A 55,093-nucleotide genomic window follows, 5' to 3' on the forward strand; every position below is an offset into this window, starting at 1 on the left:
AGCTCAGCCCATCTCCGTCAAGGCAGGAGGTTGGTTATGCCACAAAGTGGCTGATGTCTAGTGAATCAAGGACTAGAGGAGAGCCCTGTTTTTGCCAGCCCAGCCGAAGCAAAAGCCCGGCAAGGCCAGCCAAATCTGAAGCAACTCTGTAAGTTCCCGGCACCTGCGCCGAGAATCGGCCAGCTTACCTAGTAGAAGGGATCCCAGCCTCCATCGGGTCAGCGGGACAGAGTCCTTGCTAGAGGCGAGGGATTCCGTGTTTCGGCGTTTCTTTGGGGAAGCCTCGTATGGTTCTTAGCTCTCCTCCCTCGGTCATGCCCAGCAGCGCCGAACGCGAGATAGCGCGGGATGTGCTCACCCTCTCCCGGCATGTCTTGCAGCAGTTTGGCAGCTTCACCGCCGAGGCCCAGGACTTCAGTGCTCTAATGAACCGCATTGCCCTGGCCGGCAAGATGATTGCCCGCCGCCTCAGCCAGGCAGGACTCATCGAGGGAGCGCTGGGCGTAACCGGCAACGTCAATGTCCAAGGGGAAGAACAGCAGCGGATGGACGAGTACGCCAACCGGGCCTTCATCCGCGCTTTGGAGCAGACAGGGCTAGTCTGTCGGCTGGTCTCAGAAGAGATGAAAACCCCGGCCCGCCTGCCGGAAAACTGCTCCCTCAGCCGCCTGGCGCTGCTTGTCGATCCCCTAGATGGCTCCTCCAATATCGAGGCCAACCTCAGCGTTGGCTCCATTTTCTCTGTCCTTCAGCCCCTCGAGGATCGCCCTGAGGCTGACCACCAAGATCTCCTCCAGCCGGGCCGCCGGCAACTGGCTGCTGGCTATATCCTCTACGGCCCCAGCACCCAACTGGTCTATTCCGTCGGCAAGGGGGTACATAGCTTTACGCTGGATCCCAGCTTGGGCGAGTTCATCCTCTCCCAAAGCGACATCCGCATTCCCGAACGTGGCTCCGTCTACAGCCTCAACGAGGGCTACTTCTGCCAGTGGAGCGAGGGGATCCAAAACTTCATCCGCTACGCCCATCGCCAAGGCAGCTATACCTCCCGCTACAGCGGCGCTCTGGTGGCTGACTTTCACCGCATCCTGTTGCAGGGAGGGGTATACCTCTACCCCGGCACCCGGCAAAAACCCGAGGGCAAGCTGCGGCTGATGTATGAGGCCAACCCGCTGGCGTTTTTGGCCGAGCAGGCAGGAGGCGTGGCTACCACGGGCACCGAGGCCATCCTGGACATCGTGCCCCACTCTCTCCACCAACGGGTGCCCCTCATCATTGGCAGCCGCGAGAACGTGGAAGAGGTGCTGCGCTGTCTGGAAGGTTCTCTGCGGCCCTAGCTCCTCTCTCCCTATCCACCCAAGCTGAGCCGACTCTATGGTGGCCCTGGCGGAAAACCCCTTGCGCGTTGGCCTCAACCAAGAGCGCATTCCGGATCCTTGCATTCTGGTGCAGTTTGGCGCTTCCGGGGATCTGGCGGCCCGCAAGCTGATCCCGGCCTACTACCGGCTCTTTGTCCAGCGACGGCTGCCGCCGGAGTTTACCTTGGTGGGGGTGGCTCGCCGCGACTGGAGCCACGAGATCTATCGGGACAAGATGCGGGCAGCCCTGAAGGAGTTTGCCCCCCAGGATCTGGGGCCAGAAGCCCTCTGGCAAGACTTTGCCAGCCGCCTGTTTTACTGTCGCTTGGATATTGGCGATGCCGAGGGCTACCTGCGCCTCAAGCAATTTCTCAGCCAACTGGACGAAGAGCGGGGCACCCGTGGCAACCGCGTGTTTTACCTGGCGGTGGCACCGGACTTCTATGCCCAGGCCCTCCAGCAGTTGGGGGCAGCGGGGATGCTGGCGGATCCAACCAGGACGCGGGTGGTGATTGAAAAGCCCTTCGGCCACGACCTCACCTCGGCCCAGGAGCTGAACCGCCTTGTGCAGCGCATCTGTCAGGAAGAGCAGGTCTACCGCATCGACCACTACCTGGGCAAAGAGACGGTGCAAAACCTGCTGGTCTTCCGCTTTGCCAACGCCATCTTTGAGCCTCTCTGGAACCGCAACTACATCGACCATGTGCAGATTACGGTAGCGGAAACGGTAGGGGTGGAGGATCGGGCCGGCTACTACGACGCTGCTGGTGCCCTGCGGGACATGGTGCAGAACCACCTAATGCAGATCTATTGCCTGACGGCCATGGAGCCGCCCGTCTCGTTGCGCGGCGATGGGGTGCGCAATGAAAAGACCAAAGTGCTGCAGGCCACCCGTCTGGCCGACACTCGCAACGTGGCAGCCGCAGCGGTGCGGGCCCAGTATGGTCCCGGCTGGATTGGCGGCAGGCCAGTGCCCGGCTATCGCCAAGAGCCCAATGTCAACCCCAACTCGCAGACCCCCACCTATGCCGCCCTGAAGCTGGAATGCGACACCTGGCGGTGGAAAGGGGTGCCCTTTTACCTGCGCACGGGCAAGCGCCTAGCCAAGAAGGTTTCCGAGGTGGCCATCTACTTTAAGCAGGTGCCCCTATCCCTTTTTCCTTCGGCAACGCGGGAGGTGAGCCCCAACATCCTGGTGCTGCGCATCCAGCCCAACGAGGGCATCTCCTTGCGTTTTGAGGCCAAGATGCCCGGGCCGGAGATCCGCACCCGCTCGGTGGAAATGGATTTTCGCTACGGGACAGCCTTTGGGTCGAGCGCGCCAGATGCCTACGAGCGCCTGCTGTTGGACTGCCTGCTGGGGGATCCCACCCTGTTTACCCGCGCCGACGAGGTGGAAGCTGCCTGGCGGGTGGTAACGCCCGTTTTGTCGGCCTGGGAGACGCCACCTGGCTATGATACCGCGCCGCCGCTGTACACCTATGAGGCCGGCACCTGGGGGCCCAAGGCTGCCGAAGACCTGCTGGCCCAGTCTGGGCGGCGGTGGCGACGTCTCTAGTTTCCTGCAGCAAAACCTGGCTCAGGTAGCGACTGGGGCTGATAAAGCGCCAAGGGGGCGAGAGCAGACATTTCAAACAGCGATTGCGGCTAACATGGGCATGGCCTGGTTTTGCCTAAGTATCATGCCGTCGCTGTCGTTCCGGTTTTGCCTAGCCTTGCCGGTGGGCCTTGCCCTTGTCTTGGGGATAGAGGGAGGGGATCCCGCGCGGGCTCAGGTCTTGCTCCATGTGCCCCTGCCCAATGGGGACTTGATGCAGGCCCAGGGGCTGCAACTAGCCACCAACGCGCTGCGGCTAGCCCAGTTTGGCCAGACCGAAGAGGCGTTGCGCCGCCTGCAACTGGCCGTGGCCATGGTGCCCACCTCTTCCGAGCTGCTCTACGCTTTGGGCAACGTCTATCTGGAGCTGGGGAACTCTGCCCAGGCCGTGCAGGTGCTGCAAAGGGCCCGCGCTCTGGCTCCCCAGGATGGGGATGTCCTCTACTCCCTGGGAGTGGCTTACTTGCGGCAGGGCAGCTACTTTGCCGCCGCCGAGGCCCTGGAACGGGCTGTTGCCTTGCAGCCGGATAACCCCAACGCCCGCTTTCAACTGGGCAATGCCTACCTCATGCTCGACCAATGGGATCCCGCCCGGCGGGAATATGAGAAAACCTTGGAGTTGGATCCCGCCTACTGGCCTGCTATGAACAACCTTGGCCTGGTGGACTACGAGCAAGGGGATCTGGAGGCGGCCATCGAGCGCTGGGAGCGCACCATCGAGATGAACGAGGCGGTGGCCGAGCCCTACCTGGCCCTGGCTACAGCCCTGTACGTTCGCGGCCAAACCCAGCGGGCGGAAGAACTGGGGGCCAAAGCCGTGCGCTTGGATCCCAGCTATGCCCGGCTAGAGGTGCTGCGGGAGAACCTGTGGCGGAATAACCTGCTGCGAGATGTGCAAGTTCTCCTGCGAACACGGGCAGTGGTAGAGGCCCTACAGCAGGCTGCTGTTGACCGGTTCAACCGCCAGATGGGTCTTGCAGGAGAGTAGCCCGGGATCCCTCGGCCACTGGCTTTTGCAGCTTCTCAAGCTTGGCTCGGATCCGCTCGGCAATACCGACACTGTTGAGGCCAAGGTCTGCAAGAGACTCTTCACGGGTAGCATGTTCTACCCAAATGTCTGGCACCCCCAGGCGCAAAAGAGGCACCCGGATATCGGCATCCAGGAGGGCTTCCCCCACTGCCGAGCCAAACCCGCCCATGAGGCAGCCTTCTTCCACCGTCACCACCAGGCGGCTTTGTTCGGCTAGGGGCAGGATTAGCTCTGTATCCAGGGGCTTGGCAAAGCGGGCATTGACTACCGTCGTGGAGATGCCGTGCTCTTTGAGGATCTCCGCGGCCTGCAAGCTGGGATAGACCATCGACCCATAGGCCAGGACTAACACATCGCCGCCGCTGCGCAGCACCTCCGCCTTGCCAATGGGAATGGGCTCCCAGCCATCTTCCGCCAAGGGCACCCCAACGCCAGAGTCGCGCGGGTAGCGCATGGCAATGGGTCCTTGGGTGTACTGGATCCCGGTTACCACCATGCGCTGCAGTTCCGCTTCGTCTTTGGGGGCCATCAGCACCATCTCGGGGATGCAGCGCAGATAGGCGATGTCGTACATGCCCTGGTGGGTGGCGCCGTCAGGTCCAACCACGCCTGCCCGATCCAAGCAGAAAAAGACTGGCAGCTTTTGGAGGCAGACATCGTGGATAATCTGGTCGTAGGCCCGCTGCAGGAAGGTGGAGTAAATGGCCACCACCGGGCGCATCCCCTCACAGGCCATGCCAGCAGCCAAGGTGACCGCGTGCTGCTCCGCGATCCCCACATCCACAAACTGATCCGGCAGTTTTTCCTTGAGCTTGTCTAGGCCAGTGCCGGTGTCCATAGCTGCCGTGATGCCAATGATGCGGGGATCCCGCTCCGCCAGTTTGCAAAGGGTATGGCCGAAGACCTTGCTGTAGCTGGGGGGAGTGGGTTTGGTGGGGGGATAGGGTTTGCCGGTGGCCAGGTCGAAGCGGGATTGGGCGTGATAGCTTACCTGCTCAGCCTCTGCCGGTGGGTAGCCTTTGCCCTTGACGGTGGCCACATGCACCAGCACGGGCCCAGAGAGGCCATGGGCCAACTCAAAAGCATCCAACAACTCTGCCAGGTTGTGCCCGTCCACCGGCCCCACGTAGGTAAAGCCCAGCTCCTCGAAGATGATGCCGGCCTTGTTGTTCTGCACAGCAGTAACCAGCTTCACCGTCTCCTTCATGCGCTCAATTTCGGGGCTGAGACTGGAGCCAACTAGAGGCAGGTTCTTCAGTTGCTCCTCCAGGCTGTTGGACAAAAATTGCACTGGCGGGCTGAGGCGCAGGCGGTTTAAATAGCGCGGGATCGCCCCCACATTGGGGGAAATCGACATGCCGTTGTCGTTGAGAACCACCATCAGGTTGGTCTTGGGCAAATGGCCGGCGTGGTTGATGGCCTCATAGGCCATGCCCCCGGTCAGGGCGCCGTCCCCGATGATGGCCACCACCTTGAAGTTTTCCCCCCGCCGGTCGCGGGCAATGGCCATACCCAAGGCTGCCGAGATGCTGGTGGAGGCGTGGCCGGCCCCAAAGTGGTCGAAGCGGCTTTCGCTGCGCTTCAGGTAGCCGGAGATCCCCCCCTTTTGGCGAATGGTGTGGAAGTTGTGATACCTGCCGGTGAGCATTTTGTGGGCATAGGCTTGGTGCCCCACATCCCAAATAACCTTGTCGCGATCCAGGTCAAGGGTTTTGTAGAGCGCCAAGGTCAGCTCCACCACCCCCAACCCTGGCCCTAGGTGACAGCCGACGGGAGAGTTGGCAGCCGTTTGCAAGTGTTTTTCGCGGATCTGGCGGGCTAAGCTGCGCAACTGGCTGAGGGTTAGGTTGCGGAGCTGGTTGGGATGAGTGATTTCACTCAGGTGCATAGGGGATCTGTCCTTCCGGTGTGATCTCACTCTAGATCATGGCTTTCCCAGAGGGCTTGGCTGGAGTCTTTTCAAAACTTCGCTGGATGTCTCCCGCTGCAGGGTTAGCATCGGACAAAGGCCCCGCTTTTCGAGGTTGCCTGCCCATGAGGATTGCCGACAACATCACCCAACTCATCGGTCGCACGCCGCTGGTGCGGCTCAACCGGATCCCGCAGGCGGAGGGATGCCTGGCGGAGATTGTGGTTAAACTGGAGAGCTTCAACCCGGCGGCCTCGGTAAAAGACCGCATTGCCGTCAGCATGATCGAGGCAGCTGAGCAAGCCGGTTTAATTTCCCCCGGCAAGACCATTTTGGTGGAACCCACCTCCGGCAACACGGGCATTGGCTTAGCCATGGCGGCAGCGGCCAAGGGCTACCGGCTCATCATTGTCATGCCTGAGAGCATGAGCCTAGAGCGGCGGCTGCTGTTGAAGGCCTACGGGGCAGAGGTGCACCTAGCCAGCAGCGCCGGTGGCATGGGAGAGGCCATTTGGAAGGCGGAGGAGATCGTGCGCCGCACCCCCAATGCCTACATGCTGGGCCAATTCACCAATCCGGCCAACCCCCAAATCCACGCCCGCACCACCGGCCCCGAGATCTGGGAGGACACCGATGGCCAGGTGGATATCCTAGTGGCGGGGGTGGGCACTGGCGGCACCATTACCGGGGCGGGCGAGTTTCTCAAGAGTAAGAAACCTTCCATTCGGCTAGTGGCCGTCGAGCCCAAGGCAAGCGCGGTTCTAAGCGGGGGACGGCCCGGCTTTCACCGCATCGAGGGCATCGGGGCAGGGTTTGTGCCGGAGGTGTTGCGGCGGGATCTCCTGGATGAGGTGATTGCCGTAGACGACGAAGAAAGCATGGTCTACAGCCGTCGCCTGGCCAGAGAAGAAGGGATCCTCTCCGGCATTTCCACTGGGGCAGCCCTGGCTGCCGCTATCCAGGTGGGGCGGCGACCGGAAAACGCCGGCAAGCTGATTGTGATGATCCAGCCCAGCTTTGGCGAGCGCTACCTCAGTACGCCTCTCTTCCGCGACCTGGAGCGAGAGTCGGACTCGCGGCTGCCGCAGCCTTTGGTTAGGTAGTCAAAACTCGCCAGCCAGGGCCGCTAGGCAGCGCTCACACAGCTCTGGATGTTCGGCAAATTCCCCCACCCGAGGAGAGTAGTTCCAGCAGCGCACGCACTTTTTGCCCTCTGCCCGCTGAACGACAACCTGCAGCTCCGCCGCCTCAGTCTCTGCCTTGATGAGCTCCACCTGGGAAGTGATAAACAGGTAGCGCAGCTCGGCGGCCCGCTCTTCCAGAAGAGCGTACAGGTGGGGATCCGCCACCTTGAGGATGAGCTTGGCTTCGGTGGAAGCGCCGATGAGCTTGTCGGTGCGCGCTTGTTCCAGCGCCTTGTTCACCTCCTGCCGCACTGCCCGCAGCTTTTCCCAAGTGGCAGCTAGCTGGGGATCCCGCCACTGCTCTGGCAGTCGCATCCAGCCCCCTTCAAACACCGAACGGGTGGGCTTGGGGTAGGGCAGGTAACTCCAGATCTCTTCTGCGAGGTGGGAAAGCACTGGGGCGATGGCCTTGGCCAAGTTCTCCAGCACCAGGGACAGCACCGTCTGACATTGCCGCCGCCGCAGGCTGCGGGCGTGACTGATGTAGAGGCGATCCTTGCCAATGTCCAAGTAGAAGTTGGAGAGATCCACCACGCAGAAGTTCTGAACCGCTTGGAAAAAGCGGTAGAACTGATAGCTGTCAAAAGCTTCGGTGATCTCCTCTCCCACCTCCTTTAGGCGGTGCAGGAGGTAGCGATCCAACTCGGTCAACGCTTCAAAGGGAACGGCATCCTGGGCCGGGTTAAAGTCATAGAGGTTGCCTAGCAGAAAGCGGGCTGTGTTGCGGATCTTGCGGTACACATCTGCCATCTGCCCCAGAATGGTCTTGCCCAGGGGCACGTCGCCGGAGTAGTCCACGCTGGAAACCCACAGTCGCAGCACATCGGCCCCGTAGGCGGGATCCGTCTGAGGGTCGCTGCCGCCATTGATGAGCACCAGGGGATCGATGACGTTGCCCAAGGACTTGCTCATCTTCTGGCCCTTTTCGTCCAGCACAAAGCCGTGGGTGAGCACCGCCTTGTAGGGGGCACAGCCATTGACCGCCACTGAGGTCAGCAAGCTGGACTGGAACCAACCTCGGTGCTGATCCGAACCCTCCAGGTAGAGATCCACGGGGTAGCCCAACCCGCGCGCCTGGGCCACCGCCGCCCAGGAAGAGCCGGAGTCAAACCAAACATCCATGGTGTCCGTGCCCTTGCGGTAGGTGCGGCCATTGTGGCGGTACTGCTCCGGCAGCAATTCTTCTACTGGGCGCTTCCACCAAGCGTCAGATCCCTCTTGGGCAAAGATGGCCTTGATGTGGTCAATGGTTTCGGCAGTCAGCAGAGCCTCGCCAGTCTCCTCGTCATAGAAGACAGGGATGGGCACCCCCCAGGCCCGCTGGCGGGAGATGCACCAGTCGGAGCGCTCCTTGACCATGGCGGTGATGCGGTTTTCCCCTTCCGGTGGGATCCACTTCACGGTTTTGATGGCCTGCAGGGCCAGCTCCCGGAAGCCGGCTACGGACGCAAACCACTGCTCGGTGGCCCGGAAGATGGTGGGTTCTTTGGTGCGCCAGTCGTAGGGGTATTTGTGGCTGTAGGGCTCCTCCTTGAGCAGGGCGCCGGCAGCCTGCAAAGCCTTAATCACAGCCAGGTTGCCGCTGGTCTCCGGTTCTTTGGAGAGGACATCTAGCCCGGCAAACTGGGGGCCGGCTTCTGCGGTAAACCTCCCCTGCTCGTCCACGGGGCTGAGGATGGGCAGGCCGTACTTTTGGCCAGTCTTGAAGTCTTCTTCCCCATGCCCCGGCGCCGTGTGGACAATGCCGGTGCCGGACTCGGTGGTCACATAGTCTCCCAAAACACAGAGGCTAGTGCGGTCAAAGAGGGGGTGGCGTCCCTGGCAGTATTCCAAAGCGGATCCCGGCAGGGTGGCCTTGACCTCTAAGGGAGTCTCCAGGACTTTTTCCAGCCGCTGCCGCAGAGCGGCGGCAATGAGCAGCAGGCCAAAGCGGGGAGACTCCACCACCGCATAGGTAAGCTTGGGGTTAAAGCAGAGAGCCAGGTTGGCCGGGATCGTCCAGGGGGTAGTCGTCCAAATGGCCGCCCGCAGGCCTGGCAGGAAGGGCTCTAAAACCGGCCGCGCCGCCGGGCTGAGGCTTTGCAGGGGAAAAGCCACGTAGATGCTGGGGGAGATGTGGTTGTCGGGATATTCCAGCTCCGCTTCTGCCAGGGCCGTCTGGGAGCTGGGGCTCCAGTGGACGGGCTTGAGGCCGCGGTAGATGTAGCCTTTGAGAACCATCTGGCCAAACACCTCGATCTGGGCCGCCTCGTACTCCGGCGATAGGGTCAGGTAGGGCCGATCCCAATCTCCCCATACCCCCAGCCGCTGAAAACTGGCCCGCTGCACGTCGACGTAGTGCAGGGCGTACTCTCTGGCCTTTTGCCGCAGTTGCAGGGGGGTGAGACTCTGCCGCTCCTGGGGGGAGAGGCTTTGCAGCACTTTCAGCTCGATGGGCAGGCCGTGGCAGTCCCAGCCAGGTACATAGCGCACCTTGCGCCCTCGCAGGAGGTGGTACTTGTTGACGATGTCCTTGAGGATCTTGTTGAGGGTGGTGCCCATGTGGATGTCGCCATTGGCATAGGGTGGCCCATCGTGCAGGACAAAGGGATCCCCCGGATTGGTTTCCGACAGACGCTGGTAGATCTGTTCTTCCTGCCAAAAAGCCTGGATGGCGGGCTCTCTCTTAGCGGCCTCCGCCCGCATGGGAAACTGAGTCTGCGGCAGGTTGAGGGTACTCTTGTAGTCCACGGCAACTTGAGCAGGCTAAAGGGCGTTTTTCTATCCTACGCCGTTGCCTGGTTCTCAGTCGTGTTCTAGGCTTCCTCTCCCTGGCCTGAGGGAAAGGGATCCAGACGGCCACCTCGGCTTTCTGCCAGGAGTCTGGCTTGCTTGGGGTTCCTTTCTCTTAGGGTTGAACGGTAAGGCGCCGGCTCTCGACAACCAGGCCACTTTGGTTAACCAGCATCACCGAGATCCACTTAGCACCCGCTTCTGGGGGGGCATCCGCCTGCAGGAAGATCCCGCCCGCCTGCAGAGGTTCGAGGGCAAACGAAGTGACATCCAGGTAGCTTGCCCCGGCAACGGGCCGCTCCGCCACAGCGCCCAACAGCAAAGATTGGGTGAGGGGCTCGGCCACAATGGCCTGCAGCGAGTAGGTGGATCCCGGCTTGACCACCTCCGGCAGCTTGACAGTAACGGTGGGGGGTGCTGAGCCGGAGGTGAGCGTGCTCGACTCCCGCAGCACTTCTTGCTCTACCAGCAGCAGTTGTCCTGGATTGGCGGCATCCGGGCGGTAGCGGTTGCGCACCAGGACGGAAGCCTTTACCTGAAACTCCCCCCGCCCCGAAGCCTGGGATCCCTGCACTTGGCTAGCAATCTCAGCTACAATCTCAGGGCCTATCTGCCGCCAGGAGACAATTTGGGCGGAGTAGGTCAGCTCAGGATGCGCGTCCCACAGCTTGCGAATGGCCTCTTCCACCCCCTGCCGATCCAACCCGTCGCGGTGGCGGAAGTCGGGGCTGTAGCCGGCCATCACCTTCGGCAAGTCCCGTCGGTTAGCCGCGGCTATTTGCTCGTTCAGCCACTCGACCAGAGCCGCTGGTGCGGGGGCAGAAACCTGCCTTTGCAGCCCGCTTTCTAGGCGCAGCGGGGGAGTCTGGGCCAGCACTTTGCCTGCAAGCGGGATCCCCCAGCTCAAACTCAAGGCAAGCGGCCAGAGCAGTTGGGAAAAGGCGGATCGAGAGCTCAAACTGTGGGCCTCCGGCGGGCAGGTCTGCGCTTAGTTTAGCCTGTCCGGGTAGGGATCCGGCCCAACTTGGCCGAGCGGCAGATCCACACCCCTGAAGCCCGGTTTATTCTGGAGATTGGGTTGCATGGCGAGGTTTCATGGCGTCCCCTCACTCCCCTGCTTTCTTGGCTTTGGTCAACGAGGCCAAAAGCCGCATCCAAGAGCTGACCGTCGAGCAAGTCAGGCAGAAACAACTGCAAGGAGATTCCTTCTACCTAGTCGACGTGCGGGAAGAGTCGGAGTGGCAGGCAGGTCGCATTGCTGGCGCCATTCACTTGAGCAAAGGCATTATTGAGCGGGACATCGAGAAGGTGATCCCAGACAAAGAGGCGGAGATTGTCCTCTATTGTGCTGGTGGGTTTCGTTCAGCCTTAGCAGCCGATAACTTGCAGAAGATGGGCTACCGCCGCGTGTTTTCGATGGACGGCGGCATCCGCGCCTGGCGAGAGGCTGGCTTTCCCGAAGAGTGCTAGAAATTCTTGCTCAGCTTTCCCAAGGAGAAAGGGAGCGTTTGTAACAATTCTGCAACTATATTGGTAGCTAGGGCCAATAGCTTTTTTCCGTTGCCTTTGCCATGCCTCAAACCTTGCCCCGCCTGGAGATTGCCGCCCGTTTGCAGCAGCTGCGCCAGCTTTTACAGGAACAGAATTTGGATGGGTTTTGGGTGCCCTCCGCCGATGAGCACCTCAACGAGTACCTGCTGGAGTATCGCAAGCGGCGACAGTGGATTACGGGCTTTACCGGCTCGGTGGGCGATGCTTTGATCAGCCGGGACAGGGCTTGGCTGTGGGTAGATCCCCGCTACCACGAGCAGGCCGAGCGGGAGGTGGATCCCAACCTGTTTACGGTGATCAAAGGTGGTCTGCCGGATCAGCCCAGCCTGATGGAGATTGTAGAGGAGTTGGGATCTGGCTTTCGCCTGGGGGTGGATCCCTTTACGGTGTCCGTAGCCACCTACCGCCAGTTACAAGCCCACGCCCAAGCCGGGGGAGTGCTGCTGGTGCCGGTTCGCGAAAACCCGCTAGATAAGCTGGCCAAGGAATCTAGCCAAGCCCTTTTGGAGCAACCCATCTATCCTGTCCCTGCCCAGCTCTGCGGGGCCACCCCCAGCGACAAGCTGGCTCAGGTGCGCCAGGAGATGCGCCGCAAGCGGGTAGGCCTGTTGCCCTTAACCAAGTTGGACCAGGTAGCCTGGCTATTGAACCTGCGTGGCTCTGACATCCCCTACAACCCGGTGTTCCGCGCCTACGCGCTGGTTGCCCTGGAGAGGGTTGCCCTCTTCACAGATCTGGAGCGCCTTACTCCCTCGGCTCGGCAAGTGCTGGCCGAAGCGGAGGTAGAGCTCTGGCCCTACGAGGCTTACCCGGAACAACTGCCCCAGTGGGCCGAGCGCTACGGGCCAGTGGGAGTGGATCCCAAGCAGACCACTCAGGGCACGCAAGAGCTGCTGCACGGGATCCCCTGTCGCGAGCTGGATCACCCCGTGGATGTCCTCAAGGCGGTCAAAAACCCCACCGAGCTGGAGCAGATGCGGCTAGCCAACTGCAAAGCCAGCCGGGCCAAGATCCGCACGCTCGCCTGGATCGACCGGCAGATCCAAGCAGGGATCCCCATCAGCGAAGCCGATGTGGCAGCCACCCTGGAGGCCCACTACCGCGAGGAAGGGGATTGGGTGGGCCTGAGCTTTAACACCATCGCTGGGGCCGGGGCCAATAGCTCTATCGTTCACTACGGCACCCCGGATCCTCAGAAGCTGCTGCAGCCAGGCGAGTTGTTTTTGTTGGACTCGGGATCCCACTACCTGGGGGGCACTACCGACGCTACCCGCACCCTCTGGATTGGCTCGCAACCCGCGGATCCCTTGTGCAAGCGGCGCTACACCGAGGTGCTCAAAGCCCACATCCAGTGCGCCCGCCAGATCTTCCCCCCCGATACCTACGGCCTCTCTTTGGATGGCATTGCCCGCTCCAGCCTCTGGCAGGCAGGGCTAGACTATGGCCACGGCACTGGCCACGGCGTCGGCGCCTTTTTGAACGTCCACGAGGGGCCCAATGGGATCCACCGCCGCGCCAGCACCCCCTTCAAGGTAGGCATGATCACCAGCATCGAGCCAGGTTACTACCAGCCGGGCTGGGGCGGGATTCGCCTGGAGAACCTCTACGAGGTGGTTGCCCTCCCCGAGCCAGAGGGCTGGATGGGCTTTCGCTCTCTGACGTGGATCCCTTTTGACAGGCGTTTGATCGATTGGGATCTCCTAGACGCGGCACAACGGGCTTGGCTGGATGAGTATCACCGCCAGGTTTACGCCCTGCACCAGGCCAGTCTCTCGAAAGAGGATGCCGCTTGGCTAGAGTGGGCCTGCGGTCTTGCCAGCTAGCCAATGCGCCACGGGTCTAGCTCTCGCGAATTGAAAATCCCCCACAGGTGGGCAGTGGCCTATAGCTTGCAAGGAGCAAGTTTCCTGGATGCAGCCCCAGCTAACTAGAGCAGGCGGGCTGCTTTTACGAGTTTGGGGTACTGGATTAGGAGCAGAGACTGTTGGTCTGGCAGGGGCTGAATGATCCCCTGCTGCTGCAAGCGGTTCAGCACTGCCGCCACTGTTTCCTGGTTAACCTGGCTGAGGTCGGCCAAATCCTGGAGGGGCGGGTAGATGATGCGCACTCCCTGCTCAGTCTTCTCGCCAAAGGCTTCCGCCAGTTGCACCAGCGCATGCACCACCCGCACAGGAGGGCTCTGTTGCTCCAGGTCGGCCTGCAAATTCGCTAGGCGCAGACGGCGGGAGAGGCTGCGAGCCAGTTGGTAGCACAGGCGCGGCTCCTGCAGCATCAGCGTCTTGAAAGTTGCCGCTGGGATCCCGGCAGCCCGCACCGAGGTTAAGGCCAGCATATCCCGCGAGCGGGGCGCTTCGTCCAACACCGCCATTTCCCCTACCCAGGCGCCGGGCCCGAGTAGAGCTAGGGTTTGGGCGCTGTCCCAGGTTCCTTCGGCGGTGTGGATCCGCAGAGCTCGCCGCACCTTGACCCAGCCAGATAGGATCAAATAAACAACGCTGCCCCAGGCATCCTGCATCAAGAGCGCCTGCCCTGCTGGGATGTCCCGCAGCTTTACCTGGGATCCCAGCCACTGCAAAGACGTGGCCGAAAGTTCCGCCAGCGTCGGCACTGCCTTGAGCTCAGAAAGAACAGCAGCGGCGTCGGAAGTCATGCCAGATCGGGCGTCTACTCTACCGCAAGCTCACTGTAGCCCAGTTGCCAGCCCAAGAGCTATCCTGCAAGGGTACTCTCGCCAAAGATAGGAAGGGAACCCGGTTGTCCTGAATTCGTCTCTCAAGTAGAGGTTCCGGTTGGGAGGGGATCTCTTTCTGGGGATGCTTATGGATGCTGCCCTCAGCAACATCAGCGGCCAGTGCTGGTCAGCCTCACTGAGGAAGGAGCCTGTGCTGCCAGAAAAGCTTGCCGATCGGGAGCTGGTACTGCTGTGTCAGCAGGGATCCCGGCCCCACCGCGAGGCCTTTGCCGAGCTCATACGCCGCTATCAGGCCTACGTAGATAAGGTTCTCTACCATCTTGCGCCCAACTGGCCGGATCGCCAGGACTTGGCCCAGGAAGTTTGGATCCGGGCCTACCGCAACCTCAAACATCTGCAGGAGCCAGCAAAGTTTCGCAGTTGGCTGGGGCGGATTGCCACCAACCTGGTTTACGACGAGCTGCGCAAGCGCAGGCGCCAGCAGCAACCCCTCTCTTTGGATGCCTCGATTTCCACGCAAGAGAGTGAGATGGAATGGGAGCTGCCCAGCAGTAGCCCAAGCCCCCACGACCACCTCGCCACCTGCGAGTTTTACGAGCGATTGCACCAAGCCGTCCACGACCTGCCTGAGGCCTTTCGCCAAGCCATCCTGCTACGAGAAATTCAGGGGATGGCCTATGAGGAAATTGCGGAGATTACGGGGGTATCTCTGGGTACTGTTAAATCCCGCATTGCCCGGGCCCGCGCCCGCTTGCAGTCCATCCTGAAGCCCTACCTCAATGGCGAATGACTATGTTTTGCCCCAACCTCAACCCTGACCGCGAGGATGCCGCCTCCCCTCCCCCCGCGGAGCTGCCGCCAGTGGAGGAGTGCTTTGAGCAGCTAAGCGCCTACCTGGATGGAGAACTGTCCCCCCAGGAGGCGCGACAAGTGGAGGACTGGCTAGCCAGCGATCCCCAGGCGCAGCAACTGTACAGCCAACTGTCGGCCTTACAGGCCGGTTTGGCTAACCTCAAAGCGCCAACCCTGGATCCCGTTCAGACGGAGCTGCTGATTAGCCGTGTGTTCGAGAAGCTGGATCGAAGGCCAGAGGTTGCTCTGGGCTGGCGGCGGCGCAGCGGCTTTCCTTGGCGACAAGTGGCAGCAGCCGTGGTAGCCCTGGCGGGAGCGGGCTGGGCGGGCTGGCGCTGGCTGCACCCTCAGCCGTTGGTGTCTCTGGAGGATCCGCCAGTGCGGGTGGCAATTGTGCCCGCCTCTGCCTGGGTTGCCCAACGCTATCTATTCGAGCCAGGACAGAAGCAGGACGCCTACTCAATTTTATTCGAGTCGCTGCCCAACTCCCCAACCGACTTGAGCTGGGAGTGAGCTAATTGGCTTGAGCTAGCTTGAAGTGAGGAACACAGGGTGAGAACAGCGGTTTGCCAAGCTTGGGGGCTAGCAGTTTGTCTTTGGCTGGGCAGTCTGGGATCCTGGCTAGCCCAGGCAAACCCCAGCGCCTTGAAGTCCGCTTCCCAGCCCACTCCGCCGCCGGCCAGCTCTCAGGCTCCTGCTCGAAAAAACCAGCCGCCCTCTGGTGAGATAGAGCTTTCCCCTTTCCCCAACTTCCCCCTTCTCAAAGAGGTAGAAGCGCCTCCACCACCCTCGACTAAGCTGGGCATCGATTGGGCTCAGCTGCCCCTCCTTCCCGATCCCGAGCTGGCGGCAGAAATGGATAGGGAGTTTAGCCGCCGCCTAGCCCGCTTGAACCAGCAGATTGCCAGCCAACAAGACCGCCTCTACCGCCTTTTGCAAACCTGGGACGCCAACGTAGAGGACATTCGCCAGACCCAGGCCCAACTCAGCCAGTTGCGCCTCGAACGGGATCGCTTGGCTCTGGAGCACCTGTTGCTGCTGCGGCAGTTGCAAGAGAACTTCGCCCTGCCTCTACCGCGCCGCTCTGCCGCCAGCTCTCCCTAAAGTGGGGCCAGGCTATGATCAACGCAGGGCAACCAGTAGCGAAGCTGAGCCATGGCCCAAGTGCCGAGCAACCCCGAGATCGAGCAATTGGCCGCTGCCATTGGCAAGGAAGTTTACATCGATGTAGCCCGGTGGCACCTCTACCTGCGGGATGCCCACCTGCATACCGTTCTGGCGGAGCGGCTGGCCCCTCAGGTGATGGCAGGCAAGGTGGATGAGGATGCCGTCACGGAGATCCTGCAAGGGATCCCAGTGAAGGTGGGGGGCGGGCGCAAAGAGCTGCCTCTGGTGGATCTGCTGCCCATGCAAAGCCTGCTGAACCTACTGGATGTGCTGGAGGAGTTTAGCCGCAAATGGGCTCAGTAGAGGGCCATCCCAAGCGGTCTAGGCAATTGCTGCCTCTGGCTAGCACCTGGCTCAGGGGTGGCAGTTTTGTCCTGCTGCTGGGACTGCTGTCAGCTTGTCAGGGAACGGAGTGGGGAGAACGACTGGAACGGGCGGTGCGACCGGTGGATCTGTCTGTTCCTCCCTCTGCAGAGCAGCCGGCGACGCCAAGGGCTCTCTCAGAGTCCCCCTCACCCTCTGCCCCTCCCCCTGTTGCCTTGACACCTCTGCCAAGCCAAGTCAGCAGCCGCTTCACGGATCTGGAGCCCGGATCCCTGGTGGCCCAGTCGGTCTATTACCTGGATCGGCTGGGGATCTTTGCCGATATTGCTGGCAGCGAATTTCAGCCGCAGCGCAGCGTGCGTCGAGGAGAGTTTGCCCGCTGGCTGGTGCTAGCCAACAACGCCATTCACGCTGACGAGCCCAGCCGCCAAATCCGCATAGGATCCCCCTCGGAGCGCCCTCTTTTTTTGGATGTACCGGAGGAGGATCCCAACTTTCGCTACATCCAGGCCCTGGGAGCTGCCGGCATCGCTACTGGGGGTGCCAATCGCGAGTTTCGCCCCAATAGCCTGCTGTCGCGAGCCGAGTTAATTCGCATGAAGGTGCCTTTGGATTTGCCGCCCGGCCAGATCAAGGGATCTCGGGCAGAGCTGGAGGGGCGCTGGGGCTTTACCGATGCGGCGCAGATCCCCGACGAGGCTGTTGCTCCCCTAGTGGCAGATCGCAGCCTAGAGAATGCCTCCACCGTGTTGCGCACCTTCGGCCCCATCCGCACCTTTAACCCCCTCCAGCCAGTTAGCCGTGGGGAAGTGGCAATTGCCCTGTCTGCCTTTGGAGAGCGGACGGCTCAAGAGGCCGTAGCCCAGCTCTCGGCTCTCCCAAGTCCAACTCCTGCCGTCGAATCCTCTCCCCTGCCAGCCGAGCCGGAACCGAGCTCTTCCCCCACTTCCGAACCCTCCCCTGCTGAACCTCCGGCAGTTACCCCAGGGGTAGGGAAAATCGTTACGCCCCGCGAGTCTCAACCCTGAAGTAGCGGGATCCCAGCAAGAGGTCGAGCCGCCCAATAGAATGGGAGAAGCCAGCTTTGGAAAAAGGGATTCCGGCGGTGTCTGCAACTGTTCCCGAAATTCGCTCTGAAGACCTGCTGCGCTACACCGTCATTGGGTCGCGGCGGCCCAGCGTTTACTTTTGGGCAGTGGTTCTGACGGCAGGGGGTCTGGGCTTTACCCTGGCTGGTCTTTCCAGCTATTTCCACCGCAATTTGCTTCCCTTTTCCGACCCCGCCAGCCTGGTGTTCCTTCCCCAGGGCATTGCCATGCTCTTCTACGGCGTGCTCGGCTTCCTGGCAGGGTTGTACCAATGGCTGAGCCTGTACTGGAACTTGGGGGGCGGCTACAACGAGTTCAACCGCCGTACCCAAAAGATAACGCTGGTGCGGCAGGGCTTTCCGGGCAAAAACCGCGAAGTTCGTCTGGAGTATGACTTTGCCGAGGTGCAAAGCCTGCGGGTGGAGCTGCGAGAAGGCCTCAACCCCCGCCGAGCTATCTACTTGCGAGTGAAAGGACGCGGTGACATCCCCCTCACCGGCGTTGGGCAGCCGCCTTCTTTGGCCGAGATTGAAAACCAAGCCGCCGAAATTGCCCGCTTTCTTAATGTCAGCCTAGAGGGTATTTGAGGTTCGACTCAGTTGCAGACGGTGGCGGGGCAAGGCTGAAACGCTTAATTCCCCCTCCTACAGGGAGAGGGGTGGGGGCATTTTTAGGAATTGCGGCCCGAGTAGCTAGGCAAAGCTGCAGGGCTGGCTGCCTCGGGAGCAAAAGCCTGGGCTGTCGGGAACCCCAAAAACGGGCTACGCTCCACTGCCTGAACAGAGAGGGTAAACAGTGGATTGGAGAGGATGCCAGCAAAGATGGTGGCCACGAGGGTCAACACTATGCCCACTCGCAGAGCCGGCATGCCCTCTGCCTGCCAGTCGGTCTCGGCGTAGTTTTGCACCGAAAGCGACATCTCCTGCGGCTCTTTCACCACCATGGTTTTCACCACTCGCACGTAGTAGTAGATGGAGATGACGCTAGTAACCAGGCCCACCAGCACCAGGGTGTATTCTCCTGCCTGCCAACCAGCCCAGAAGAGATAGAGCTTGCCGAAAAAGCCGGCCAGTGGCGGCAGCCCGCCCAGAGAGAGAAGACAAATGCTAAGGCAAAGGGTGAGGAAAGGATCCTTCTGGTAAAGGCCACTGTACTCGTTGATTTCGTCAGTGCCGGTCTTGAGGCTAAACAGGGTGACGCACAGAAAGGCGCCCAGGTTCATGGCTAGATAAACCATCAGGTAAAAAATCAAGCTGGCGTAGCCCGCTTCCGTGCCTGCCACCAAACCAATCAAAACAAAGCCCGCCTGCCCAATAGAGGAATAGGCCAGCAGGCGCTTGAGGCGGGTTTGGGCAATGGCCACCACATTGCCCAGCACCATGGTCAAGATAGCCAGCACTGAGAGCACCGCCCGCCACTCTTCCGTCATGGCTGGGAAGACGGTAGCCAGAAAGCGAATGGCCAGGGCAAAGCCTGCTGCTTTGGATCCCACCGACAAAAAGGCCACCACCGGCGTTGGGGATCCCTCGTAGACGTCGGGAGTCCACTGGTGGAAGGGCACCGCCGCCAGCTTAAAGCCAATGCCCCCAAGGCAGAACACCAAGGCCAGGATCCCTGCTAGGCCAGCATTGGCCAGGTGGGGCGCGATGGCCGGCAGTTGGGTTTGCCCCCCCGACAGGCCATAGAGCAGCGACATGCCGTAGAGGAAGATGGCCGTGCTGCTAGCGCCGGTCAGCAGGTACTTCAGGGCAGCCTCAGAGGAGCGCGGATCTCGCTTCGTGTAGCCAGCCATGAGGTAGCTGGCAATGCTCAGCGTTTCCAGCGAGACAAACACCATGATTAAATCCATCGCTCCCGCAAGGAACATTCCCCCCAAGGTGGCCGTGAGGAGCAGCACATAGAACTCGCCCGTGGGCGTGCCTGCCTGGCTGAGGTAGCGCTCCGCCATCATCACCGTCAGGGCTGCTGTCACCACCACCAGGCCACGGAAGAGAATGCTCACGGGATCCGCCGCAAAGCTGCCCAAGAAGCTCTCCAACTGGGGCTGCTGCCACTGCAGCACCAGGGGCACCAGGGCTCCCATCAACCCCAAGAGGGAAAGAGTTGGCAAACTTCTGCGCGCTGCCGACCCGCCCACCAGATCCACTGCCAGGACGAGCAACAGCGTGAGGGTGACCACCACCTCCGGCCAAATCGCGCCGGCATGCAGGTTTCCGGTTGGGGCGAAAACATCCATAGGAGAAAACTGTGAAGAGAGATTAATGGGATCCAAAGCCAGCATACCGCGATTTCCGGCCTTCCCATCTTGCTTCTGGCATCTCTTCTCCCAATCGTCTCCATCGACACTCCCTGGGTCTAAGAAAGCTTGGCGCTGGAGGTAAGCACCAATTGCAGGCGGGCGTGGATAAGACTCAAGTCCGCCAAGCCCAGGTCGAGCTCGCCGTCGACGACGATCCCGGTGTTGATCAGCCGATCCAAGAGTTCCAAGAGGGATCCCTCGCCGTCGGGCTGGCCGGGGTAGTAGTCTCCCTGGCGGGGCAGAAGCGTGCCCAGATCCCCTAAATCCAGATTGAGATCTGCCGGGTCAATCTCCAGCAGGGCGCAGAGTTGCCGAATTTGCTGCCGCAGGGCTTGCAGGCTGCTGCCGGCCCGCTCGATCTGCTCCGGCGAAAGGCGATTGGCCTCCATCTGCCGCACCACCTGAGCTTCCATCAACTGGCGCAGCAGCTCCACCAAGGTCAGCACCAGGGAGGCAAGGCCAGCTTCCGGGCGTTTCCGGTCAGGGCTAGCTTGAACCCGACTCAAGTCTTGCGGGCCGGCTGGGCTGATGGCAAGACCAGAGGAAGGAGGAGGCGGGATCAACCACTGCTCAAAAGGCTGGGAGAGCTGTTCCAAGCTAAGGAGATGCAGGCGGGGATCCCGGGCGGCCTCTTCTCGCTCCTCCGGCAGGTTGTAGCCCCAGGCAGCCAAAAACAGGAGCACTGGCTCTAGCTCCGGTACGCTCTGCACCTGGCGCAGCGTCTGCAAGCGATCCTCGACAAACCAGAGTTCCTCGGGCGCTACCTGAGCTGCAGTTAGCAGCCGCTGGAGGGTGGCGGCCTTGGGAGCGCGCACCTCCTTGCCCAGGATGCGGTGGCGCGGCAGTTGGATCCCTTCGCGGAGCAAAAGCTGCTGAATAAAGCGCCCCTCTTTGGTACTGAGAATGGCTAGGCGCGGCTCGCCGGCAGCCTGTACTTGGCGCATCCAGGCTGTCACCCCCGGATAGAAGCGGTGCAGCTCCAGCCACCCCTGCCGATCCTCTGCAAGCCAGCGATCTCGCACCTCATCCAGCGCTTGGGACAAAGCCCGCTCGGAAACCCCCGCCTGCTGCAACAACCGCTGCCGCCAGCCGGGCCAGTCTTGGCGCAAAGCGTCTTCCGGGATCCCTTGCTGCAGCCCCCAGAGCAACAGGGGCATCTCCCAACCCGTCTCGATTAGCGGGCGCAACTGGTCAAAGACTGGCTGCAACGGCTGCAATTGCGCAGGAGCCAGGCTCCACACCTGGGCACAGACACGACAGGAGGAGGCAAAGTACTCTGCCCGCCCATCGCAGAGCACGCCATCAAAATCCAGAACCAAAATGCGGGGGGACATTCGCCGGGGGCTAGCGAACTCCATACGGGATCCCCCTCAAGGCAAGTTGCAAAAACCCAGCTAAGGATCAATCAAACTGTTCCACGAGATTAGCTCAAGCTAATGGGATTCCGAATCTCCACCGGGTTTAGCGGGCAATCCTGCGGGCCAGTTGGTGCAGGGGCAATTTTATCCAACACCTCTTCTCCCGCGATCAGTTGGCCGAAGATGGTGGAGTTGGGAGGTAGGGAATAGTCACTGACTGCCCTTGGTGTTAGGGCCGGCATTGGCCATCGCCAAGATCGCCCGGGGGTAGGGACGTTGCAACGGCTCATCGGGAAAGCGGTAGCCTCCTACCCCGCTTTGTGCCTGTGGGGTCCCCGCCTTGGGCCATGAAGCCCCGAATCCCGCGCTGGAAGATGAAGCCATCGTAGAAGTGAGCGTTGGCCCAAAAAGACGAAGCTGACAGTAAGGGAAGCTTCTTGCAGGAAAAGCTCCAGAACCATCGTGCCGGCAGTGGCTCCCCTCATAGCCGTGTAGGATTTGGCCAAGCAGCCCTGGCGCGGGCTGTTGTAGGTCTTTTGCCCAACTATTGGGCTGGAAGCAAAAATGTGGGAGAACCAACCCTGGGAGAGCCCTCGTCGATCCAAGCTTAGTCTTGACCGGACTTGAATGGGGGCTTAGCGCGTCGCACCAGCCAGTAACTTACCGACAGAGCCAGAGTTGCTGCCCCCAGGCCAATCAAATCCAACCCCCCCAGCTTCTCGAAATCAAAAATGATGATCTTGCGCGCCACCGCAATCAAAGAGGTAACAATGACCAGCTCCACTTGCACAACCTGCTTTTGCAGGTAAGCAGTAATGTTCTCCAAAATCTCCAGGGCAATCAAGATATTCAAAAAGAGGCCGAAGATCTCAATCAAAGTGGTGGAGAAAAACCCGGTTGGCTCCCGTAGCAGATCAGCCACCAAGAAGCGGGCCAAATCGACAACTGCTACTATAACTAGCCCAATCAGGAGGATTGAAAGCAGCTTCGAGATCAAGCTTTCTATGCGGGTAATACCTCTAAGGAAGGGATCCTCCTCCGTCTCATGAGGATTGTGCAACAGCCACTTGAGAAACCGCATGTCGATGCCACCGGGTTTGAGACCCATGTCCCAGCCTCAACGACTACATTATCCATCCCGAGTGTCTCCAGGGGGAGCAGAGTGGGAGCCTTTAGGGCGATGGTTGCGGCACCGCTCTGAACAATACTTCACCTCTGGCCAACACTTGGCCCACTTCTTACGCCAAGTAAAAGGCCGGCCGCAGGTGAGGCAGATTTTGCTGGGCAGATCCGACTTTTTCCGGTGGCGGGGCACAGCGCGCTAGAGACGACAACCCTTAGGATCAACTTGTACTTTGCAACTGCAGCGGTTGAAGCTGGGAACGGCGGCGCAGAGCAGCCTCAATCAGGCCCAAAAAGAGGGGATGCGGGCGGTTGGGGCGGGAGCGAAACTCGGGATGGAATTGGGTGGCGATGAAAAAGGGGTGGCTGGGCAGCTCGATGATCTCCACCAGGCGGTTGTCGGGCGAAACACCGCTAATCACGTAGCCAGACTCGAGGAACAGGCTACGGTAAGCGTTGTTGAACTCGTAGCGATGGCGGTGGCGCTCATAGACAATTGACTCACCATAGAGCTTGGCTGCCAGGGTGTCGGGCAGAATGCGGCAGGGGTAGAGGCCCAGGCGCAGGGTTCCCCCCAAGTGCTCCACATCTTTCTGCTCCGGCAGCAAGCTGATGACGGGATGAGGAGTGTCGGGATCGAACTCATAGCTGTTGGCCCGCTCCAGGCCGGCAATATGGCATCCCCAGTCGATCACCGCACACTGCATGCCCAAACACAGCCCCAGAAAGGGAATGCCCCGCTCCCGCACGTGGCGGATGGTGACCACCTTGCCCTCGATGCCGCGGTTGCCAAACCCCCCTGGCACCACTACGCCATCTACCCCCGCTAGCAGAGTTTCTGGTCCCCGCTCCTCGACTTCCTCAGAAGAGATCCAGCGCAAGGTAACGCCAGCATTGAGGGCCAGCCCGGCATGGCGCAGGGCTTCTGCTACCGAGAGGTAGGCGTCTGTCAGGCGCACGTATTTGCCGACAATGGCGATCTCCACCTGCTCTTGCGGGTGGTGCAGCCGCTGTACCAGGAGCTCCCACTCGCGCAGATCCGGCTGCTGTGGATCCAGGTTGAGAATCTCCAAAACTCGCTGGGCCAGGCCCTCCTGCTCCAGGATCAGGGGCACGTCGTAGATGCTGGGAGCATCCTGCGCCTGGATGACACATTCCACCGGCACGTCGCAGAACTCGGAGATCTTCTCCTTGATGGCGCGCGGCAGGGGTTGTTCACAGCGGCACACCAGCACGTCCGGCTGAATGCCAATCGAGCGCAGCTCCTTGACCGAGTGCTGGGTAGGCTTAGTTTTCATCTCTCCCGATGCCTTGATTAGAGGCACCAGGGTGACATGCACATAGGCCACGTTGGCGCGGCCCACGTCCTTGCGGAACTGGCGGATGGCTTCCAAGAAGGGCAAAGACTCGATATCCCCCACCGTGCCCCCCACTTCTACCAGCACCACGTCGGGGTTGGTCTCGCGGGCCACCCGCCGGATCCGCTCCTTGATCTCTTGGGTTACATGGGGGATTACCTGCACCGTGCTGCCCTGGTAGTCGCCCCGCCGCTCCTTGGAGATCACCGCTTGGTAGATGGCGCCAGTGGTGACGTTGTTGAGCTTGGACATGTTGGTGTCGGTGAAGCGCTCATAGTGGCCCAAGTCCAAGTCCGTCTCGGCGCCATCGTCGGTAACAAACACCTCCCCATGCTGGTAGGGGCTCATCGTGCCAGGATCCACGTTGATGTAGGGATCCAGCTTCAAAATCGACACGGTGTAGTTGCGGGACTTGAGCAGACGGCCCAGGCTAGCCGCTACAATGCCTTTGCCAATGCTGGAGACGACCCCGCCGGTGATGAAGACAAACTTGGCCATAGCCCCGACCCTTGCCCTTTCTTGATTATGCCAGGGATCCCAGGGCTTCCTCAGCGCCGGGAGCGAATGGGGCCATTGTAGAGGATGGTGGTCTGAAAGGTGCGCCGATCCACCCGCACCTGGGTTTCAATGCTGGGTTGGACAAAGCCGGGCTCGCCGCCGCGGAAGGTGAAGACCCAGGCGTCTTCAAACTCTTCAAACGGCGCGTCGATGGCTGCCCCGTGCATGGAAGCCTCGGCACGGTAGCGCTGCAAGCCCCCGTTGGCGATCTCGGCCGCTTGGCGAGCCAGGTTCTTAGCCCGGTTGAGATCGCGGAAGTAGCGGCTAATTTCCTCAAAGCTCCCCCTGGGCAGCGGTCGTCGCGGGGCAGGTGTGGGCGGCACAGGCCGGGGATCCGGCACGATGGGCAAGGTGGGAATATCTTGGCTAGGGGGCAGTGGAGTTTCTGGGAAAAGCGGGGTGATCCCCTGCGCCCGAACGGGCAGCAAGGATCCCCAGAACAAAACGCCGCTCAGGGAGCCGGCCAGACAGAGAGGGAAAATGGACTTCATGGAACCATTCCTCAAAAGTTTTGGGGTGTGAATTTTTCAATCCTCACTCTACTAGGCCGCTAGTCGGGAAAGCAGAGGCAAAAGCCCGCCCTCTTTTTCCACCAGCAGCTAGGCGCGTGGGTTGTCTGCGCAAGGGGCTTTGTCCTCCCCCGGCGCCTGTTAGCATCCTGAAACGGGATCCTGTTTGCAGACGTTGCCATGGAGTTTGTTACGCTTGCCGAGACGGGGCTAAAACTTAGCCGCGTGGGGCTGGGCACCTGGAGCATGACCGGGGATTGGTGGGGGCCAGCGGATCCCCAGGAAGCGTATGCCACCCTCCGCAAGGCTATTGACCTGGGCATTACGCTCTTTGACACGGCTCCGGCCTATGGCCGCGGCCTTTCGGAAGAGCTCTTGGGACGGGCCATCCGGGATGCCGGCTGTCGGGATCGCGTAGTCATTGCCACCAAGGCCGGCCTGCAGTGGACTAACGGCAAGGTGGTGCGCAACTGCAGCCTCAGTTGGCTGGCTCAGGATCTGGAAAACTCCCTCCGCCGCCTGCAGACGGATGTGATCGACATCTACCAGGTGCATTGGCCGGATCCCTTGGAGCCTCTGGAGGAGACCGCTGCCTTTTTCGGCCGCCTACTCCAGGAAGGAAAGATCCGCGCCATTGGGGTGAGCAACTTTTCTCCGGAGCAGATGGAGCGCTTCCGCCAGGTGGCTCCCCTGCACACGGCCCAGCCGCCCTATAACCTGTTTGAGCGCCAGATCGAAGCAGATGTCCTGCCCTACTGCCAGGCCAACAGCATTGCCACGCTAATCTACAGTCCCCTCTGCCGGGGGCTGTTGGGGGGAAGGCTGACTCCGCAAACCAAGTTTCCGCCTGGAGATCTGCGCGGCGGCATCGATCCCAAGTTTGCAGAGCCTCGCTACTCCCAGTACCTGCAAGCGGCAGAAGAGCTGAGCCGGCTGGCGCGGGAGCGCTACGGCAAAACGCTGCCCCAGTTGGCGGTGCGCTGGCTCTTGGATCAGCCGGGGGTGAGTGCAATCCTATGGGGAGCGCGCAAGCGCCAGCAGCTGGATGACCTAGCCGGAGTTTGGGGCTGGTCGCTGGAGGCGGAGGCAATGCAGGCCATCGACGAGATCCTGCAAAGGCACGTCCCCGAACCCCTTCCCCCCAGCTTTATGGCTCCTCCTACCCGCCCAGGGATCCCAGCTTCTCAGAATTGTCCGGAGAATCTGAAATAGGACCTCGCATGACGCTGCAAGGGGTAATCCTAACCTGGAGCGGCGTGGTGGCTGACGACGAGGAGCTGCACCTCTACGCCATCAACCAAGTGTTGCTGGAGGAGAACCTGCGCCCCTGGGATCTGGGATCCCCGGCGCAAAAAGAGCTCTATCGGCTACACCATCTGGGCCAACCGGATCGGGAGAGTCTCCTTGCCCTTTGGCAAGCCCAGGGACGGGTGCTCAGCCCCAGGCAGCAAGAAGGACTTTTGCAGCGCAAGGCCCTTTACTACCGGCAGGCGTTGCAGGAGCAAAAGGGATCTCTTCTGGTTCCCGGCTTGGCGGAGGCCTTGGAGAAGCTGGAGCAGCTACGGCTCAAGGTGGGCCTCTTGAGTGGTCACGCCGCTATCGAGGTGGAGGCTTTTCTGGAGCGCTTCCCCTGTCCAGCTCTGGCGCGGCTGACTCATGACTTCCGCTACCGCGTAACCGGCGAGGCAGGGGATCCTCAGTTGCACCGTCTGCTCCTAGAGCGGATGGGGCTCTCCCCTCAGGAGTGCCTGAGTTTTGAAGCCACCTACGCCGGCATTCAAGCGGCTCGCTCGCAAGGGATCCCGGTGTTGGCTTTGGCCACTTTCTTTCCTCTGCACATGCTGCAGCGGCGGGCCAATTGGGCAGTGGATGGCTACCCCCACGTGGAATGGGAGCGCCTCCAAACTTGGTTTGCCACTGGCCAAGACCGTCCTGCTGACCTTCCTGCCAAGCCCTTGGCAAAAGGGTAAGAATCCCCCTAGGGCAGGATCAGCATGCCGTCCCCAAAGGAATAGAACCGATAGCCCTGCTCGATGGCCTCCTGGTAGAGATCCAGCAAGCGCTGTCGCCCGATCAAGGCTGCCACCAGCATCATCAGGCTGGAGCGGGGCAGATGAAAGTTGGTGATCAGCCCCTGCACCACCCGCCAGGAGTAGCCGGGGTAGATGAAGAGGTCGCTCTTTCCCTGCCAGGGTTGTAGGGCGCCGGAGAGGGCTGCCGTCTCTAGGGCCCGCACCACCGTTGTTCCCACCGCAATCACCCGCCTTCCCTGGGCTTGGGTTTCGCGAATAGTGTCCACCGTTTCTGCCGGCACCTTGAGCCACTCGCTGTGCAAGCGGTGGTCGGTTACTCGCTCTGCCTCTACCGGGCGGAAGGTACCCAGCCCAATGTTCAAGGTGATGTAGGCAGTTTGGACCCCCTTCTGGGCCAACCGCTCCAAAAGCTGAGGGGTAAAATGCAGGCCTGCGGTGGGGGCAGCCACCGAGCCGGGGTGTCTGGCCCAGACGGTTTGATAGTCTTCAGGTCGGACTCCCGCACTTGTCGGGTCAAGGGCACGGGCAGCTTCCAGATAGGGAGGAAGCGGGATCCGCCCCACCCGCTCCAGGATCTGCTCAAAGGCATCCGCCCCTTCCCATGCAAACTGCACCACCCGTCCGCCGGTCTCCGCGTCCACCGCCAGCACTGTGGCCGTCAGCTCAGCCGGCAGGCCCTGGGGATCCCAAAACCGGATTTGATCCCCCACCTTGACCCGTTTGCCCGGCCTGACCAAGACCCGCCAGATCTGCTGCTGAGGGGAGGTGTTGCCTGGGATCCCGGGCTGCTCTGGCTCGAGCAGCAAAACCTCTACCCGCGCCCCAAAAGCGTCCTTTCCTGGCAAGATCTTGGCTCCCCACAGCCGGGCCGGGATGACCTTGGTGTCGTTGAGAACCAGCAGATCCCCGCTCTGCAGGTAGTCGGGGAGGTCGCAGAAGCGGCGGTGCTCGTGCCTATCTGGGTACACCACCAGCATTCGCGCCTGATCCCGGGGCTCCACCGGCCTCTGCGCGATCCGCTCAGGAGGTAGGAAGTAGTCGTAGGCAGCAGTTAGGAGATCCGGGTTGGGCTCTTCAGCGCTCCCTGGGCTGGGTTCAACCTGGGCAGCTAGGGGTGGAAGAGGATCCGTCATGAACAAAAAGAGGTTGCACAGACTTCAACCTCCAGCCTAGCTCTTTAAAATGGCGGTGGCTTCTTGTGGAGCTCTGTCATGTCTAGCGATTCCACGCCTACTTCTGCTAGGGAGTGCTCACCCCAGCAGGCGGAACTATGGCTACGAGGGCTGCTTGGCATTGCCTGGGCTGATGGAGAATACAGCCCCGAAGAGCAACGACTCATCGAAGATCTCATCCGCTCCGACTGGCCCGAAGAAGAGGGGAAAGATCTCGCTCCCCTCTCCCCCGAAGAGCTGGCGGCCCAGTTGCAGCCGGAGTTGCGGGAAGATTTCCTGCGCACGGCGGTGATGACAGCCGTTGCCGATGGAGTATATTCCGAGCCGGAAGATCGCTTGTTGCACCAATTGGCCACTGCCTTTGGGCTGGAGCTTCCCCAGCTCCATCTGCTCAAGGCTACGCTGGTCGACAAGAGGGCCACCTCGCCATCGCCGGCAAAAGCCCAGCCTGAAAGCGGCTATACCGACCTTTTGGCTCCCTTGCGCAAGTGGCTGGACAGCATCCAAGTCCGCGACGTGAGGGTAGCCCGCTTCTTATGCCGTATGATCCCTGCCCACTGCCCCTTTGAGCGGGATGTGGTGTTGTTTGGCCGCAAGGTGCTGCACATTCCCCCCATGTGCAAGCTTAACCCCCTCTACGACCAGGTGGTGGCCTTGCGCTGCCGCGCCCTCTCCTTCCTGGCAGAAGCTGGGGAAGACATTAGCCAATACACTTGATAGCCTGCGCTCAAGCAGGAGGAAGCCAACGCTATCTACTGGCCGCCGGCCCCTTAGGAGTAGGTTATGTCCGTCTCTCCCAAAGGGATTGCCTCTCTCCTAGCGGCTGCTTCTGCTCCCTGCAAGAAGGACTGCAGCGAAGCCTGAGCTTCCGCCTCCAACTCTGCTGGGCTGGGAGTTATCCTCTCGGCGGGCAGCCAACCCAACAAGGGCAAGGGCAAGAGGGTGGAGAGGTTTGTGATCACCAAAAGCAGCCCCAGGTGGCTGAAATTGCTTTCGGTTACCCCTAGAGCGTGCATGAGCAGGGATCCCAGCTCCTGCGAGAGGAACCCCGCCAAATTAAAGGCCGACATGAGCAGGGCAAAAAAGGTGGCCTCGATCCCTGGCGGGCAAAGGCGGGCGGCCAGAACCAGCACCGGCATAAAGGCAATTTGCCCCGCTACTGTCAGCACCAGGCTATCCCCGAGGCTAAACCAGTGGTCGTCGAGGCCCCAAGCGCGGTTGAGGTGATAGACCAAGATCAGGCTGGTCAGGCCTAGAGCTGCGGAAATGACCGTCATCCAGCCAAAGAGGGGGCGCAGGGGGATGTGCCGCAGATACACCTGAAAGATTCCCACCCCTACCAAGCTGGCAACGCTAGTCACTAGCCGCACCTGGCCCAAAAACTCCGGACCAAAGCCGAGATCGTTGGTAACAAAGTAAAACAGCGCTACGTCGGCACTGGGAGTTGCCTGCCAGACAAACACAAACAGCAGCGGCAGGAAAACGCTGGGCTGCCGCAGGGCTTGCCACACCCGAGCTACCTGTTGCTGCAGGGGATCCCAGCCCAAGGCGCTAGCCACGGGCTGATCCTCAATGACCCAAGCAGCCAGGGCAATCAGCATGGGCAGCAGGGCTGTTAGCCCAAACACCACCTGGGGAGGATAGTGAGCCAAGAGCGCCCCCCCGGCATAGGCCGTGAGCAGGGATCCCAGAGCTGTGGCCCCCCACGTTAGAGACTGCAGCGTGCCCGTTCCCGCCCAGTCACTGCCCTGCACCCGCTCCACCACCAGCGAATCGACAATGACATCCCCCACGGCTACCGCCAGGGATGCCAAAACCATCCAAAGCAGGGCCAGCTCAGCCGTCGGCGCCCCCAGAGCCATCCCCAGCCAGGCCCCACATCCCAACAGCCCTGCCAGCAGGAGGTAAGGGCGGCGCCGGTAGCCTGCTAGCGGCAGCGTATCCGATAGGAGTCCATAAAGAGGCTTGACAGTCCAGGGGATTACAGCCAGGCCCATCAACGCCGCTGCCTGTGTTGGGCCGAGGCCCAGGTTATCCTTCAAGTAAAAGCTGGTGGCTAGCCGTGCCAGCCCCACTGCCCCCTGCACAAAATACACCAGCAGGATCCCAAACAGTTCCGGCGTCCAGCGGATCTCCTGGAGGGGGTCGAGCGCCGACTGACGTAAACGCTGCAGGAAGAGGAGGATCATGACGTCTGTGTCTTCTTGCTGGCTGGGTCCTGCCCTGCAGGACACCTTTTGTTCCAGAACTTGCTGCAACAGTAGGAAAAGTTGGCTAAGAACTTCTTTACACTGTAACCTGCCTATTGGCCTACAACAGCAGCTCTCCCGCTGCCTGTCTTCCAAGGCGCTGGCAGCCCTTTTGGAGAAGCTGCCGTGGGTGAACCTGAACGACAATGCGAGGGATTTGAATCGCCCATGAGCTGGCAACGCCCTGATGGCCGCACCCCTACCCAATTGCGCCCGGTTTCCTTCCAGCGCCACTTCACCCGCTACGCCCACGGCTCGGTGTTGGTTAAGCTTGGCGATACCCATGTTCTCTGCACCGCCACCGTGGCCGAAGAAGTCCCCCCTTTTTTACAAAACACCGGCCAAGGCTGGCTGACCGCAGAGTACCGCATGCTGCCCACCGCCACCCAACAGCGCCAGCCGCGGGAGACGCTCAAGGTCTCCGGCCGCACCGCTGAGATCCAGCGGCTAATTGGGCGCAGTCTGCGCGCAGCTTTGGATCTCCGGAAGCTGGGATCCCGCACCATCACCATCGATGCCGATGTGTTGCAAGCCGATGGCAGCACCCGCACCGCCGCAATTACCGGTGGATACGTGGCCCTGCACGATGCCATCACCTGGCTCTACAAGCAGGGACTGCTGGATCCGGCGCAGGGATCCCCTTTGCAACAGCAAGTGGCAGCCCTTTCGGTGGGAATTGTGCAAGGCGAGGTGCTGCTGGATCTCTGCTACGAGGAGGACAGCCAAGCCGAAGTGGACCTGAACGTGGTCATGAACGAGCAGGGAGCCTTAATTGAGATCCAGGGTACCGCCGAAGCCGGATGCTTTGACCGCTCGCAACTGTTGCAAATGCTAGACCTGGCCCAGGCCGGCATCCAGAAATTGCTCCAGGCCCAGCGGGAGGCTCTAGACTTGTAGCCAAGGCAAGCCTAGCCCGGGCCCCGAAAGGGGGAACTGCTGTCCCGGCAGGGGGAGGGTGTGGCCAGGTTAATGGTTTGATGAAGGGGAGATAATGGGATAAAGCAGCCGCAAACTAAGGCTCTCTCTTCAACTGAGGTGAGTAGCTGACGTAGTCGCTGCTTAGGTAGCCTGAAGAGGCTAGGCCGGAGGGTTTCCCATGTCCCATTTTCTCTTTGCAGCGGCGGAACTGGCGCCTCTGCTCCGGCAGCAAGGTCGGCGGTTTACCACTGGCTATCTCCACCTTCACCTTAGGGGCGAGGATCCCGCCGAGGGCACAGAGCCTTGGGTGCTGACCTACTACCACGGCCGGCTGCTTTTTTCCGCCGATCAGCCCCTCAATGCCCCGATCCTACTGCGACGGCTATCGCGCTTTATCCCCCGCCTCAACCTGGACTGGCCCCAGCGGGTTATCCGTGTGCTGCAGCAGCGGCTGCTCCCAGACAACTCCCTGCCGGAGTTGCTGGAGATGATGACCGAGCTGGGCTTGATAAAGCCAGGCGAGCTGGAAGATGCCCTCTGGCTGAACCTGCTTACCGATTTTGACCGCTACCTGTTCGAGTGTGCTCCGCACCGCTCACGCGAACGGGTCAACCGCTATCGCCTTAGCGACGAACAGCGCCAGAAGCTCCATGCTCTCACCAAAGATGGCCAGTCGCTGGAGGCCATTGCCCAAAAGCTCTGTCGGGAAATGTGCTCCGCACCGCTCACGCGATCGGCTGGAGGTAGCTAGCCTCTTTGCCGCTTGGGCCAAAAAAGGTCTGGTGAGCCTGCAAACGCCCCCCGAATTGCGGCAACCCCAGCGCCGCACTTCCATAACCCTCTTGGCCGTAGACGACAGCGTCGTGATGCAGGAGATCCTGCGGCAGTACCTATCCCAGTAATGTGCTCCGCACCGCTAACGCGAACGCGTGATTACAACGGGCAACCCCGCCGAGGTGCTCCCCCTCCTGTTCCAGCACCGGCCTCACCTGCTATTGATGGACAATGTGCTCCGCACCGCTAACGCGATCGCCATGCCCCGGAATGTGCTCCGCACCGCTAACGCGAACGACGGCATAGAGCTCTGCCGCATCGTGCGCAGCCTGGAAGCGTTCAAGTCTCTCCCTATCCTGATGGTTACCTCGCGGGACAGCTTGCTGGATCGCATCCGCGGCAAGTGGTCGGGCGCAACCGGCTACCTGACCAAGCCTTTTAGCGAAAGCCAGCTCACTGCCGAGGTGGAGCGGCTCCTGGCCCAGGCCCAAGATCCCACCTCCCGCTCTCTCCGAGGAGCCCAAACCAACTCGCCCAGCTTATGGCTGGGATCCCTTTCCCCCTTTGGGGATCAGGCCAAGGCTTAGCAAGCAGGCCAAGGAAGACGAAGCATGTTTACGGGTCTAGTGCGCAGTTTGGGTACAGCTCAGTTGATCTCGTCTTCGCAGGTACGGGTTACCTGCCCAAAGCTGCAGCCGCAGTTAGCCTGTGGGGATAGCGTGGCGGTGGATGGCCTCTGCCTGACAGTGGTGGAGATCCTGCCCGATGGCTTTTTGGCAGATGTCTCGCCGGAAACCCTGCGCCGCTCGACCTGGGGCTGCGGATCCCCAGGGCCACGCCCAGTCAACCTGGAACCGGCGCTGCGGCTGGGGGACAAGTTAGGGGGGCATTTCGTCAGCGGCCATATCGACGGAGTGGGGCACCTCTGCGAACAAGCAGCCACCGGCAACGCCTGGGAGCTGAGCTTCGAGGTGCCGGCGGCCATCGGCCGCTACATCGTGCCCAAGGGCAGTGTGGCGGTGAACGGTGTCAGCCTGACCATTGCCGAGATCCGCCAAGGGGGGTGTTGGTTTAAGGTGGCGGTGATCCCGCACACCTACCGCCAGACCAACCTTTCCCTGCTGCAAGTAGGGGATCCGGTAAACGTGGAGGCAGATCTCCTGGGCAAATATGTGGAAAAATTCCTGGGCCTGGCCCCGCCGGAGAGCAGCCTCTCCCTGGAGTTTCTAGCCGAGCACGGCTACGTCTAATCCCAGCCGTTCGCGTAGCGGGACGGAGTCCTTGCCCCCATGATCCCTCCCCAAGAAGCCGAACGCCTGCGCGGCGTCACTGTCTATTTGATTGGCATGATGGGCAGCGGCAAGTCCACCCTGGGAGCTGAGCTGGCAGCCCAGTTGCGCCGTCCCTTCTTTGATACCGATGCTCTGGTGGAGCAGGTAGCCGGCTGTTCTATTGCCCAGATCTTTGCCGAGCAGGGAGAAGCCCACTTCCGGGAGCTGGAGACCCAGGTGTTGGCGCAACTGAGCGGCTACACTCGCCTGGTTATTGCCACCGGCGGCGGCATTGTGCTGCGGCCCAAAAATTGGAGCTACCTGCACCACGGCCTCACCGTCTGGCTGGATGTGGCCCCTGAGCTCATTTGGCAGCGGCTGAGCCGGGATCCTGGCCAACGTCCCCTCCTGCAAGCTCCCGATCCCCAAGCTGCTCTGCAGAGGCTCATGCGGGAACGAGAACCCTTCTACGCCCAGGCCGATGTGCGGGTGCCCATCCACTCAGAAACCAGCCTGTCCCAGTTGGTCCAGCAGGTTTGGCAGGCCATTTGCGCCCGCCTGCGAGAGCAGCCGCCCTGCAACCCGTAGCAAAACCCCCAAAAATAGGAGGGGGAGGGTCTGGTATTGCAGCAGGGAGGGCAGGGTGGTACAGGCCAGGATTTTGTTTGCAGCAGCGGAAGCAGCGCCCTTGGCAAAGGTGGGGGGGATGGGGGATGTGGTGGGATCCCTGCCTGTTGTTTTGCGCCAGCTGGGGCAGGACGTGCGCATTATCATGCCCCTGTACGGATTTTTGTGGGACCAATTTGGCCCAGAGCCGGGGCAATACCCCCGCTCCAAAGATCCCATCTGGTCAAAGCAGATTATGGGCCAGGTGGCCGATATCTACGAAAGCGTTTTACCCGGCACCGATGTCCCCCTTTACCTGGTCAGCCACTACTGCTTTGCCCCCCACCGCATCTACGACGGCGAGGACGAGTTTTGGCGCTTTACGTTTTTTGCCAATGCTGTGGCCGAATTTGCCTGGACCTATTACCCCTGGAGGCCCAACATCATCCACTGCCACGATTGGCACACCGGCATGATCCCGGCCTGGATGCACCAGGCTCCCGATATCGGCACCGTCTTTACCATTCACAACCTGGCCTATCAGGGACCGTGGCGCTGGCAACTGGAACGCATGACCTGGCTGCCCTGGTATTTTTCCGCCCACAACACTATGGCCGCCGGAATCCTCTACGCCGACCAGGTAACCACCGTTTCGCCCACCTACGCCCTGGAGATCCGCACCAGTCTCTATGGAGAGGGCCTCCAGGATCTGCTGGCTTGGAAAGGAGAACGCCTGTGGGGGATCTTGAACGGGATCGACACCGAGAAGTTCGATCCCCGCACGGATCCCCATCTAGCCGCCAACTTCAGCATCGACGACCTCAGCGGTCGAGCGGTGAACAAGGCCGTGCTGCAGACCCGCCTGGGTTTGACCGTCAACCCCGACGTCTTTCTAATGGGCATGGTGACCCGTTTGGTGGAACAAAAGGGGATTGACTTGGTCATTCAAACCGTGGAGCGCTTTCTGGCCTACAGTGACTCGCAATTTGTCTTGCTGGGCAGCGGCGAAGCCCACTACGAAGAGCGGCTCCGGGAAATGGCCCAGCGGCACCCAGGCCGAATGTCCTATCAGCAGGGCTATCAGCCGCAACTGGCCCAGTTAATCTATGGGGGGGCAGATGTTTTCTTAATGCCCAGCCGCTTTGAGCCCTGCGGCATTAGCCAGATGATTGCCATGCGCTACGGCTGTGTGCCCATTGTCCGCCGTACAGGGGGACTGGTGGATACGGTCAGCCACCATATTCCCAGCAAAGGGATCGGCACCGGCTACTGCTTTGACCGCTACGAGGCTCTGGACTTCTACACTTGTCTAGCGCGGGCTTGGGAGGCGTTTCAGCACAAGGAGACTTGGCAAGCGCTGCAAAAGCGAGGCATGGCCAGCGATTTCAGTTGGCACCGCTCGGCTTTGCAGTACCTGCGCCTGTACGAGCGGATTATGAACTTGCCCCTGCTGCCAGAAACAATTCCCTCCCAGGCTCAACCGGCTTCCCCGCCGTCTGAACAGTTGCCTCCTCAGCAACCGCTAGGGGAGGGGATCCCTGAGCTGCAGCAAAGCCCCGCGGAGTGAGGTAGAGTGGAACGGGTTAGCAAGGTTTTGAGGGGTACTTGCCAATGTTTCGACGGCCTCCTACTGGTGGTCGAACTGCTGCTCGTGGCCTTGCCTTCCTGCCCCGTTCTTGGGTACAGCTGGCCTTTGGCTTGTTGCTTGGCCTAGTGCTGGGTGTCGGTTCAGGTCTTTGGGCTACGGCTCAAGAAGTGCCCGCCCGCCAGCAGCTTATTCCCAATCCCCAGCAGTTTCGGGCCCTAGAACAACCCAGCAGCGCTCTCAGCGCGTTGCGAGCTGAACAGTTGGCTGCTGAGGCCGACGCTGCCATTCAGGCCCAAAACTACGACCGAGCCATCGAGCTCCTGCAGCAGGTGTTTAACGCCTACAACCAGCGCTCCAACTACCACCAGGATCTCTCCCGAGCTTTTGCCGGGATCCAAAACCGCATCTCCGAAGAGCAGCGAGAGCTGGCCCGCGTTGCCGCCCAGGCTCGGGATCAGGCCGCCTACGACCTGGCCGTGGTCTATCGGGCTGCCGGGCGCCCTGAGGAGGCCGTGGGCTGGTTGATCCAGGTCATCAAAAGCCAAACCCCAACCCGGGAGCTAGGCACCCAGGCCTACCAGCAGCTGCTGGAAATTGGCTTTGTTAGCACTCCTTTTCCCTAGGGCTTTTCTTCCAGATTGCGGTAGAAAGCCAGCGCCGTTTGCCCATAAGCCCGCTGGTCGACGCGCAGGAGAGATCCCACCTGCTCTGGCAGCTTTTGGCCGCTGCGATGCTCGACAATCAAGGTTCCACCTGGCTTGAGCAAGGGCGGGATCAGCGGCAGAAGCGGGGCGTACAGACCGGCGTCATGGGGGGGATCAAAATAGACGTAATCGAAAGGATCCAAACCCAGGCCGCGGCTGAGCAGCTTGCGGGCATCCCCCTGAATCACCTGGAAAGATTGTCCCGGCTGAGCTACCTTTGCCCAGTTGGCCTGGATGAGGCGACAGGCCGGCGCAGCGATCTCAATGCCGGCCACGAAGGCTGCCCCATGGCACAAGGCTTCTGCCCCTACCGTGCCGGCTCCACAGCAGAGATCCAGCCAGCGACAGCCCTTCACCTGCCCTCGCAAGATGTTGAACAGGGCTTGCCTCACCCGCCCAGGGGTGGGCCGAGTTCCCCGGCCAGCAGGGGTTTGCAGCGTCCGTTTGCCACTGATGCGCAGGCCCATCGGTTTAGGGAGAGGGAGTCGGTGTAGGCAACTGGACAGTCAGCCCACTGCGCTGGGCGGCGCGATCCCGCTCCATCTGGATCTGCTCCACCAAGGCTTTCGGCAACTGGCTAGAGGCCTGCAAAGCCTGGTCGAAAAGGGGAACCGCCTCCCGGTCTTGACCCTTGGCAACCAGGATTTGCGCCTTGAGGTAGTAAAGTTCGGGGTTGTTGCAGGAAACAGCAATTGCCCGCTCCACTGCCGCCAGCGCTTCGTCATGGCGCTGCATATCCCGGTAGGCCAGCGCTTGGCCGCGGTAGGACAAATACTCAGGCGCTGCTAGGCGAAATTGGTTCAAAGCCTTCTCCCGATAGGTTAGCAGCAAGTCGATATAGCCGTTGAGAAGATTGAGCTCCGGGTCGCTGCTGTCTACTGCCTGGGCGGCGCGAATGGACGCAAACAATTGGTTGAGAGTGGGCAACGCCTTAGGCAAGCCGAGCACTACCCCTTCCCGCACCACAATGTTGGCCGCTTCCAACCCATAGCCCACGCCCTCGTACAGGTTGCCGCGCAAGGGATCCGTCTTCTTCAGCTCGGCGGCCACCTGGCGGGTTTGGGTGGCTAACTGGGCAAAAGCATCCAGATCCCCCTCCTGGTAGGCCAGCGCCGCCAGCAGGGCGTAGACCATCGGCTCCTGGGGAGAAGCTTGTCTAGCCTTCTCTAGCTTCTCCCGGCTCTGCGTGTAGCGGCCTGCGCAGAAGAACTCCTCAAAGGCACTAGCCACCTCTGGCTTGATGGGGCGGGCATTGGCCCCACTGCGGAAGGGATCCTGCGCCCAAACTGGCCCAGCCGCTGCCCATACCCAACACAGGATCCCTACCAGCTTGCTTACTCTGCTAAACCTGCGGCTTTTCATCCCCACGCCCGGGTCAATGCCAGTTTGACCTGCTTTTTACCGCAGCAGTTGGGCAATGGAGGCAATGGCTGCCTCCTGGACCAGCTCATCCGTCTCATGGGCCAGGAGCTCGTGCAAAGGCCGAAGGGCGCGCGGATCCCCAATCTGACCAAGGGCACGAGCTGCCGCCTCCCGCACTGCCGGCTCCCTATCCGCAAGCTTGGTCAGCAAAGCCGGCACCGCCTCAACCGCCCGCATCTGCCCTAGACGGTAGATCGTTTGCACTTGGGCCTCCAGAGGAGTTGCCGCCAAGCTAGGCTCGTATCCAGAACCCTGATCTACCGGGGCAATAGCCGAGAGAGCCTGCAGAGCCTCCAGGGCACGATACCGCTCCACCCCGTTCAGGTGCGGCAGTTGAGCCAACAGGTTGTCAAAAGCCTGCTGCACCGGATCGGCAGCTGAGGCCTGCTCAACGATGCGGGCAAGGTTTTGGTTGGCCTGCAGCTGTTGCCAAGACTGGAACAGGGTTAGGCCGGCAACCACCAGGGCAGCATCGGCCAAAATCGCCAGCAGCGCCAGGCCACCCCAGATTTTGCTGCGACGGCTGAGCTTGCGGATCTGCTTATCTACGTAGACAAAAGCCTGGTGCTGCCGCTCCCAAAAATCGGGGGCTACCTGCAGGGTTTGGGCGCTGAGATCAGGGGACAGAAGGTTTTCCTCACGGGCCACCTCCAAGCTTTGCAGCCTCTGGTTCAACCGAGAAAAGTGCCTTGTCCAGAGCCACGTAAACATTGGATCCCACCCTCTCTCCGATCCTGCCACTAGAAGCAAGCCCGCCTGACACGGCAAGCTAGAGACCCTGCTCGCCTCCCGTGCCAGGAAAAGTTTGCCGCCTTCCCCCTGCCGACGGGAGAACCTAAGCGCCAGGATAACAAAAGCTTCTGCCCCTCACCAGCCAGTCTTTGCAAGTTGCAACCCTGGCGGTTCAGGATGCTGGCGAATGGTCTGGGGTTGGGGCTACGTACGGCTTTGCAACCGGGAGGAGCCGCCAGAGTGTACTGCCTGCCCGCCCCTATGGGATCCAAACCCCCGCATTAATCGTCTTGGGGGAGGTTTCGACGCCAGGCCGTTTGGCTCCATTGCAGTTGTCGCAAGATCCCGCGCAGCAAGGCCACCTCGGACACGGTCAAGCCGGCGCGGTGAAAGAGGGCGCGCAGCTTGAGCATCTTGCGGCGGGCCGTGTGGGGATACAGGTAGCCAATTTGCAATAGCAGCGCCTCCAGCTGGCCGAAAAAGCCCTCCAGCAATTCGAAGGGAGCTGGCTTGGAGAGGCCAGGGCTAGGCGGAAGCGGCGGATCTGGGCAAAGGAGGGTGCGCAGCTCGTAGCAGCAGATGCCCACCGCCTGAGCCAGGTTGAGGGAAGGGTAGGCCGGATCGGTGGGGATCTGGATTTGGCGATGGCAGAGGGCCAGCTCTTCGTTGCTCAAGCCCTGATCTTCAGGGCCAAACACCAAAGCCACAGGACCGGCGGCCAGTAGCTCGGGAAAGGCTTGGCGGGGAGATTGAACTTGCCACTCGGGGGGGTAGGGCTCGCGGCGGCCTGCAGTCCCGAAGACCTGGACACATCCCTGGAGGGCCTCCGCCAGAGTTGGCACTTGCCGGGCTTGGCGGAGCAAGTCGGCGCCATGCACAGCCATGGTAACTGCTTCGGGATCAAGGGGATCGCAGCGGGGATCCACCAAGACCCACTGCTGCAGGCCCATGTTTTTCATCACGCGGGCAATGGCGCCCAGGTTGCGCGGCCCCACTGGTCGCACCAGGACAATCCGCACCTGGGCCAATTGCTCCTGAACCCTGGGGGAGGGTGTCTGCATCGCCTGGGGTTACGGATAGAGTAGAGGAACTAGATCCTGCCACAACTAGCCCTATGGGATCTGCTTACCGCTGCTGGCTAGGCCTGCTGTGTTTTGTGCTGCTGGGGCTTTGCTGGGGATCGGCGGGGCTGGCTGCGCCGGAAAGACTGTCCTCCACCTTAGAGCCAGCCCAGGGGGTTTCTCTAGCGGAGGCGCGACAGCGGTTGGAAGCCATTGCCGAGGCGATGCGCTCAATTCGCCTTTGCAACCGCCCCAATTGCCGCTACCGCGATATTTCCGTCGAGGTACATCCCATAGCAGGAGCCGAGCCCCCGGAGTACGAGGGCAGGATCGACGCCACTATCGACCGTCCCTCTGGCAGCTTCGACAGGGCCCGCTACCGGCTGCGATTCCAGGGAGGGCGTTGGCAGTTGCTGGGAGGCGAAGAGGTGTCCGATGTCTCCTCCTTCTTCTTCGAGGGAGATAGCTACGAGGTGTTCAGCGCCTACGGCACTCGCAGTCGCAAAGCCAGATTGGCAGACGCCAGCAGCAGGCTGCGCGTGGGCTACCGGGAGCTGTACTACCGGGTTTTCGACCAGGGCCAAGAGCGTCTTGCGGCAGGAGCCCCATGAGAAGTCAACAGCGCACCTTGGCCAGCTCTATTTCCCTAGAAGGTGTCGGCCTGCACACCGGCCTGCCGGTCCGCTGCAGTCTCCACCCGGCCCCCGCTGGCAGCGGTCGGGTCTTCGTGCGGGTGGATCAGCCGGGCTCCCCTCCTATCCCTGCCCAGGTGGGATCCCTAGCTCCTGCTGCCCTCTGCACCCGCCTGCAGCAGGGATCTGCTCAGGTGCAGACGGTGGAACACCTCCTAGCTGCCCTTTACGTTCTGGGCATCGACAACTGCCGCATTGAGGTAGAAGGGCCAGAGCTGCCGATCCTCGATGGCTCGGCCCTGCCCTTTGTGGAGGCCATTGTCCAGGCCGGGATCTTGGCCCAGGAGCAACCCGCCCTGGTGGGCGTGGTTCAAGAGCCGGTTACCGTCTGGGCAGGGGAGGCTTTTGTCAGTGCCCTGCCCCACCCCGAGGCCCGCTTTACCTATGGCATCGAGTTTGCCGACTCTCCCATTGGCCAACAGTGGCTAAGCTGGAGGGAAGATAGGCCGGATTTTGTCTGCTCCATCGCAGCGGCGCGTACTTTTTCCCGCCAGCAAGATGCGGAGCTAGCCCGCCAACAGGGGCTAATCCAAGGGGGCAGCCTGGAAAACGCCATTGTCTGTACTGCAACTGCGTGGCTGGGACCCCTGCGCTACCCCGATGAGCCGGTGCGCCATAAGCTGATAGATTTACTAGGAGATCTCAGCCTGTTGGGCTGCCGCCTCCAGGGGCACATCGTGGCCTACAAGGCGGGGCATGCTCTGCACCACCGTCTGGCCAAACAGTTGCTAAGGAGCGGATCCCTCCAGATTCAAGCGGAGGCAACACCAGAAAGGGATCCTGGCTGCCACGGCAAGCTGGCCTCCCTCCTGCAGTCTTGACAGGATGCACTGCCCGCTATCGTGGGACTAGGCTGTTTCCCCTCTAGGCTTTGAGGTTTGTCTTCCAGCTCTTTTTTGGGTTTGCCATGTCCTCCGACGTCTGTCCTCCTCCCCCTCTCTCGGCTGAAGCAGCGGCTCAGTTGGCAGCTGCTCCCCCCGTTTTCACTACAGACCAAATCCTGGAGATTCTGCCCCACCGCTATCCCTTTTTGCTGGTGGACCGCGTGGTGGAGTATCTCCCAGGGCAACGGGCAGTGGGCCTCAAAAACGTCACCTTCAATGAGCCTTTTTTCCAGGGACATTTTCCCAACCGCCCCATTATGCCCGGTGTCCTCATTGTTGAGGCCATGGCTCAGGTGGGAGGGATCGTCCTGACCAAGCTGCCGGATGCAGCCGGGCGCCTAGCTCTTTTTGCCGGCATCGATGGGGTACGCTTTCGCCGCCCCGTCCTGCCTGGAGATCAACTGCTGCTGTCAGCTGACCTGCTCACCATCCGGCAAAAGCGCATCGGCAAGATGTTCTGCCGGGCTCAGGTGGGGGGGCAATTGGTTACTGAAGGCGAGCTGATGTTTTCCTTGGTGGACTAGTAACCTGTAGGAAAGCCTCACCGCGCCCCTCCAAACCATGCTGCCTGTACGTCCCCGGGAAACGGTTTCCATGTTAACCCGCGATGGGATCCAGCTGGACGCGGATATCTATCGCCCCGAGGGGGAAGGGAGCTATCCGGTTTTGCTCATGCGGCAGCCCTATGGCCGGGCCATTGCTTCGACAGTGGTGTACGCCCATCCGCGCTGGTACGCAGCCCATGGCTATATTGTGGTCATCCAGGATGTGCGTGGGCGAGGCACTTCCAAAGGCTCCTTCTACCCCTTCCGCCACGAAGTTGAAGATGGGTTCGACGCCGTCAGCTGGGCGGCTGCTTTGCCAGGGAGCAACGGCGTGGTGGGTATGTACGGCTTTTCTTACCAGGGCATGACCCAGCTGTATGCCGCCTCCGCCCGTCCCAGCGCTTTGAAAACCATCTGCCCGGCAATGCTGCCCTACGACCTTTACGCGGATGCCGCCTACCCTGGGGGAGCCTTTGCCTTCTACAACAACCTCAGTTGGGCCCTGCAACTGGAAGCCGAGGGAGCACGCCGGCGGGGAGATGCCAGTGCCTATCAGGCCCTCTTCAAGGCGTCGCGCAACCTGCCCCTCCACGACCCTATCCCCCTCAAGCCGGGCATGCTGCAGCAATATGCGCCCCAGTCTTATTACTTCGACTGGCTGGATCACAGCGAGCCGGACGACTACTGGCGCCAGCTCTCCCCTCGGCTGGAGGCGGTGGACCTGCCAATGCTGCACATTGCCGGCTGGTTTGACAGCTACCTGAGTGGCAGCCTACGCCTCTACAAGGAGATGAGTGCCCGCAGCCAAAACCCCCAATACCTGGTTGTCGGGCCGTGGGCCCACCTCCCTTGGGGGCGCAGGGTGGGAGCGCTGGATTTTGGCCCTGAGGCCGTCAGCCCCATCGATCGGCTGCAGGTGCGCTGGTTTGACCAGTTCCTCAAAGGCAAGGACACAGGGATCCTCCAAGAGCCGCCGGTGCGCCTGTTCGAGATGGGCTCCAACCGCTGGCGCACCCTTGAGGCCTGGCCCAACCCTGAGCCAAAAGCTCTTTACCTGCACAGCACTGGCCTAGCTGCCCTTTCCGAACTCGAGGGATCCCTCCGCCCGGAGCCCCCGCCGAGGCAGCAGTCGGATACTTTTGTTCACGATCCCTGGCGACCGGTACCGGCCCTGGGGGGTCACCTGGTTTACCCTGCCGGGCCCCAAGAGCGCTCTGCTGTTGACTGCCGCACCGATGTTCTTACCTACACCACTCCCCCTCTAGAAACCGACCTCCTCCTGGCGGGGGACATCACGGCAGAGCTCTACGTCGAGGCGGACAGCCCCAGCTTTGATCTCTGCGCCGTGCTCTCGGTGGTGAGGCCGGATGGCCAGGTGTATAACTTTTCCCAGGGCTACCGCCGTCTGCGGGATCCCCAGCCCAATGTCCCCATTGGGATCCCCTGTCAGCCCACCTGTATCCGCATTCCCCGTGGCCACGCTCTACGCCTTAGCCTAAGCGCAGCCTGTTTCCCTGCCTACCCCGTTAACCCAGGTACAGGCCAGCGGGAGGAGCGGCAAATGGAAGGCCGCATTCTCACCCTGACTCTTCACAGCGGCGGCAACACGCCTTCGCGGCTAATCTTGCCCGTTCTCGAGGAATAGTGCGGCTTTGCAATCTCTGCTTAACAAACGAAAATCAAACGCTAGGATGAGACCAGGTGGGCAAAAGAGCGCCATGTTGCAGGACCCAAAGCTAATCCGGCACTATCAAGCTCTAACCGATGCGCTGGTGGACAGTTGGCATCGCGGCTATCAGCGCATTGACGAGCTACGGCTGCTGGTGGACGGCTACCTGCTGGCCTTGCGAACTGGCAAGCAATTAGAGCCCTTTGAGATCTACCGCCTCGAAGATGAGGTCAACCGCTTCCTCTACGATCCCTCCAACTTCAGGGAGCCAGAACCGGAGCGGGAGACGGAGAGAACGCGGGGTTACTAACTTATCGACCAGTGGGCTGAAACCAGTCCTATGGCAGTCTGGGATACCCTGGCCACTTCCCGGCGCCCAGCTCTATTGGGATCTGGCCTCGGCTTGGGAATAGCCCTGACCCTCTGGTACGGGGCGTTTGGCTACCACGTACTGCAAATTGGGATCTGGCTGCTGAGCATTTTGCTGGTGGGGCTGTATGTGGCCCAGTTTCCCCCGGCTCAGCCCCCTTGGGACCCGACGCGGCTGCGCTGGCGCCAGGAGCTGCTGCACCTGGGGCTGTTGGCGTTGGTTTTTGCTCCCCTCTACCTCTACGACCTGGCCAACATCCCTTTTCAAATCAACACCGACGAGATTGTCATCACCTCCATGGCTCGTCGGGCTTCCGGGGTGCGCTACCCCGATCTCTTTGGGTTGATGCCAGAGTACTTCTATTTCCCCCGCTTTATGTTTAGCCTCTTTGGCGGCCTGACGCGGCTGATGGGAGGAGTCACCCTGGTCAATGTGCGCACGGTGCATGCCGCCTTTGGGGTGATTACTATTCTGGTGGCCTACGGGTTTTTTCGGTCGTTCTGGAACTCCCGGCTGGCCTTGGCAGGAGCGGCCCTTCTGGGATCCAACCACGCCTTGTTAGGCATTAGCCGCATGGCCATGCGGGAAAACCTGATTGTGCTGGTGGAGTGTGCAGCTCTGGCCCTGATCTTGAAGGGCGTGCGGGAAAAAAATCCCCTGCTTTTGTATTTGGGGGGAGGGGCAGCGGCTTTCTCCCTCTACGGCTATTTGCCAGGGCGCGTGGTGATCCTGTTGGGACTCCTGTTTGGCGTTCTGTACTGGCTCTTGGGGCGGGAGGATCTGCAGGCCAACCCCGTTTGGACCCTAGCCAAGCTGACAGTGCCGGCAGCGCTGGGATTTTTTCTGGTGGCCGCGCCCATTCTGGTAGCCACCGCCACTGCCCCCCCAGAAAGCGCCGAGTATGCCCGCCAGCAATTTCTCTTTTTCCCCGAGGGGCGGGCGCTGCAGCAAATGTGGGTGAACGCGGCTACGCCGGCAGAGGGGGTGTGGCGCAACATCCGCAATGGCCTGAGCATGTTCAACGACCCCAGCCAGCACGACCGGGGCTATATCTATCCCAACTACGGCCATGCCTTTGTGGATCCCTTGACAGGGATCTTGATTTGGCTAGGGCTGGGATCTGGGCTCTACCGCGTCCTCAGGGGGCGCAGCCAGCCGCACGACTGGCTCTGTATTGGCAGTTTCCTGTTTCTTTACCTGCTCTTTAGCCTGGCTATCACCAAAGCCCCCAACTATACCCGCCTGCTCGTGATCCTGCCCTTTGTAGCCTACCTAACCCTGGAAGGGATCCAGACGCTGGCCGCTCCCCTGGAACGTTGGGGATCCACCGTAACAGCAGCGGCGATGGCGGGCACCATCCTCCTCATTGGAGGCTGGAACTTGGCCATTTGGGGCGACTTTGTCCACAAGGGCTCGACGCAGGGCAACGACGTGGGAGCCACCGGGCGCTACGTGGCCGCTCGACAGAGGGATCCCAACCACCGCTTCTATTTGGCTGCTAGCGCCGCCTACCCCTATTTCAGTTGGGGAGAGCCTGCCTACTGGCAAAGTTGGATTCAATTTTTTGCCAGGCAAGAACAAGAGGTGAAGGTTTTTCCCCCCGAGACGTTGCTTAGCCAAGACCTAGAGCCGCCGTTTACCCTGTTTATGAACGAGGGGGTATGGGAGCAGCAAGGGGCAGCGCTGCGGCGACGCTTTCCCAAGGGTCAGCTGCATCGGATCCCAGCAGAGCGGGGGCTGTGGGCCTTTGAGGTGGCGGATCCTTAAGACTATGGCTGCTCTTGCCTGTCTTCTGAAGGCGTCACCTTCTCGGGGCTGGGCCTAGGAAGGGATCCCTGCGGAGGAGCCTGGCTTGGCAATCCAGTAGCCGCACTGGTGCTCCCCGTTAACTTGCCAGCTGAGGCGCTCCACCCGACAATCGGGCAGAGCGGCGGCAAACATCTCCAGCTCATGGCCGCAGACGCTGGGAAAACGCTGGGCAATCTGGGCAATGGCGCAATGGTGCTCCACCAGGACGTACTGCTCGACATACTGCTCAGAGCCTTCTGCTGGCCTGGGGGCAGCTAGGTGGTTGGGATAGGGGTAGTACTCGGCCATGTAGCCTTCTGCCTGGCGCAACTGTACCAGGCGCTCTAGCCGCTCGGCCAGGGATCCGGATCCCATCTGGGCTTGGTACTCCTGGGCTTTGCGTTGCCACTGCTGCTGGAGCAGGGATCCCATCTGTTCGGCTCCCAAGGTTTCGGCCAGCGTGTTGAGTAGGCCCAGGGCAAACTCGTCGTAGCGGGCAGGGAACTGCGCTTCCCCCTGGGGGCTAAGCTGATAGAAGTGCTGGGGACGGCCCAGGCCGCTGGGTTGAGCGACATGGCGGATCAGTCCCTCCGCCTCCAGATCCTTGAGGTGGCGGCGAATGGCCTGGGGAGAAATGCCCAAGTGCTCTGCTAGGGTTTGGGCAGTAGCCTGTCCTGCCTTGCGCAGGTAGATCAAGATAGCCTGCTTACTGGAAGTAGGCTGGGTAGCCTGGCCGGCGATCCTACGTGCTCGGTTCACCGTTGTCCTCCTGCCTATTTTGACAACGGGATCATTGCTAAAGTAACTTGAGGATTAGTTAAGCAACAACTATGTTGTTTTAGTTGGCCGTCTGTTCTTGCGCGCTTCTAATCCCTACTTGAGAGCCACCCATGTCTAAGAGCGTCCGCGCCCTGGTTAACCAGCCCTACAAGTACGGCTTTGTTACCGACATCCCTTCAGAATCCATCGGCAAGGGCCTAAACGAGGACATTATTCGCCAAATCTGGGCCAAAAAGGGGGAGCCGGACTTCATGCTGGAGTTCCGGCTGCGAGCCTACCGCCAGTGGCTGAAGATGAGCGAGCCCACTTGGCCAAACGTGACCTACCCCCCCATTGACTACCAAAACATCGTCTATTACTCGGCCCCCAAGGTGCGGGAGAAGAAAAAGAGCCTGGACGAAGTGGATCCAGTGCTGCTGGAGACTTTTGAAAAATTGGGGATCCCGCTGTCTGAACAGAAGCGACTGGCCAATGTAGCAGTGGACGCCATTTTCGACAGCGTCTCGGTGGCCACCACCTTCCGGGAGAAGCTGGCCAAGGAAGGGATCATCTTCTGCTCCATGTCGGAGGCGCTACGGGAGTATCCCGAGCTGGTGCGTAAGTACTTGGGCACGGTGGTGCCTATTGCCGACAACTACTACGCGGCGCTGAACTCGGCGGTATTTAGCGACGGCTCCTTTGTCTATGTGCCCAAGGGGGTGCGCTGCCCCATGGAGCTCTCGACCTATTTCCGTATCAACAACAGCGAGTCGGGCCAGTTCGAGCGCACCTTGATCATTGCCGACGAGGGATCCTACGTCAGCTACCTGGAGGGCTGCACGGCCCCCATGTTCGACACCAACCAACTGCACGCGGCGGTGGTGGAGCTGATTGCCCTGGACAACGCCGAAATCAAGTACTCGACGGTGCAGAACTGGTATGCCGGCGACGAAAACGGCAGGGGCGGCATCTACAACTTTGTTACCAAGCGCGGCCTCTGCCAGGGGGCCAACTCCAAGATCTCCTGGACGCAGGTGGAGACTGGCTCCGCCATCACCTGGAAGTATCCAAGCTGTGTGTTGGTGGGGGAAAACTCGGTGGGCGAGTTTTACTCAGTTGCCCTGACCAACCACTACCAGCAGGCCGATACCGGCACCAAGATGATCCACATAGGCCGCAACACCCGCAGCCGAATTATCTCCAAAGGGATCTCGGCGGGGCACTCCAGAAACAGCTACCGCGGCTTGGTGAAAATTGGGCCGAAGGCAGAGGGCGCCCGCAACTTTTCCCAGTGTGATTCCCTGCTGATTGGGGATCAGTGCAGCGCCAACACCTTCCCCTACATTGAAGTGCAAAACAACACCGCCAAAGTGGAGCACGAAGCCTCAACCTCTAAGATTGGAGAAGAGCAGTTGTTTTACTTCCAGTCGCGCGGCATCTCTGCAGAGGATGCTGTGTCTATGATCATCAGCGGCTTCTGCCGGGAGGTGTTTAACCAACTGCCCATGGAGTTTGCCGTCGAGGCAGATCGCTTGCTGAGCCTGAAACTAGAGGGATCTGTTGGCTAGATCCCCAGCAAGCTGAATTGGCCATTGCCGGCTTACTTTAGCTAGCTGCGCGATCCCAGGGTGAACGCTCGTCTGGAGTTCATTCAAGAGCAACCGCTGAGATGATCCGGGAAAACAGCCCTGTCATTTTATCTGTCCGCGATCTCACCGCTGAGATCGACGGCACCCCTATCCTCAAGGGGGTAAACCTGGAAGTTCGGGCTGGCGAGATCCACGCCATCATGGGGCCAAATGGCTCTGGGAAAAGCACCTTCTCCAAGATCCTGGCCGGCCACCCGGACTACCGGGTAACCGGGGGTGAGATCCTCTATCTGGGCAAGGATCTCTTGGCCATGGAACCGGAGGAGCGGGCCTGGGCTGGGATCTTTTTGGCCTTTCAATACCCCATCGAGATTCCAGGGGTAAGCAACTTGGATTTTCTGCGGGCTGCCTACAACGCCCGGCAGAAATACCGGGATCAGCCGGAAATGGATCCCCTCGAGTTTGACGACTTCGTGCGCCAAAAGCTGGAGCTAGTCAAAATGGATCCGGCTTTTTTGGAGCGCCCCGTCAACGAGGGGTTTTCTGGCGGCGAGAAAAAGCGCAACGAGATTCTACAGATGGCCGTGCTGGAGCCGACCCTGGCCATTTTGGACGAGACGGACTCTGGCCTCGACATCGACGCGCTGCGCATTGTTGCCCAGGGCATCAACCAGCTAGCTGGCCCCGAGAAGGCCATACTCCTCATTACCCACTACCAGCGCCTGCTGGAGTATGTGACCCCTGACTATGTGCATGTGATGGAAGGGGGGCGCATTGTCCTTAGCGGGGACAAGAGCTTGGCGCTGGAGCTGGAAAAGCGGGGCTACGACTGGCTTAGGGAGGAGGTGGGATGAGCGCTGCGGTGCCCAAGTCGTCGGTTGGAGAAAGCGACGCTGCCAGTTTTGGCCGCTCCTTTCTGGAGCACATTCTTAGCCAAATCCCGGAGGTGGAGGACTCCCACGCCACCCTGCGACAGCAGGCCCGCGCCCAACTGGCGGAACTGGGGATCCCCACTCCGCGCGAAGAGGACTGGAAATACAGCGACCTCTCGCCGCTAGTGGCCCACGCCTTTCGCCTGGCCGGCCCTGGGGAGGGGGATGTGAACCGGGCCACTCTGGAGCCCTGGCTGTGGTCGGAAAGCCGCCGCAGCTATGCCGTCTTGGTCAACGGCTACTTCGCTCCCCACCTTTCTGACTTGAGCGGCCTGCCGTCGGCGCTGCGCCTTGCTCCCCTCAGCCAGGCTGCCTCTGGAGGGTTGCAAACCATCGCCAAGGTCGATGTCTTCAGCGCCCTCAACACCGCCCACCTAGGCGGCGGGATCCAGATTGAGCTCTTGCCCCACGAGAAGGTTTTGCCGCCCTTGCATCTACTCTGGATAACCGTGGCCCCTGAAGGAGAGGCGGTTTTGGCCCAGCCCCGCTGCCTGCTGACTTTGCCAGCCTACAGCTCCCTCACCCTAATTGAAGACCACCTTTCCTGGGGCTCGGGGATCCCCTTCAGCAACGCGGTTACCGAGATTGCCCTGGAAGAAGGATCCCGCCTGCACCACATCCTCGTCCAGCGGCAGGGATCCCAGGCCTTTCACATCAACCAAACCGCCGTGCGCCAGGGCCGCTACAGCCACTACCGGCTGCAGGCCCTCCAGTGGGGATCCCAGTTTTCCCGCCACAACCTGGAGCTGGCCCAGGTGGAGCCCCAGGCCCACACCCACCTGCAGGGGCTGACCCTGTTGAAGGGATCCCAGCACAGCGACACCCACTCCCGCCTGCGGCATCAGGCCCCCCAGGGTAGTAGCCGCCAACTGCACAAGTGCATTGTCGACGAGACAGCCCGTGCCGTCTTCAGCGGGCGCATTCTGGTCAGCCGAGAAGCCCAACTGACCGACGCGGCCCAAACCAACCGCAACCTCCTCTTAAGCCCCAAGGCGCGAGTGGATACCCGGCCCCAACTGGAGATCTTCGCCGACAACGTCAAATGCACCCACGGAGCCACCGTGGGCCAACTGGAGGCGGAAGAGATCTTCTACCTGCAAAGCCGCGGCATTCCCTTGGCCCAAGCCCGCCAACTGCTCACCTATGCCTTTGCCGCCGAGATCCTAGAGGGGATCCCTGTGGCTCAGCTCCCCTCCCTAGTAGCCCAGCAGTTGGCGCCCGGCTAATTTCCCGAAAAGATGAGCACTTGCCGCTAGCTGAGGCCTTCTTCTAGCCGTCTTGCCAAGCCATTTGGGCAAAACAAATCCCCTCTCTCTGCTGCTTTATCCAGAGCCAGAACACCCATTGAACGCCCAATTGAGAAGAGCCTTTCTCCCCTAGAGTAAACACGACCTGGAGCGGAGCTGCAAGCTTTTGGTTGCAGAAGTACTTCAGGAGGTTATGATCCTAGAGAGGGCTGTAGGGTATTAGAAAATGTTGGATATACCACCACAACCCCTAACTGGCAAGGCTCTCTTGCAGAAGATAGAAGCTTTGGGGCACCTTCCGCGCCGGGAAACGGCAAAGCGCTGTGGCTACGTAACCGTGACCAAGAACAACAAGCTCCGCGTCAACTTAAACGCTTTTTACGATGCGGTGCTAGCGGCAAAAGGTCTCAGCCTCGGCCCAAGTAGCCGTGAAAAGCGCGGTCGCGAGCCCTCCTTTCGCGTCAGCGTTCACAAAAATGGGCAGATCATCATCGGGTCTGCCTACACCAAGCAGATGAATCTCAAGCCTGGCGATGAGTTTGAGATCCACCTAGGCTACAAGCACATTCACCTCAAGCAGGTGTTAAACGGCCAGGTCATGGAAGACTCAGCCGCAGGAGAAGCTGCCCCCAAAAAGACACGGGGCCGCCGGAAAAAAGCAGCAGGAGGTTGAAAACCTTCTGAGCAGAGGGAGCCCAGTTGAGCAACTGTTGCAGCGGGGCTTTTTTGCCTCTTCGCCCTCTTTAAGAGGGGATCCAAAGCCTAGGTTCACCAAGCGTGCCAACCCTAGATTTGAGGATCCCTATGCCGCAGACGGTTCAACCTCCCCTCCAGTTTCTGCCGCCACGATTGACGCCTTGGGTGGTTCGTTTTGTCCAAACCGGCTTGCCTTTTTGGTTGCGCTGGACCAAAGGGATCCCGCGCGTTGAGGTGGAGGGAGGGGAGCGCTTGGCTCAGCTTTATCAGCAATTTGAAGCAGGCAAGATTCGCTTGTTGGTAGCCTTTCGCCACCCCACCCTCGATGACCCTCCCTGTCTGCTGTACCTGTTTGCTCACCTTTTGCCTCAGGTGGCCCGGCAACAGGGGATCCGGCTGCGGCAGCGGCCCCACGTCCTGTTTGTCTACGACCGCGGCCTGCCACTGTGGCTGGGGGCCATTGCCAGTTGGGGCTTGCCCCGGCTGGGCGGGATCCCCATTCTGCGGGGCCGTCTGGATCGGGCAGGGCTGAAGAGTTCCCGCGAGCAGCTAGTCTCGGGCCCCTATCCATTGGCCGTGGCACCCGAGGGAACCATCAACGGCATGAGTGGGCTGCTCAACCCCCTGGAACCGGGAGTGGCCCAGTTGAGCTTTTGGGCAGTGGAAGATCTGCTCAAGGCGGGGCGGCCAGAGGAAGTGCTGATCCTACCCGTGGGCCTCTGCTACCAGTACTTGAGGGATCCCCGGGCAGCCCTCGACAGGTTGCTCCGCCGCATGGAGGCCAACTGCCACCTGCCAACCGGGCGCTCAGCCCATGTCGGCAAAGGATCTCTCATGGCCCGCTTGCTCCGCTTGGCTGAACACCTCATTCAGACCCTGGAGAACTTTTACGAGCGCTTCTATGCCCCCACTTTGCCTGCGGCAACTTGGGCCAAGCGGGGAGAAGGAGGGGATCTGCGGACACGTCTGCAAAGCTTATTGGATCTGGCTTTGCGCGTGGCTGAGCAGCGCTTTGGCTTGCAACCTCAGGGAGACCTCATCGAGCGGCGACATCGCCTTGAGCAGGCAGGCTGGTCTTGGATCTACCGGGAAGATATTCCCGATGTTGCTGCCCTCTCTGCAGTAGAAAAAAGCCTAGCCAATCGCATTGCCTCGGAGGCCACTTTCCACCTCTGGCATATGCGCTTGGTGGAGACCCTAATGGTATTTGCCGTCCGCCCTCTGCCTGAGCAGCCCAGCCCGGAAGAACTGGCCGAAACCGCCCTGCGGCTGTGGAACCTCCTGGCTTGGATCAAAGGCCAGAATCCCTTGGTTGCTCCTCCTCAGTTGGGGCCGCGGCTAGCCCGTTTCCGCATCGGGGATCCCCTCTCCGTCTCAGAGCGCTGGCCCACCTACCAGGCCAACCGCCGGCAGGCTATCCAAGCTCTGACCCAGGATCTGCAGGCAGCAATGGAGCGGCTACTGCCCTCTCCTGTGGCCATCCCTGCGGGCTAACCCAAGCGAGCGTCCAAGAAGTTTTTTTAAGGCATTCTGGACAAACAAGACAAATCTTGGCATTAGGAGAAGGGAAGCTTCTGGCTCTTGCGGTAGAAAGATAGCAAAAAGGATCAGAGGGGTTGGCCTTCGTCGATGTCTGAAGAGCTGCTCCGCGCCATTCGCAAACGCGACCTCGAGGCCGCTACACTGGCTGTCCAGCAGCTGCGTTCCCAATGGCGTCTCAGTGAGGCAGCAATTACCTCGATGGTGATGGTGGCCGTGGAGCGGCTAGCTTGGGATGAAGGCGATCGGGCCGCCGCCAGGTGGCTGTTGCGCCGCTGCTCCCGACGACGGCGCTAGAAGCCTAAACCCTCGCTGCCGGCAGTAACCAGGCCTCTCTCCGCGTCCAAAGTCACAATAGCTCCGTCGCGGATGAGGCGCGTGGCATCTTTAACCCCCACCACCACAGGTACTCCCAGTCGCAGAGCAATTACGGCTGCGTGGGAGGAGACGCCGTCCTCTTCAGTAATGACTCCAGCCGCCTGCTTGATCGCCTCTACATAGCTAGCATCAGTGGCGCGGGCAACCAGGATATCGCCAGGGGTAATCTTGCTGGCCTCAAGGCCAGATCGGAGGATACGGGCAGGGCCGCTGACGGTGCCTTTGCCAAACCCTCTGCCTCTAGCTACCACCGCCTTCACCACTTCTACCTTGATAAGGTCAGTGGAGCCGGAAATGCCCGGCAGGGTGCCGGCAGTGAGCACCACCAAATCCCCGTCCTTGAGCAGGCCTTCTTCCTGGGCTACGTTAATGGCGGCTTGAAGGGTCTGGCGGCTGGTAGGCAAATCCAGAACCAACAGCGGGCGTACCCCCCACACCAACTGCAGCTGCCGCGCCACCTCCACATGGGGTGTTACGGCCAGGATGGGAGTGCGCGGGCGAAACCGCGAGACATTGCGGGCTGTGGCTCCGGTTTTGGTTAGGGTCATCACGGCTACCGCGTCCAGCTCCTCGGCAATTTCCCCCACGGCGCGGCTAATGGAATCGGCTATCAGGGCTTTGGGACGCAGCGAATTATCCTCGGCACAGCTACCCCTAGTCTGGCTCAACTCTTGCCGGGCAAGAGCGCGCAGGTGGTGGCGGCGATCCGCGTAGAGGGGATTAAAGTAGTCCTGTTCGATGCGCAGGGCAATGCGGGCCATGGTGGCCACCGCCTCGACAGGATACTTGCCCACCGCCGTCTCATTGGAGAGCATAACGGCATCGGTGCCGTCCAAAATGGCATTGGCTACATCCGAGATCTCAGCGCGGGTGGGGCGAGGGCTATGGGCCATGCTGTCCAGCATCTGGGTAGCGGTGATGACCGGGATCCCCAGGCAGTTGGCCATGGCGATGATCCGCTTCTGCAAGATCGGCACCTCTTCTGCCGGCAGCTCCACGCCCAGATCTCCCCGCGCCACCATCACCCCGTCGCTAAGAGCCAGGATCTGGGGCAGTTGCTGGATAGCCTCGTGTTTTTCAATCTTGACGATGATGGGAACTCGCTTGCCAGCGGCAGCCATCAGTTCCCGCAGCTCCAGAACATCCGAGGGATCGCGGACAAAGCTGAGGGCCACCCAGTCGACCCCTTGGTTGAGGCCGAAGTAGAGGTCTTCTTTGTCTTTTTCGGTAACGGCGCGGATGCTGAGGCGCACGCCGGGGAAGTTCACTCCCTTGTTGTCGGAGAGGGTGCCGCCGACAATGGTGCGGCAGAAGAGCTCGCCCGCTGCCGGATCCACCGCCTCCACGCGCATCTCCACTCGACCGTCATCCAGAAGGATGGTTGCTCCCTCCGGCACCTCTTGGGCCAGCTTGTCGTAGGTAACCCAGCTGCGCTCCTGCGTTCCCAAAATGGGTTTGCTGGTGAGGACAAACGGATCCCCGCTCTTGAGGGTAATCGGGCCTTCGGCAAACTTGCCCAGGCGGATCTTGGGCCCCTGCAGGTCTTGCAAAATGGCAACCTGGATCCCCAGATCCATCGCCGTTTGGCGGATGAGGCGGATGTTGCGGCGGTGGAGATCGTGATCTCCATGGGAAAAGTTCAGGCGAAGGGTAGTTGCCCCTTGCAGGATCATTTCCCTGAGAATGGCTGGATCAGAGCTGGCGGGGCCAAGGGTAGCCACAATCTTGGTGCGTCGAAAAGACTCGCTTAAGTGCATGGCAATCTTTCCCAGGGAGAGCAGATCAAGATTGTTCCCCCACGCAGGGATCTCCTTGATACGATAGCCCGTAGTGTCTTTTTTGAGACCTTGCTTTCTAAGATTCCCAGTCCAGGAAAATGGGGTGAGCGCAGCTTCAAGTTTGGGTTGGGAGTGAAGCCATGCCGATAGCTTCTGAATACGCCTTTCCCTTCGAGCACCACCAAAAGTTTTCCCTGGATAACCCCACCATCTCTAGCCCTGGCGTCTCCAAACGAGAATACGTGGCTAGCAGGCTACTGCAAGGTATCCTGAGCAACTCCCAGACCCCCGTTGGCAACTTGTCTCCTGAGCAGCGCCAGGCCCTAGTCTATACGGCGGTGATGTTGGCAGACGAGCTGTTAGCCGCCCTTGGTGCCCAGGAGGCTTAAGCCCACCCTCGCCACAGCCCACCGAAGGCAAGGGTAAGCAACCCAGAACAGCGCTTGTTGCACCCGCCAGCCCCTTAGCCACCTCTAGAACTCGTAGCCAAATAGGCGCGGATCCGCCGGCTGCAAGTTGAGATCGGCCAGGCCGTATTCCGCCCAGCGGCGATCCACCAGGCGGGCCACTTCCGGATCCGGGGCAAGGGGTTGCCGCCAGGGGGTGTCTGTTTCCGGCGGGAGCTTGGTCGTGGCGTCGATTCCCATTTTGCCCCCCAGGCCCCGCTTTTCGGTGGCAAAGTCCAAGGCGTCAAAGGGATTGTCCGGCAAGATGAACACATCCCGCTGCGGATCCACCCGCGAGCACAGACACCAAAGCACCTGCCGCGGATCCCGCACGTTGATGTCCTTGTCCACCACAATCACAAACTTGGTGTAGCTAAATTGAGGCAAGGCGCTCCAAAAAGCTAGGGCCGCCCGCCGCGCTTGGCCGGGGTAGGCCTTGTCAATGGACAAAATGGCCACCTTGTAGCCCAGGCCCTCCATCGGCAAAAAGAAGTCCACGATCTCCGGCACCTGCTGCCTAAGG

The 55,093-nt window shown here is 60.9% G+C and carries 56 protein-coding genes (1 of these 56 cut by a window edge); 35 read left to right on the top strand and 21 right to left on the bottom strand.

The features are described from left to right. The first annotated feature begins 314 nt into the window (after positions 1-314). The 3 genes from fbp to NW807_RS02875 all read left to right on the top strand — a co-directional run bounded on the left by fbp (position 315) and on the right by NW807_RS02875 (position 3,943). Positions 315-1,337 (top strand): class 1 fructose-bisphosphatase, encoded by a 1,023-nt coding sequence (fbp, locus tag NW807_RS02865; protein WP_414425404.1) that lies wholly within the window; start codon positions 315-317, stop codon positions 1,335-1,337. Positions 1,338-1,374: 37 nt separating this feature from the next. Continuing rightward, the gene (zwf, locus tag NW807_RS02870) at positions 1,375-2,916 is read left to right on the top strand and encodes a glucose-6-phosphate dehydrogenase (RefSeq protein WP_414425245.1); all 1,542 of its coding nucleotides are present in this window, start codon (positions 1,375-1,377) and stop codon (positions 2,914-2,916) included. A 124-nt stretch (positions 2,917-3,040) separates the two neighbouring features. Further along, positions 3,041-3,943: a tetratricopeptide repeat protein gene (locus tag NW807_RS02875; RefSeq protein ID WP_414411354.1), complete on the top strand. Its 903-nt coding sequence runs from the start codon at positions 3,041-3,043 to the stop codon at positions 3,941-3,943. Here the strand turns inward: NW807_RS02875 and dxs are convergent. After that, positions 3,912-5,873, bottom strand: a complete 1,962-nt coding sequence (gene dxs, locus NW807_RS02880; protein ID WP_414425246.1) for a 1-deoxy-D-xylulose-5-phosphate synthase — start codon at positions 5,871-5,873, stop codon at positions 3,912-3,914. The two genes, NW807_RS02875 and dxs, sit on opposite strands and share 32 nt — an antisense overlap. A gap of 146 nt (positions 5,874-6,019) precedes the next feature. Here dxs and cysK point away from each other — a divergent pair, with 146 nt between their 5' ends. Continuing rightward, on the top strand, positions 6,020-6,997 hold the full coding sequence (cysK, locus tag NW807_RS02885) for a cysteine synthase A (RefSeq protein WP_414425247.1): 978 nt from the start codon (positions 6,020-6,022) through the stop codon (positions 6,995-6,997). On the opposite strand, the gene ileS is transcribed toward cysK, so the two are convergent. Next, on the bottom strand, positions 6,998-9,763 hold the full coding sequence (ileS, locus tag NW807_RS02890) for an isoleucine--tRNA ligase (protein ID WP_414425405.1): 2,766 nt from the start codon (positions 9,761-9,763) through the stop codon (positions 6,998-7,000). A 202-nt stretch (positions 9,764-9,965) separates the two neighbouring features. After that, on the bottom strand, positions 9,966-10,808 hold the full coding sequence (locus tag NW807_RS02895; protein WP_414425248.1) for a hypothetical protein: 843 nt from the start codon (positions 10,806-10,808) through the stop codon (positions 9,966-9,968). A gap of 137 nt (positions 10,809-10,945) precedes the next feature. Here NW807_RS02895 and NW807_RS02900 point away from each other — a divergent pair, with 137 nt between their 5' ends. Together NW807_RS02900 and NW807_RS02905 are read left to right on the top strand one after the other, a co-directional pair. After that, a complete protein-coding gene (locus NW807_RS02900; RefSeq protein WP_414425249.1) occupies positions 10,946-11,320 on the top strand; it encodes a rhodanese-like domain-containing protein in 375 nt (124 codons plus the stop codon). Positions 11,321-11,421: 101 nt separating this feature from the next. Further along, entirely contained in the window at positions 11,422-13,224 is a 1,803-nt protein-coding gene (locus NW807_RS02905; protein WP_414425250.1) for an aminopeptidase P family protein, read from the top strand. 104 nt (positions 13,225-13,328) lie between these two features. Here the strand turns inward: NW807_RS02905 and NW807_RS02910 are convergent, their stop codons facing one another. Beyond that, positions 13,329-14,051 (bottom strand): Crp/Fnr family transcriptional regulator, encoded by a 723-nt coding sequence (locus tag NW807_RS02910; protein WP_414425251.1) that lies wholly within the window; start codon positions 14,049-14,051, stop codon positions 13,329-13,331. Positions 14,052-14,220: 169 nt separating this feature from the next. On the opposite strand from NW807_RS02910, the gene NW807_RS02915 reads away from it, so the two are divergent. From NW807_RS02915 to NW807_RS02940, 6 genes are all read left to right on the top strand, one after another. Further along, positions 14,221-14,883 (top strand): sigma-70 family RNA polymerase sigma factor, encoded by a 663-nt coding sequence (locus NW807_RS02915; RefSeq protein WP_414394390.1) that lies wholly within the window; start codon positions 14,221-14,223, stop codon positions 14,881-14,883. Next, a complete protein-coding gene (locus tag NW807_RS02920; protein ID WP_414425252.1) occupies positions 14,880-15,458 on the top strand; it encodes an anti-sigma factor family protein in 579 nt (192 codons plus the stop codon). The genes NW807_RS02915 and NW807_RS02920 overlap by 4 nt, the downstream gene beginning before the upstream one ends. A 39-nt stretch (positions 15,459-15,497) precedes the next feature. After that, positions 15,498-16,049, top strand: a complete 552-nt coding sequence (locus tag NW807_RS02925) for a hypothetical protein (protein WP_414425253.1) — start codon at positions 15,498-15,500, stop codon at positions 16,047-16,049. A gap of 51 nt (positions 16,050-16,100) precedes the next feature. After that, positions 16,101-16,415, top strand: coding sequence for a DUF3181 family protein (locus NW807_RS02930; RefSeq protein ID WP_414394094.1), 315 nt, complete (start codon positions 16,101-16,103; stop codon positions 16,413-16,415). After that, the gene (locus NW807_RS02935) at positions 16,403-17,464 is read left to right on the top strand and encodes an S-layer homology domain-containing protein (protein ID WP_414425254.1); all 1,062 of its coding nucleotides are present in this window, start codon (positions 16,403-16,405) and stop codon (positions 17,462-17,464) included. Before NW807_RS02930 ends, NW807_RS02935 begins: the two co-directional genes overlap by 13 nt. Before the next feature lie 77 nt (positions 17,465-17,541). Further along, positions 17,542-18,111, top strand: a complete 570-nt coding sequence (locus tag NW807_RS02940) for a photosystem I assembly protein Ycf4 (RefSeq protein ID WP_414410598.1) — start codon at positions 17,542-17,544, stop codon at positions 18,109-18,111. 83 nt (positions 18,112-18,194) lie between these two features. Here the strand turns inward: NW807_RS02940 and NW807_RS02945 are convergent, their stop codons facing one another. The 8 genes from NW807_RS02945 to NW807_RS02980 form a co-directional block, all read right to left on the bottom strand. Next, positions 18,195-19,760, bottom strand: coding sequence for an NAD(P)H-quinone oxidoreductase subunit N (locus tag NW807_RS02945; protein ID WP_414425255.1), 1,566 nt, complete (start codon positions 19,758-19,760; stop codon positions 18,195-18,197). 119 nt (positions 19,761-19,879) lie between these two features. After that, positions 19,880-21,181: a gas vesicle protein GvpJ gene (gvpJ, locus tag NW807_RS02950; RefSeq protein ID WP_414422660.1), complete on the bottom strand. Its 1,302-nt coding sequence runs from the start codon at positions 21,179-21,181 to the stop codon at positions 19,880-19,882. A 65-nt stretch (positions 21,182-21,246) separates the two neighbouring features. Beyond that, positions 21,247-21,423: a peptidylprolyl isomerase gene (locus tag NW807_RS02955; protein ID WP_414425256.1), complete on the bottom strand. Its 177-nt coding sequence runs from the start codon at positions 21,421-21,423 to the stop codon at positions 21,247-21,249. 44 nt (positions 21,424-21,467) lie between these two features. Further along, positions 21,468-21,653, bottom strand: coding sequence for a peptidylprolyl isomerase (locus tag NW807_RS02960; RefSeq protein WP_414425406.1), 186 nt, complete (start codon positions 21,651-21,653; stop codon positions 21,468-21,470). A 135-nt stretch (positions 21,654-21,788) separates the two neighbouring features. Next, positions 21,789-22,262: a phosphate-starvation-inducible PsiE family protein gene (locus tag NW807_RS02965; protein ID WP_414425407.1), complete on the bottom strand. Its 474-nt coding sequence runs from the start codon at positions 22,260-22,262 to the stop codon at positions 21,789-21,791. A gap of 48 nt (positions 22,263-22,310) precedes the next feature. Then, positions 22,311-22,496 carry a DUF2256 domain-containing protein gene (locus NW807_RS02970; RefSeq protein ID WP_414404875.1) on the bottom strand — a complete coding sequence of 62 codons (186 nt, stop codon included), beginning with the start codon at positions 22,494-22,496 and terminating at the stop codon, positions 22,311-22,313. A 28-nt stretch (positions 22,497-22,524) separates the two neighbouring features. Next, positions 22,525-24,159 carry a CTP synthase gene (locus tag NW807_RS02975; protein ID WP_414420528.1) on the bottom strand — a complete coding sequence of 545 codons (1,635 nt, stop codon included), beginning with the start codon at positions 24,157-24,159 and terminating at the stop codon, positions 22,525-22,527. A gap of 50 nt (positions 24,160-24,209) precedes the next feature. Further along, positions 24,210-24,710 (bottom strand): hypothetical protein, encoded by a 501-nt coding sequence (locus tag NW807_RS02980; RefSeq protein ID WP_414425257.1) that lies wholly within the window; start codon positions 24,708-24,710, stop codon positions 24,210-24,212. A 198-nt stretch (positions 24,711-24,908) separates the two neighbouring features. On the opposite strand from NW807_RS02980, the gene NW807_RS02985 reads away from it, so the two are divergent. Continuing rightward, positions 24,909-25,940 carry an aldo/keto reductase gene (locus tag NW807_RS02985; RefSeq protein ID WP_414425258.1) on the top strand — a complete coding sequence of 344 codons (1,032 nt, stop codon included), beginning with the start codon at positions 24,909-24,911 and terminating at the stop codon, positions 25,938-25,940. Positions 25,941-25,948: 8 nt separating this feature from the next. Then, on the top strand, positions 25,949-26,698 hold the full coding sequence (locus NW807_RS02990) for an HAD family hydrolase (protein WP_414425259.1): 750 nt from the start codon (positions 25,949-25,951) through the stop codon (positions 26,696-26,698). 8 nt (positions 26,699-26,706) lie between these two features. Here NW807_RS02990 and queA read toward each other — a convergent pair whose 3' ends face one another. Continuing rightward, entirely contained in the window at positions 26,707-27,894 is a 1,188-nt protein-coding gene (gene queA / locus NW807_RS02995) for a tRNA preQ1(34) S-adenosylmethionine ribosyltransferase-isomerase QueA (protein ID WP_414425260.1), read from the bottom strand. 78 nt (positions 27,895-27,972) lie between these two features. On the opposite strand from queA, the gene NW807_RS03000 reads away from it, so the two are divergent. Further along, positions 27,973-28,650 (top strand): Mo-dependent nitrogenase C-terminal domain-containing protein, encoded by a 678-nt coding sequence (locus tag NW807_RS03000; RefSeq protein ID WP_414425261.1) that lies wholly within the window; start codon positions 27,973-27,975, stop codon positions 28,648-28,650. Positions 28,651-28,703: 53 nt separating this feature from the next. Here NW807_RS03000 and NW807_RS03005 read toward each other — a convergent pair whose 3' ends face one another. Further along, positions 28,704-30,122, bottom strand: a complete 1,419-nt coding sequence (locus NW807_RS03005) for a folate/biopterin family MFS transporter (RefSeq protein ID WP_414422654.1) — start codon at positions 30,120-30,122, stop codon at positions 28,704-28,706. Positions 30,123-30,350: 228 nt separating this feature from the next. Here NW807_RS03005 and rph point away from each other — a divergent pair, with 228 nt between their 5' ends. The 7 genes from rph (at position 30,351) to NW807_RS03040 (ending at position 35,962) form a co-directional block, all read left to right on the top strand. Further along, complete coding sequence (gene rph, locus NW807_RS03010) at positions 30,351-31,079, top strand: ribonuclease PH (protein ID WP_414404954.1); 729 nt, start codon at positions 30,351-30,353, stop codon at positions 31,077-31,079. Between the two features lie 199 nt (positions 31,080-31,278). Continuing rightward, complete coding sequence (locus tag NW807_RS03015; protein ID WP_414425262.1) at positions 31,279-31,851, top strand: hypothetical protein; 573 nt, start codon at positions 31,279-31,281, stop codon at positions 31,849-31,851. Between the two features lie 178 nt (positions 31,852-32,029). Continuing rightward, positions 32,030-32,461: a response regulator gene (locus NW807_RS03020; RefSeq protein WP_414425263.1), complete on the top strand. Its 432-nt coding sequence runs from the start codon at positions 32,030-32,032 to the stop codon at positions 32,459-32,461. Positions 32,462-32,485: 24 nt separating this feature from the next. After that, positions 32,486-33,124: a riboflavin synthase gene (locus NW807_RS03025; RefSeq protein WP_414410270.1), complete on the top strand. Its 639-nt coding sequence runs from the start codon at positions 32,486-32,488 to the stop codon at positions 33,122-33,124. Between the two features lie 39 nt (positions 33,125-33,163). Then, positions 33,164-33,733: a shikimate kinase gene (locus NW807_RS03030; protein ID WP_414404864.1), complete on the top strand. Its 570-nt coding sequence runs from the start codon at positions 33,164-33,166 to the stop codon at positions 33,731-33,733. Positions 33,734-33,788: 55 nt separating this feature from the next. Beyond that, positions 33,789-35,318 (top strand): glycogen synthase GlgA, encoded by a 1,530-nt coding sequence (glgA, locus tag NW807_RS03035; protein ID WP_414425264.1) that lies wholly within the window; start codon positions 33,789-33,791, stop codon positions 35,316-35,318. A gap of 44 nt (positions 35,319-35,362) precedes the next feature. Further along, positions 35,363-35,962 carry a hypothetical protein gene (locus NW807_RS03040; protein ID WP_414425265.1) on the top strand — a complete coding sequence of 200 codons (600 nt, stop codon included), beginning with the start codon at positions 35,363-35,365 and terminating at the stop codon, positions 35,960-35,962. On the opposite strand, the gene rsmD is transcribed toward NW807_RS03040, so the two are convergent. The 4 genes from rsmD to NW807_RS03060 form a co-directional block, all read right to left on the bottom strand. After that, a complete protein-coding gene (gene rsmD, locus NW807_RS03045) occupies positions 35,959-36,510 on the bottom strand; it encodes a 16S rRNA (guanine(966)-N(2))-methyltransferase RsmD (protein WP_414404861.1) in 552 nt (183 codons plus the stop codon). The genes NW807_RS03040 and rsmD overlap by 4 nt on opposite strands. A gap of 4 nt (positions 36,511-36,514) precedes the next feature. Then, positions 36,515-37,405 carry a Sll0314/Alr1548 family TPR repeat-containing protein gene (locus NW807_RS03050; protein WP_414425266.1) on the bottom strand — a complete coding sequence of 297 codons (891 nt, stop codon included), beginning with the start codon at positions 37,403-37,405 and terminating at the stop codon, positions 36,515-36,517. Between the two features lie 36 nt (positions 37,406-37,441). Beyond that, positions 37,442-38,140 carry a HEAT repeat domain-containing protein gene (locus NW807_RS03055; RefSeq protein ID WP_414394134.1) on the bottom strand — a complete coding sequence of 233 codons (699 nt, stop codon included), beginning with the start codon at positions 38,138-38,140 and terminating at the stop codon, positions 37,442-37,444. A gap of 338 nt (positions 38,141-38,478) precedes the next feature. Beyond that, the gene (locus NW807_RS03060; RefSeq protein WP_414411333.1) at positions 38,479-39,258 is read right to left on the bottom strand and encodes an RNA methyltransferase; all 780 of its coding nucleotides are present in this window, start codon (positions 39,256-39,258) and stop codon (positions 38,479-38,481) included. 53 nt (positions 39,259-39,311) lie between these two features. Between NW807_RS03060 and NW807_RS03065 the strand changes: the two genes are divergently transcribed. From NW807_RS03065 to NW807_RS03090, 6 genes are all read left to right on the top strand, one after another. Beyond that, entirely contained in the window at positions 39,312-39,869 is a 558-nt protein-coding gene (locus NW807_RS03065; RefSeq protein WP_414420513.1) for a hypothetical protein, read from the top strand. Beyond that, positions 39,866-40,771: a UDP-3-O-acyl-N-acetylglucosamine deacetylase gene (gene lpxC, locus NW807_RS03070; RefSeq protein ID WP_414394139.1), complete on the top strand. Its 906-nt coding sequence runs from the start codon at positions 39,866-39,868 to the stop codon at positions 40,769-40,771. Before NW807_RS03065 ends, lpxC begins: the two co-directional genes overlap by 4 nt. 86 nt (positions 40,772-40,857) lie before the next feature. Beyond that, positions 40,858-41,358, top strand: a complete 501-nt coding sequence (gene fabZ, locus NW807_RS03075) for a 3-hydroxyacyl-ACP dehydratase FabZ (RefSeq protein ID WP_414394140.1) — start codon at positions 40,858-40,860, stop codon at positions 41,356-41,358. A 70-nt stretch (positions 41,359-41,428) separates the two neighbouring features. Continuing rightward, entirely contained in the window at positions 41,429-43,024 is a 1,596-nt protein-coding gene (locus NW807_RS03080; RefSeq protein WP_414425267.1) for a CocE/NonD family hydrolase, read from the top strand. 73 nt (positions 43,025-43,097) lie between these two features. Further along, on the top strand, positions 43,098-43,358 hold the full coding sequence (locus tag NW807_RS03085; protein WP_414404856.1) for a DUF6761 family protein: 261 nt from the start codon (positions 43,098-43,100) through the stop codon (positions 43,356-43,358). Positions 43,359-43,388: 30 nt separating this feature from the next. Continuing rightward, a complete protein-coding gene (locus tag NW807_RS03090) occupies positions 43,389-45,185 on the top strand; it encodes a hypothetical protein (protein ID WP_414425268.1) in 1,797 nt (598 codons plus the stop codon). 54 nt (positions 45,186-45,239) lie between these two features. Here the strand turns inward: NW807_RS03090 and sufR are convergent, their stop codons facing one another. After that, positions 45,240-45,965, bottom strand: coding sequence for an iron-sulfur cluster biosynthesis transcriptional regulator SufR (gene sufR / locus NW807_RS03095; RefSeq protein ID WP_414394150.1), 726 nt, complete (start codon positions 45,963-45,965; stop codon positions 45,240-45,242). Positions 45,966-46,096: 131 nt separating this feature from the next. On the opposite strand from sufR, the gene sufB reads away from it, so the two are divergent. From sufB to NW807_RS03125, 6 genes are all read left to right on the top strand, one after another. Further along, the gene (gene sufB, locus NW807_RS03100) at positions 46,097-47,533 is read left to right on the top strand and encodes a Fe-S cluster assembly protein SufB (protein WP_414394152.1); all 1,437 of its coding nucleotides are present in this window, start codon (positions 46,097-46,099) and stop codon (positions 47,531-47,533) included. A gap of 101 nt (positions 47,534-47,634) precedes the next feature. Next, a complete protein-coding gene (sufC, locus tag NW807_RS03105) occupies positions 47,635-48,408 on the top strand; it encodes a Fe-S cluster assembly ATPase SufC (protein WP_414425269.1) in 774 nt (257 codons plus the stop codon). Further along, on the top strand, positions 48,405-49,712 hold the full coding sequence (gene sufD / locus NW807_RS03110) for a Fe-S cluster assembly protein SufD (protein WP_414425270.1): 1,308 nt from the start codon (positions 48,405-48,407) through the stop codon (positions 49,710-49,712). The genes sufC and sufD overlap by 4 nt, the downstream gene beginning before the upstream one ends. A 247-nt stretch (positions 49,713-49,959) precedes the next feature. After that, complete coding sequence (locus NW807_RS03115) at positions 49,960-50,406, top strand: AbrB family transcriptional regulator (protein WP_414404851.1); 447 nt, start codon at positions 49,960-49,962, stop codon at positions 50,404-50,406. A 131-nt stretch (positions 50,407-50,537) separates the two neighbouring features. Next, positions 50,538-51,923 carry a 1-acyl-sn-glycerol-3-phosphate acyltransferase gene (locus NW807_RS03120; RefSeq protein ID WP_414411324.1) on the top strand — a complete coding sequence of 462 codons (1,386 nt, stop codon included), beginning with the start codon at positions 50,538-50,540 and terminating at the stop codon, positions 51,921-51,923. 135 nt (positions 51,924-52,058) lie between these two features. Next, positions 52,059-52,265 (top strand): hypothetical protein, encoded by a 207-nt coding sequence (locus NW807_RS03125; RefSeq protein ID WP_414394160.1) that lies wholly within the window; start codon positions 52,059-52,061, stop codon positions 52,263-52,265. On the opposite strand, the gene pyk is transcribed toward NW807_RS03125, so the two are convergent. Next, positions 52,262-54,103: a pyruvate kinase gene (gene pyk / locus NW807_RS03130; protein ID WP_414394162.1), complete on the bottom strand. Its 1,842-nt coding sequence runs from the start codon at positions 54,101-54,103 to the stop codon at positions 52,262-52,264. The genes NW807_RS03125 and pyk overlap by 4 nt on opposite strands. Positions 54,104-54,264: 161 nt before the next feature. On the opposite strand from pyk, the gene NW807_RS03135 reads away from it, so the two are divergent. Next, positions 54,265-54,513: a hypothetical protein gene (locus NW807_RS03135; RefSeq protein WP_414425271.1), complete on the top strand. Its 249-nt coding sequence runs from the start codon at positions 54,265-54,267 to the stop codon at positions 54,511-54,513. A gap of 84 nt (positions 54,514-54,597) precedes the next feature. Here the strand turns inward: NW807_RS03135 and NW807_RS03140 are convergent, their stop codons facing one another. Further along, positions 54,598-55,093: the end of a UbiD family decarboxylase gene (locus NW807_RS03140; RefSeq protein ID WP_414425272.1), read on the bottom strand. 1,013 nt of this gene lie beyond the right edge of the window; 496 of the gene's 1,509 nt are visible here — the last part of the coding sequence; the start codon falls outside the window, past its right edge — the gene reads right to left on this strand; it ends in the stop codon at positions 54,598-54,600.

Source organism: Synechococcus sp. R70.1, assembly GCF_047461675.1.
GTDB lineage: Bacteria > Cyanobacteriota > Cyanobacteriia > Thermostichales > Thermostichaceae > Thermostichus.

Bases quoted from the DNA above. Each gene is read 5' to 3' on its own strand.
- NW807_RS02920 (WP_414425252.1), top strand. From the start codon at position 14,880: ATGACTATGTTTTGCCCCAACCTCAACCCTGACCGCGAGGATGCCGCC.
- NW807_RS03050 (WP_414425266.1), bottom strand. From the start codon at position 37,405: ATGAAAAGCCGCAGGTTTAGCAGAGTAAGCAAGCTGGTAGGGATCCTG.
- dxs (WP_414425246.1), bottom strand. From the start codon at position 5,873: ATGCACCTGAGTGAAATCACTCATCCCAACCAGCTCCGCAACCTAACC.
- NW807_RS02900 (WP_414425249.1), top strand. From the start codon at position 10,946: ATGGCGTCCCCTCACTCCCCTGCTTTCTTGGCTTTGGTCAACGAGGCC.
- NW807_RS03005 (WP_414422654.1), bottom strand. From the start codon at position 30,122: ATGATCCTCCTCTTCCTGCAGCGTTTACGTCAGTCGGCGCTCGACCCC.
- rph (WP_414404954.1), top strand. From the start codon at position 30,351: ATGAGCTGGCAACGCCCTGATGGCCGCACCCCTACCCAATTGCGCCCG.
- NW807_RS03125 (WP_414394160.1), top strand. From the start codon at position 52,059: ATGTCTGAAGAGCTGCTCCGCGCCATTCGCAAACGCGACCTCGAGGCC.
- NW807_RS03000 (WP_414425261.1), top strand. From the start codon at position 27,973: ATGTCTAGCGATTCCACGCCTACTTCTGCTAGGGAGTGCTCACCCCAG.
- sufD (WP_414425270.1), top strand. From the start codon at position 48,405: ATGAGCGCTGCGGTGCCCAAGTCGTCGGTTGGAGAAAGCGACGCTGCC.
- zwf (WP_414425245.1), top strand. From the start codon at position 1,375: ATGGTGGCCCTGGCGGAAAACCCCTTGCGCGTTGGCCTCAACCAAGAG.
- NW807_RS02975 (WP_414420528.1), bottom strand. From the start codon at position 24,159: ATGGCCAAGTTTGTCTTCATCACCGGCGGGGTCGTCTCCAGCATTGGC.
- NW807_RS02945 (WP_414425255.1), bottom strand. From the start codon at position 19,760: ATGGATGTTTTCGCCCCAACCGGAAACCTGCATGCCGGCGCGATTTGG.
- ileS (WP_414425405.1), bottom strand. From the start codon at position 9,763: ATGCGGGCGGAGGCCGCTAAGAGAGAGCCCGCCATCCAGGCTTTTTGG.
- NW807_RS03025 (WP_414410270.1), top strand. From the start codon at position 32,486: ATGTTTACGGGTCTAGTGCGCAGTTTGGGTACAGCTCAGTTGATCTCG.
- fabZ (WP_414394140.1), top strand. From the start codon at position 40,858: ATGTCCTCCGACGTCTGTCCTCCTCCCCCTCTCTCGGCTGAAGCAGCG.
- gvpJ (WP_414422660.1), bottom strand. From the start codon at position 21,181: ATGGAGTTCGCTAGCCCCCGGCGAATGTCCCCCCGCATTTTGGTTCTG.
- NW807_RS02985 (WP_414425258.1), top strand. From the start codon at position 24,909: ATGGAGTTTGTTACGCTTGCCGAGACGGGGCTAAAACTTAGCCGCGTG.
- sufB (WP_414394152.1), top strand. From the start codon at position 46,097: ATGTCTAAGAGCGTCCGCGCCCTGGTTAACCAGCCCTACAAGTACGGC.
- NW807_RS03090 (WP_414425268.1), top strand. From the start codon at position 43,389: ATGGCAGTCTGGGATACCCTGGCCACTTCCCGGCGCCCAGCTCTATTG.
- sufC (WP_414425269.1), top strand. From the start codon at position 47,635: ATGATCCGGGAAAACAGCCCTGTCATTTTATCTGTCCGCGATCTCACC.
- NW807_RS03015 (WP_414425262.1), top strand. From the start codon at position 31,279: ATGTCCCATTTTCTCTTTGCAGCGGCGGAACTGGCGCCTCTGCTCCGG.
- NW807_RS02930 (WP_414394094.1), top strand. From the start codon at position 16,101: ATGGCCCAAGTGCCGAGCAACCCCGAGATCGAGCAATTGGCCGCTGCC.
- pyk (WP_414394162.1), bottom strand. From the start codon at position 54,103: ATGCACTTAAGCGAGTCTTTTCGACGCACCAAGATTGTGGCTACCCTT.
- NW807_RS03120 (WP_414411324.1), top strand. From the start codon at position 50,538: ATGCCGCAGACGGTTCAACCTCCCCTCCAGTTTCTGCCGCCACGATTG.
- NW807_RS03030 (WP_414404864.1), top strand. From the start codon at position 33,164: ATGATCCCTCCCCAAGAAGCCGAACGCCTGCGCGGCGTCACTGTCTAT.
- NW807_RS03060 (WP_414411333.1), bottom strand. From the start codon at position 39,258: ATGCAGACACCCTCCCCCAGGGTTCAGGAGCAATTGGCCCAGGTGCGG.
- NW807_RS02910 (WP_414425251.1), bottom strand. From the start codon at position 14,051: ATGACTTCCGACGCCGCTGCTGTTCTTTCTGAGCTCAAGGCAGTGCCG.
- NW807_RS02980 (WP_414425257.1), bottom strand. From the start codon at position 24,710: ATGAAGTCCATTTTCCCTCTCTGTCTGGCCGGCTCCCTGAGCGGCGTT.
- NW807_RS02935 (WP_414425254.1), top strand. From the start codon at position 16,403: ATGGGCTCAGTAGAGGGCCATCCCAAGCGGTCTAGGCAATTGCTGCCT.
- NW807_RS03115 (WP_414404851.1), top strand. From the start codon at position 49,960: ATGTTGGATATACCACCACAACCCCTAACTGGCAAGGCTCTCTTGCAG.
- rsmD (WP_414404861.1), bottom strand. From the start codon at position 36,510: ATGGGCCTGCGCATCAGTGGCAAACGGACGCTGCAAACCCCTGCTGGC.
- NW807_RS03080 (WP_414425267.1), top strand. From the start codon at position 41,429: ATGTTAACCCGCGATGGGATCCAGCTGGACGCGGATATCTATCGCCCC.
- NW807_RS03065 (WP_414420513.1), top strand. From the start codon at position 39,312: ATGGGATCTGCTTACCGCTGCTGGCTAGGCCTGCTGTGTTTTGTGCTG.
- NW807_RS02905 (WP_414425250.1), top strand. From the start codon at position 11,422: ATGCCTCAAACCTTGCCCCGCCTGGAGATTGCCGCCCGTTTGCAGCAG.
- NW807_RS02990 (WP_414425259.1), top strand. From the start codon at position 25,949: ATGACGCTGCAAGGGGTAATCCTAACCTGGAGCGGCGTGGTGGCTGAC.
- NW807_RS02915 (WP_414394390.1), top strand. From the start codon at position 14,221: ATGGATGCTGCCCTCAGCAACATCAGCGGCCAGTGCTGGTCAGCCTCA.
- NW807_RS02955 (WP_414425256.1), bottom strand. From the start codon at position 21,423: ATGCCGGCCCTAACACCAAGGGCAGTCAGTGACTATTCCCTACCTCCC.
- NW807_RS02965 (WP_414425407.1), bottom strand. From the start codon at position 22,262: ATGCGGTTTCTCAAGTGGCTGTTGCACAATCCTCATGAGACGGAGGAG.
- NW807_RS03040 (WP_414425265.1), top strand. From the start codon at position 35,363: ATGTTTCGACGGCCTCCTACTGGTGGTCGAACTGCTGCTCGTGGCCTT.
- NW807_RS03085 (WP_414404856.1), top strand. From the start codon at position 43,098: ATGTTGCAGGACCCAAAGCTAATCCGGCACTATCAAGCTCTAACCGAT.
- lpxC (WP_414394139.1), top strand. From the start codon at position 39,866: ATGAGAAGTCAACAGCGCACCTTGGCCAGCTCTATTTCCCTAGAAGGT.
- fbp (WP_414425404.1), top strand. From the start codon at position 315: ATGCCCAGCAGCGCCGAACGCGAGATAGCGCGGGATGTGCTCACCCTC.
- NW807_RS02875 (WP_414411354.1), top strand. From the start codon at position 3,041: ATGCCGTCGCTGTCGTTCCGGTTTTGCCTAGCCTTGCCGGTGGGCCTT.
- queA (WP_414425260.1), bottom strand. From the start codon at position 27,894: ATGACGGATCCTCTTCCACCCCTAGCTGCCCAGGTTGAACCCAGCCCA.
- cysK (WP_414425247.1), top strand. From the start codon at position 6,020: ATGAGGATTGCCGACAACATCACCCAACTCATCGGTCGCACGCCGCTG.
- NW807_RS03135 (WP_414425271.1), top strand. From the start codon at position 54,265: ATGCCGATAGCTTCTGAATACGCCTTTCCCTTCGAGCACCACCAAAAG.